A 57,671-nucleotide genomic window follows, 5' to 3' on the forward strand; every position below is an offset into this window, starting at 1 on the left:
TCAAATGGCGGATTTTTTATTGCATCTACTTTTTGAAGTTTATATTTTCTTTTTGCGGGATGCGATCGTTCTGCTAATTTCAGTAGTTAATGTTTTGAATTCAACCTCCTTATATATTCCTTGTTTTTTGTATTCAAATCGAAATAGAGTATTGATCTCTTTGGCAATTTTTGCTACACAGACTGTTGGTTTTTCTTCTGAGGCAAGCGAAATAGCTAATGCTTTTATTAAAGATCCTTTGTGATGTCTGATTACTATTCTGTGGTCAATTTCTTGTTTGTCAATGCGCTGTACATTAATAATACCTTCTATCGTTTCTCCGTTTCCGAGTTCTATCTTTATAGAACCGTTAAAATCTGTTTTTTTTGATCGTTGTTTGTCATAAACTTAAATTTTAAATGATTTTTGTACTTTGCAAAGATTGTTAAAAGTTACGATTTGGACAATGAATCAATAATAAAAAGAAGAGGTTGTATAGAGATAGATTTTTGGTAATTAAAACCTTATTTTTTTATTGAAAAGTGTTTCAATAGACGTTCGTTTAATGGCACACTTATTTCAAGCTGTTTTTTCATGTTCCAAATGAGATTAATCATTTAATAAACAAATTTTCGCCATACAATGTAAATATCTATATATCAGCATCATATATAACATCAAACAGAAATATAAATTATTTTATTGAGAAATATTTTGTACATTAAAGAATAGTATATATTTTTGTGCCATTAAACGAACGTCAATTGAAACACTTTTCATAATCAAGTGGTTCGTTTATAATGAAATATGTATAAGGGAAAATAAATATATACATACTACATCTCACCCCTCATATTGTTTATCTCCTGTGATAGGGATACATCTGAGGGTTAGTGTATTAAGATTAGAAAGTTAGTTTAATACACGCTTGACCGGAAGGGAATTCATTACCCCGGTGTCCCTAAAGAATATCCAATTGTGAACAAAACTACAGACATTTGTTGGTATCCGCTTCGTGTTACTTATAGTCGTGAACTATTGCTAAAGGAGGTGCTTGATGCCGAAAAAATTGAGAATTTTATTCCGATGCATTATGAGTACATCAGGCATGCGGATCGTAAGATACGCAAGTTGGTTCCTGTAGTACACAATCTTGTATTCGTTCATGCTTCCTTTGCATGTATTGACCATATCAAACGGTCGGTGGGTTCTTCTTTATCCGTCCGTTATATTATGGATCGTGAGACACAGCGTCCTCTCACCGTTCCTGATTCTCAAATGCGTAGCTTTATTGCTGTTTCTGGTAATTATGAAGAACAGATTGTCTATCTTGATCCTGCTGTCACTGCTTTACAAAAGGGAGACCGGGTACGTATTATTGGGGGTATATTTGAAGGGGTAGAAGGTGTTATTCTCCGTGTTAAGGGAGATCGGCGTGTATCCGTTTGTATAAAAGGGGTCATGGCTGTAGCCACCACCTATGTACATCCTTCTCTAATGGAAAAAATTGAAGATTAAATTATTTTCCTTTATTAACTTTTATTTTCCTTGCTTTAATTTTTAATAATTAATTCTCCTCATGTCTTTGCAATCACAAATTGATACCCTGTGGCGTATCACTCATGAACTTCTTAATTTAGGTTTTGAGGGTACTCCTCTTTTTTCCAACGAATTCTGCAAACTAAATACAGAGGTTTATCGTCAATCCGAATGCCTTTTCCATTTACATGGCTCTAATGCGGAGGAAGAAGCACAGCTCTGTTATGTTCTGCTTACAGGGTACCATGCTACCATCTATGATCATGGTGATAAAAATCAAAAACTACAGTCCATCCTGGACCGTAGTTGGGAAGTTCTTCCATTACTTCCCGTTTCACTATTAAAATGTCAGTTGCTGGTGGCTTGTTATGGAGAGGTATTTGATGAAGAGCTGTCTAAAGAGGCCCATGCTATCATTGATAGTTGGGAAGGCCGGAAATTAACTTTAGCGGAATGTGAAGTTATTGAGTACCTGAATAGCCTGGAATCCAACCCCTGGAGTAACTGGGATGTGGAAGAATGAAATTTTCATACAAATAACAATACGGAACTTTATTTAATAAAAATCTTATGTGTGTTAGAATACTGAATTATTTTTTATTATGCCTGGTTACACTTTTCGTGTCTTGTTCTGCTCCGAAAGAGGTACTTTACTTGCAGGATATAACCTCTTTGAAGGAAGAAAATATTGATAAAAACTATGAAGTAATTATCCATAAGGATGATTTACTGGCCATCTTGGTGAATAGTAAAGATCCTGAACTGGCTTTGCCTTTTAATATGCCTCTGGTAACTTATCAGATTGGGAGTCAAAATCCCGGTCAACAACGTCTTTTAGGTTATCTTGTCGATCAGAACGGTGATATCGACTTTCCTATTTTAGGTAAGCTTCATGTGGAAGGGTTGACTCGTATGCAAGTGACAGAGCTCATTAAGCAGAAATTAATAGAAGAAGATTTGATCAAAGATCCTATTGTCACTGTCCAGTTCCTGAACTTTAAAGTATCTGTGATGGGTGAAGTAGCACGTCCCGGTACATTTGATATTTCCGGTGACCGGATAACTCTGTTGGAAGCTTTGAGTATGGCAGGCGATTTGACTATTTATGGCCGTCGTGACCGCGTAGCCGTTATTCGCGAAAAAGATGGTAAACGCCGTATTCTGTATCACGACCTTCGTTCTTCCGATATTTTTCAATCACCCTGTTACTATCTGCAGCAGAATGATATTGTGTATGTAGAACCCAATAAAGCCAAGACCGGCCAGAGCCGTATCAACTCCAATAATTCCGTTGGTGTATGGCTTTCCGCGGTTTCCGTGCTTGCTTCCATTACTTCTCTGATTGTCACCATGTTTAAATAATCCGGAATATAAAGAATTGATAATGAATACCGAATCGAAAAATAATAATAGTCTTGAACAGGAATCTGAGATCAATATAACCGATATTCTCCGTTTTGTACTATCCAACTGGTATTGGTTTGTACTATCCGTTTTAGTTTGTATCGGCATTGCGTTCTTTTACGTAAAGTCTTCTTCCAAAGTATACAGCCGTAAGGCCTCCGTTTTAATCCGCGATGATTCGAAAGGTGGTGGAATGAGTGAGTCGGCGGTTTTTTCAGATCTTTCTCTTTTTGGTGGTAAACGTAATGTGGATAACGAAGTGCTTGTCTTTCAGTCCCGTCATTTGATGGAGGAGGTTGCGCGACGTTTGCATTTGGATATGAGCTATAAGGTGAAGAATGGTTTGCGCAATGATGAACTTTATACCCATGCTCCGGTCACCGTTTCTTTTCCGGAAGCGGAGGAGCGGCAGGTTATAAAAGTCGTGGTTACTCCTGTTGATTCTGCTACGGTGCGTCTTTCCGGTTTTTCTTTAGCTGTAGGGGGTGGGGGCGTTCATTCGGAAGAGGTTCTGGATGTACATCTGAACGATACGGTTTCTACTCCGATCGGTCCGATGGTTGTTACTCCTACGTTGTACTATACGGATGTATTTTACGGTAAGCCCGTAAATGTAGTCAAATCCAATTTGGAGAGTGTTATCGAAGGGTATCGTGCCAGATTGAAAGTGTCTCTTGCCAGCAAGACGGCCACCATTATCAATCTTGTCTTGGATGACGTCTCTACTGCCCGTGCGGAAGACATCCTGAACATGCTTATTGCCGTTTATAATGAGGATGTTATCAATGATAAGAACCAGATAGCCGTAAATACTTCCAAGTTTATTAACGAACGTCTGATCATCATCGAACGTGAATTGGGAAGTGTGGATGCCAATATCGAAAGCTTTAAACGTGAGAACCAACTGACGGATATTACCTCCGAAACAGGTATGTACCTTGCCAATACGAGCCGTTACCAGCAGGAAGGTCTCAGTCTGGAGAATCAGTTGAGTATTGCCAGATACATTAAGGAGTATTTGACTGATCCTCAAAAGAATTCAGATTTGATTCCTGCCAATACCGGAATTTCGGATAACAGTGTTGAATCTCAGATCAAGGAATATAATGATATTCTCTTGAAGCGTGACAAGTTGGTGGTGGGCAGCAGCAGTAAGAATCCGATAGTGATAGATCTGAATAACTCTCTGAGTGCTATGAAGCAGACGATTATCCGTTCGGTAGATAATCTGATTGTTGGACTGAATATCCAGTTGAAGAATATCCGTGAGCAGGAAGAGCAGACCACGAAACGTATTGAGGCCGTTCCTGCCCAGCAGAAATATGTGCTTACAGTAGAACGTCAGCAGAAGATCAAGGAGGAGCTTTATCTTTACTTGTTGAATAAGCGCGAAGAAAACGCTTTGACACAAGCCATTACCGAGAGTAATGCCCGTATTATAGATTCCGCTTCGGGCAGCAGTGCCCCGGTAGCTCCCAAAACAATGATGATTCTTATGGCTTCTATTGTTTTAGGGCTGGCTATTCCCATGGGTGTATTCTGGTTGTTGAATGTGACGGATACGAAAGTGCGTACCCGTAAGGAGTTGGATGGAGTGCTTACTATTCCTTTCTTGGGTAATATTCCCCGTCATGGTAATAATAAGGGTGAGGATTCGGATGGTATTGTTGTCCGTGAGAACAGTCGTGATTCTGTCTCCGAGGCTTTCCGTATCATTCGTACGAACATGGACTTTATGCGTGTGAAAGCCGCCAACTTACAGGTGGTCATGTTTACATCCGCCAATCCGGGTGCAGGTAAAACCTTTGTCTCGAGTAACCTGGCCATGAGTATCGCCCAGACGAATAAAAAAGTTGTTCTGGTTGACGTTGATATCCGTAAGGGAACATTAAGTGGTATTTTCTCTAACTCTTCCAACCGTATGGGACTGACACATTATCTTTCGGGAAGTACGGATAAGTTGGATGATATCATTGGTAGGAGTGAGGAGTATGAAAAATTGGATGTCATTTTCTCCGGTCCCGTACCTCCCAATCCTGCCGAATTGTTGTTGAGTGAACGTTTCGACCGTCTGATAACGGAACTTCGTAAACGTTATGATTATATCATTGTGGATAATGTTCCTGCGGGTATGGTTGCCGATGCTTCCATTGTGAACCGTGTGGCCGATCTTACTATTTTCGTAGTCCGTTCGGGTGTGATGGATCGTCGTCAGTTACCGGAATTGGAGAACATGTACCGTCAGGAACAACTTCGTAATATGTCGGTGATATTGAATGGAGTTCCTTCAGATCATAAGGGTTACGGTTATGGCTATGGTTATGGCTACGGTTATGGATATGGTTATGGTTACGGTAATGATACTCATAAACATACAAAGATGAGCCATGTAAGGAAAATCCTTTCCCGTTTTTGGAAAAGATAAAAAACCTGATATTGATTTCTTGGCTTTTGTTCCTATAAAAGGAAATTGAAAAAAAACTTTATTGTGAAAAGCATAATTTCTAAGATTTTTGACAATCTGTCTGTAAAGAAGAGATTTGTAAATTATCGGGCTGTTTTGTTTACCGATACGGTGTTATCTGTTGCAGGTACATGTATCACTCTGCTTTTTGTTAATAGTTTTATCACTAATATTGAAAAAGACGTTATCATAACCATCTCGGTTTGTTCGGGTATCATCAGTTTCCTTATTTTTCATTTTCTGAGAGTAAGCAGAAATATTATACGTCATGCATCGATAAAGAGTGTTGGTAAAATTGAGACAGCCATCCTGCTGAAAGAATTATCGTTGTTGATTGTTGCTATTCTGACTGGTTCATGGTTACCGGAGAAGTATTTGTATGTATGCTGTTTTATCGATTTGTTGACAACTACAGGGATCTTAGTGGGTGCCCGCGTAGTGCTTATCTTGATCTATGATATTGCTGTGTTGCAGTTTACTTCCAGAAAAGCAAGAGTGTTGGTATATGGTACCGGTGATAAAAGCGTTGCGCTCAAGAAACGGATGTACACGAGTAAGCATTTTCATGTAGTCGGTTTTGTGAATCCTGATAAAAATCTCAAATCCTACTCTTTGTCAGAGTCACCGGTCTATTATTTTGCAGATGAATCCAATTTTGTATGCTTTGTAGAAAAGTACAATATTAACGGCATTATTTTTCCTTCGTATGAAGAGGCTCAGAAGGAACAGGGGCATTTGGTGAAATTCTGTCAGGATAATAATGTGAAAAACTATGTTTCTCCTCCTATTGATGTTTTGGGGGATGGTTTGAAGAGAACTGTCATCAGAGAAATTCGGATAGAGGATTTATTGGGGCGTGATGAGATCGAGATCAACATGCTGGAAATTATTAAAAATTTTACAGGTAAAACCATTTTGGTTACAGGAGCTGCCGGTAGTATTGGCAGTGAATTATGCCACCAGTTGGCTACCTTCGGGATTAAACAATTGATTCTGTTTGATAATGCTGAAACTCCCATGCACGAACTCCGTCTGGAATTAGAACGCTTTTTCCCCGAACTGACATTTGTTCCTTTTATTGGCGATGTCCGCCAGAAAGAACGTCTTCAGATGGCTTTTGAGAGGTTCCGTCCACAAGTCGTATTTCATGCGGCAGCCTACAAACATGTTCCTTTGATGGAAGAGAATCCTTGTGAAGCGGTCCGGGTCAATGTAGTTGGTTCCCGCCTGGTTGCCGACTTCTGTGTACAATATTGCGTTGAGAAGATGGTGATGATTTCCACCGATAAGGCTGTCAATCCAACCAATGTGATGGGAGCTTCCAAACGTCTGGCTGAGATTTATGTACAAAGTTTAGGGCTTGCTATGGAACATGGCCAGGTGAAAGGAAAAACGAAGTTTGTAACTACCCGGTTTGGAAATGTACTTGGCAGTAATGGCAGTGTGATTCCATATTTTAGAAAACAGATACAGGAAGGCGGCCCCGTTACCGTTACCGATCCCAAGATAACCCGTTTCTTTATGACTATTCCCGAGGCTTGCCGTTTGGTAATGGAGGCAGCCACAATGAGTACCGGTAATCAGATATTTGTTTTTGATATGGGTGAACCGGTAAAGATTGTAGACTTGGCAGAGAAAATGATCCGTCTTGCAGGATACATTCCGGGCGAAGATATTAAAATAAAGTTTACCGGTTTGCGTCCCGGTGAGAAGCTTTATGAAGAGGTCTTGAGTAATGAGGAGAATACGGTTCCGACGGATCATTATAAAATACGTATAGCCAAAGTGAGGGAATACAAACGGGATGAGATACTTGCCTCTTATGATAAACTGGCTGAGTTGGCACTCTCGGTGAAGATTGAAGATACGGTGAGATTGATGAAACAGGTGGTACCTGAGTTTAAGTCGAATAATTCTGTGTATGAGAAACTGGATAAAGAGAATGCGGAGATTTGTTTGAATTGATTTGTCATGTCACTGTAATGTGTTTAGATTCTTCTAATAAACGTAAATAGAGTTTTATGATAAAAGTTTTAGTAACAGGTGGTGCCGGATTTATAGGTTCCAATCTTTGTGAGTATTTACTTGCTCATGATTATGAGGTTGTTTGTCTGGATAACTTTGCAACAGGAAAGATAGAGAATCTTTTTCCTTTATTATCTCAATATCCTGATCGTTTCAAGCTGATAGTTGGAGATATTCGTAAATTATCTGATTGTCAAAAAGCCGTTGAGGGAGTTGATTATGTATTACATGAAGCTGCTTTGGGGTCTGTTCCTCGATCTATTAAAGATCCTCTCACAACAAATGAAACTAATATTTCCGGTTTCTTGAATGTGCTAATTGCTGCACGGGACGCAAAAGTAAAACGTTTTATATATGCAGCCAGTTCTTCTACTTATGGCGATAGTAAGTCATTACCTAAGGTTGAAGATGTCATAGGAAAGCCTCTCTCTCCATATGCGATTACTAAATATGTAAACGAACTCTATGCCGATGTTTTTTCCAAGACATATGAGATGGAATGTATTGGCTTGCGCTATTTTAATGTGTTCGGGCGTCGTCAAGATCCTTTTGGGGCATATGCTGCTGTCATTCCTTTGTTCGTGAAAAAACTTATGGCTCATGAAAGTCCGATCATCAATGGTGATGGTGAGTATAGCCGCGACTTCACTTATATTGATAATGTTATTCAGATGAATATGTTGGCCATGACTACTACCAATCCGGATGCTGTCAATCAGGTATACAATACAGCTTTTGGCGAACGTACCACTTTAAATCAACTGGTGGATTATTTAAAAGAATTTCTAAGTGATTTTGATCCGGAAATAGCCAATGTTGAAATATTACATGGTCCCAATCGGATCGGTGACATCCCTCACTCTTTAGCATGTATAGACAAAGCCAAAACTCTTCTGAACTATCATCCTCAATATAGTATGCGCGACGGTCTGAAAGAGGCTGTTAAATGGTATTGGGACAATATCTAAATTAATAAAACACAACATTATATTATTTATGGATAAAACAAGAATTTGCGTAATCGGTCTCGGTTATGTAGGGCTTCCTTTGGCTCGTCTCTTTTCGACTAAGTATCAAACTATTGGTTTCGATATGAATCAGGCACGTGTGGATGCTTTGATGGCAGGACACGATGCTACACTTGAAGTATCTGATGAGTTGTTGCAATCGGCTATTGCCAACGGATTTAAGTGTACTGCTGATATTGAGGATATCCGTGATTGTAATTTTTATGTAGTGGCTGTTCCTACTCCGGTTGACGAAAATCATAATCCAGATCTGACTCCTCTTTATGCTGCTAGCACAACTGTGGGGAAGGTCATTTCCAAGGGAGATATTGTTGTTTATGAATCAACTGTTTATCCGGGTGTAACAGAGGAGGAATGTATTCCAGTGGTAGAAAAAGTGTCCGGATTGAAGTTTAATGTTGACTTCTTTGCAGGTTATTCTCCTGAGCGTATAAATCCGGGTGATAAACTCCATACAGTGGAGAAGATTAAAAAAGTGACTTCTGGTTCTACTCCTGAGATAGGTAAAAAGGTGAATGAAGTCTACGCATCCGTAATTACTGCAGGTACTCATTTGGCACCTACTATGAAAGTTGCTGAAGCAGCTAAAGTAATTGAGAATTCACAACGTGATATCAATATTGCTTTTGTAAATGAACTATCCAAGATTTTTAATAAAATGGGTATTGATACCCAAGATGTATTGGAAGCTGCATCTACAAAGTGGAACTTTCTACCTTTCAAGCCGGGCTTGGTAGGTGGTCATTGTATTGGGGTTGATCCTTACTACTTAGCACAGTGTGCACAACGTTATGGTTACAATCCTGAAATTATTCTTGCCGGAAGAAGAATGAATGACGGTATGGGAGAATATGTGGCGAATGAGGTTATAAAATTGATGTTGAAAAAAGGGATTCAGGTACTCAATTCCCATATTCTGATTCTCGGCTTTACGTTTAAGGAGAATTGTCCGGATGTCCGTAATACAAAAGTGGTGGACATTTTCAAGGCCTTGCTGGAGTACAATGTAAATATCACCGTTTACGACCCTTGGGCGAATCCAGCTATTGCAAAGCATGAATACGATGTTGAAATAATTAATGAATTACCAAAGCATAAATTTGATGCGGTTATTCTTGCTGTTGCTCATAATGATTTTAAAACTTTGGATGTACCTTCCTTAGGAAAAGGCAACAGTGTTATTTACGATGTAAAATGGGCATTGGATTGTAAGGTTGATGGAAGATTATAACAATATTAAGTTGTTGAAAAATTGATAATATTGAAGCGTGTAAAAAAATAAGAGTGCTTATAATATAATCAAAATGTCAGATACTCAAACCAATAACAAACAGATCGCAAAGAATGCTGCTGCATTGTATTTTCGTATGATTATCACAATGTTGGTGGGATTATATACTTCAAGAGTAATTCTTAATGCTTTAGGAGTGGAGGATTTCGGAGTATATAATGTTGTTGGTGGTTTTGTTTCTATGTTTGCCCTAATATCTGGTGCTCTTCAAAACTCGGTAATACGTTTTTTGATGTACGAACACGGGGCAGGAGACAAAGAAAGGCTCAAGGTAGTATTTTCCATGTCCTTTTTTGTTATGTTAGGACTTGGTGTATTGATCGTACTAGCAACAGAGACTGTTGGTTTGTGGTACTTGTACAATAAAATGGTAATACCCGCAGATCGATTAACTGCTGCTTTTTGGTGCTTTCAGTTCTCCGTATGTAGTTTCATTTTATCGGTAATTAGCACACCATATTCTTCTTCGATTATTGCCAATGAAAAAATGGGTGTATATGCATACATCTCAATTTTAGATGCTGGATTTAAGTTGTTGATTTGTTATGCAGTGATGGTTTCTCCAATTGATAGGTTAATTACATATGCAATGCTTCTGTTCTTTGTAAGTGCAATTAACCAAATTATATATTTGATATATTGTAAACGAAAATTTCAAGAATGCACACTACACTTTATCTTTAATCGGACATTGTTTAAGCAAATGTTTGGTTTTGCTGGATGGAATTTTATTGGTTCTTCTGCAATTGTCCTAAGAAGTCAAGGGGCTAATCTTCTATTAAATGCGTTTGGAGGTCCAATCGTAAATGCTGCCAATGGTATTGCTAATTCAATATGTAATATTGTTTCATCATTCGTTACGAATTTCACTCAAGCGTTTAATCCACAAATTACTAAACGTTATGCTGCAGCTGAATATGAATCGTTAATGAAATTACTTGTTACATGTTCAAAGTATTCTTATTTTTTGATGTATGTATTGGCACTACCATTATTTTTTAACGCACACTACATCTTAAAACTATGGCTGGGGATTGTTCCTGATTATACTGTTGTCTTTGTACGTTGGATTTTGGTATTTCTTTTAGCAGAATCGCTTTCTCGACCGATTGTTACAGCAAAAACCGCAAATGGTAATATTAGAAACTATCAAATTATAGTAGGATTAACGATACTTTTAGTTATACCGATTGCATATTTAGGGTTGAAAATAGGCCTACCTGTTACTTTTGTTGCTTTTGCAAATGCATTAGTTTCAATAATTGTACTATTTATACGTATTTACTTGTTGAAGGGTAACTTTCCTTTCTGGTCTAGTCGTACCTTTATTAAGCGAGTAATATGTAATGTATTGCTTGTAACTCTTATTTCATGCGTTTTACCTAGTATCTCATATCATATTTTGCCAGATGGTTTAATGAATTTTTTAGTGACATCTATTGTTTCGTTTGTTTCATCTTGTATTACAGTATTGTGTCTTGGATGTTCCATTAGTGAAAGAAAATTGATATTTGGTAAAATTAAGCATGTTTTACACATTAAAGATTGACTGATAAAGAGCAGTAATAGTATGATTGTTAAAGAATGTAGTAATGTCGAAAAATTCAATTACTGTTATGGCTGTGGTGTATGCACAAAGGTATGTTCACACCGACTAATTTCCATGAAATTAGTCGATGGATTTTATAAACCAGTTGTCAAAAATCCATCGAAGTGTACGGAATGTGGCTTATGTCTTAAGAGTTGTGCATTCAATTATAATGATGTGATGCAATCTGCACATAATATAGAGGCCTATGCTGCATGGAGTAATGACTATGAGGTGAGAAAGATTTGTTCTTCTGGTGGTATTGGTTTTGAAATTGCTAGTTATTTGTTGTCTAAAGGGTATAAGGTAATTGCCGTTCGGTATAATGTATCCAACAACAGGGCAGAGCACTACATTGCCGAAACCGTAGATCAGCTTTATGATAGTATTGGTTCCAAGTATATACAAAGTAATACTGAAGGAGCATTAAAGTTGATTAATGAGTATGACAAATATCTATTTATAGGTACGCCTTGTCAAGTGGATTCTATGAAAAGATATGTTCATAGCCGAAAACTTACGGAAAACTTTGTTTTTGTTGATTTCTTTTGTCATGGTGTTCCCTCTATGGACTTTTGGGATAAGTATGTCAACAATGTGAAAAGTAACTTGTACGGACCTATCAAACACATTTTTTGGCGTAACAAAGCAGAAGGATGGCATAAACCGTTTAATATTTGTATTGATATTGATTCTCCTGCAAACAAATCTTTAAGTATAAGAGCCTTTTACAACAGGGGCTTAAATGGACGAGATTATCTGTCAAAGAATACAAATGGAGATGTTTTTTATCATTTCTTCTTCAAACATCATTGTTTAGCACCACAGTGTACGACTGATTGTAAATATAAGTATGATTCATGTGCTGCAGATATACGAATTGGTGATTTATGGGGAAATACCTATAAGAATAATGAAGAAGGTGTTAGTGGAGTTGTTGCTTTTACATCGAAAGGTTCAGAAATCATCAAACAGTTAGATTGCATAACTACTAAACCATGCGGAATTGAAGTCGTGGCCGAATCGCAACTTAAAGAATGTGCAAAAGCATCTAAAGAATCAAAGGCGGTGTTCTCATTATTGAAACATAATGCGCCATACGGATTTATTGTTGGTTATGTAAATACCTGTGAGTTGATGTATCGAATTATTAGTAAGATAAAGAGAATGATCAAAATATGAAAATAGGTGTTATCACATGTCACGCCGTCTTTAATTATGGGGCAGCTCTTCAAGCATTTGCGCTTAGTACATATTTACAGGAATGTGGACATAGCGTGGAGACGATTAACTATATCCCTGAGTATTTTAACCACAGATACAATTTCTGGTATCGTAATCCCAAATCTCGTTTCTACAAGATTTTCAAGTTAAGTAAGGTTTTATTTCTTCCATTTGCACTATATAACTATTATATCAAACAATTATACAAACGCGTTAAACCGTTCCGGGAGTTTGAACATCAGTATCTGAAACTCTCAAAACTATATACTGATTGTGTTGCAATTGTAAATGATTATCCGGGATACGATTGTGTAATTGCCGGTAGTGACCAGATCTGGAATTCTTTTCTTAGTAATGGAAAAGATCCTGCGTTCTATCTGGAATTCGCTCCCAAAGGTGTGAGAAGGGTTGCATATGCAGCGAGTTTTGGTTCTACGCAGATAAATCAGGAGTTCTTAAAAGAAGTGTCTTCGTGGTTGAAAAAGATTGACTACTTATCTGTTCGTGAATCATCGGGAGTGGGCTTGCTAAATCAATGTGGTGTTGATGGCGTTCAGGTTATGGATCCTGTATTTCTACTAACTTCTCAGGAATGGATCCAAAAACTACCGATTAGAAAATTTGAGGAAGATTATATCATTGTCTATGATTTGTCTGAGAATAATACTGATATAGCAGATTATGCAAAATGGTTGTCAGGAGAAACTGGTTATAAGATTATCTCTGTGAATGATAGAAAACAACGTCAATATGCTGACAAAAATATCAATGATGCAGGTCCTGTTGAATTCTTGTCATACTTGGCTCATGCAGACTATGTGGTAACTACATCATTCCATGCAAGTGCTCTTTCTTTGATATTTGAAAAAGAGTTGTATACTTTCTCCAATAAGGGGGCCAATAATTCCAACCGAATGGCAGAACTACTTGCATTGGTAGGAGTTGATTCAAGGTTCAATCCAGAGCAGAAGTTGTATCCTAAAATAGATTATTCGAAAGTCAATATGATTAAACGTGCCAAGATTGTAGAATCTAAGAAATATCTAAATAATAGTATTGATGGATAAAGTAACTAAAAATAAGGTCTTGGTGTATCTTCCAATGATTTATCCTGCACGTGTAGGTGGTGTAGAGGTTTACAATTACCACTTGGCAAATAATATCCAAAATTTTGATGTTGCAAGACAGTATGTTTTTTGTACTTCAAAAGAAAGTGTAAAAGGACATGACAATTCTTTTCTGGTATTTAGTGACAAACTATTTGTACTCAGAAGATTTGGTTTAGGCGGTATTTCTTACTTTTTGAATATGTTGCTCAGTTCTCGAATAAGATTAAGGAAAGTCAGGTCTATTTATGCAAGTTATGTTAGTAGTACGAGCACTGCAGATATTGTTCTCCTGTTACTACTTCATTATATATTCTCAATCCGCATAGTGCTTCACATACATGGAGGAGGAATGAAGCCATGGAAACCATTCTGGTTGCATAAGTTATTGTTTGAAAAAGCTTCCGCTATCCTTGGAGTATCTGAAAAGATATGCGAAGAGTATCAAAGGAGGTCGGGCAAGGCTGTAACCCTTTCTTTGCCTATTGTTCCCTTTAAAAAGTCGAACAAGACGAAAGACGTCCTTAAAAGAGAACTCGGACTTGACCAATTTCAGACGGTCATACTATACGTGGGTTCCATAAAGGAACTGAAGTCGCCAAGGACTTTACTGGATGCATTCTTCTCTTTGCCTGAGAGTTGGGTTAAGGTACATAATACAGCCTTGGTATTTTGTGGTGATGGTCCTATGCGAGCGCAAATGGAGGAGGATGCCAAGAAACATAAGTATAAAGATCGTATTTTATTTATGGGTAATATTGGTAATGAGGATGTAAATAAATATTATGCTGTGGCTGATAAGTATGTGATTTGTTCATGGTTTGAGGGAACACCTATTTCTTTATTGCAAGCGTATGACAACAATGTGTTGTCGTATGGAACAAATGTAAATGGAATAAATAAGGTAATTAAAGATAAGGAAACAGGGTTTTTGTTTGAAAAAGACGATTCTGTTACACTCGCCAGATTGTTGCAAGAAGATAATTCTGTGGAAGATACTTGCAAGATTGTAACGAATGCAAAGCACTTTTATGAATCAAAATTCAGTTATAAATCTGCGATTTCTGGCATAGTCAGTGTATTGTAATGGAAAAGATAATCAATGTTCAGCAACTGTCTATTACAGGTATGTTTGTTGTATGCCTTCTGATCTTAGCTCAAGTATTTGGAGTACCAGTTGCCGGTTTGGCAATTGGTGGTTTACTTTGTGCTCAGTATGTAGCCAAGAGAGATGTCGATGGTTTTATTTTTTTGTGGCTGGTTATATTTCCTGCTGGTTTTTTCTCATATTATGTAGATGTAATTTCATTAAAAGAAGTATTTGCTATAGGTGTAATATTGCTATACTTGAATAACAAAAGTCTCTTCTCCCCTCGGAATGGCGGTCAACGAAAAATGGTACATTATGTAGGTTATTTGTGTGTTTTTCTCTTTCTATTCACTGTAGGTCATTCTATTCGTTGTGTGTTATTGCATTTTCGGGGGTATGAGACTCGATCTATAGGCAATGCGGTTTCAATTTTCTTTAAGGGTTTTGTTTATTACTATAGCATATATCTTGTGTGTATTCGCATGCTTGTGGGTTCTCCAATAGAGAAAAGAGCGTTCTTCTATGCAATACTCGGAAGCTGTCTCATACAGTCAATAGGGCTATTTTTCCCTTCATTCTTTTTCAATATAAATACTGCTTGCTATGAATTGGAGGATATGAGTACAATTACAGCCAATTCCAGAATGACTCCATTGTGGTCGCTGACTGGAGGTGCAAATACTTTTGCTGCGTATATGGCGATGGTGTTTGCCTTTATTGTGATGTCAGAAGTAAAGATTAAGTTTAGTCTGTTCTTTGCTTTTTTGTTATTAGGATCTACTTTAGCCACATTGTCACGTTCTGGGTTTGGTGCAATTGGTATAGTTCTTTTCTTTTATGTTCTTAGTTCATTTAGCGGTAGGTCAAGTGCCAAAAATATTTTCTATATTCTAATTGCGTTTGGTTTGTTGTATTTCGCTTTTACAGAACGAATAGATATGCTCTTTGAACGATTCTCCGAGATTTCCAATGAAATAAACAGAGATAGCGATATGATAGGTAGAGCTGCAATCTTGTATGAATACATCGACTATATGAATAAGAATACTATGTACTATTTAACAGGTGCCATGAAAGAACTTGGTTTTACATTTGTACCTCACAACATGTTTTTTACCTCTATATATTACAATGGGGTTTTTCCGTTGGTTCTGCTGTTAATATCTATTATCGGATTTTTCAGAATATTGAAATATGAACATAAATATTTGATTTTGGCAATACTAAGTTCTTTCGTGTTTACTGAGTATTTCCATAGTGAAATAGGTGAAGCTTTTGCGTTGCTTTTCCTAGTTTGTATTTATAAAGATTATCATACTCAAAATATTTAGTCATGGGAAAATTGATTCAGAATATGCTTGAGAAGAAGTTTTGGCTTCAGCATAAGGAGTTGTCAGAATCTAAGGTTATGGCATATTATGATTTTCTTTTGGAGTCACAGTTTTATAGTCGTGAGAAGTTAGTGGAACTGCAACTGGATTATTTCTCTAAATTATGGTCATTTAGCATAAAGCATATCCCTTTTTATAAGGATATGGCAAAACGATTAAATCTAAGCGCCAACTCCATCCAGACATTCGATGACTTGAAAAAGATTTCAATCCTTACAAAAGATATTGTTCGTACTAACTTTGATGCCTTACAATCCGATGTGGACAGAAAACGTTTCATTTATAATTCGACCAGTGGAACTTCAGGAAATAACTTTTTTTTCTATTCAGACAGACAGGCAGATAACTGGCAATGTGCATTGAATTTTCGACGTTATGGCATTATGGGCTGCTCGCCATTTGATACAGAATGCTGTATATGGGGAGCTGCTTTTGACCTTCCAAAGTACAACTTCAAGCAACAACTTAAGAGATTTTTTCAGCTTGAGAATCAAATTGCGATCAACGGTTATCATCTTTCTGATTCGGATATTCTCGACATATATAGAAGAATTAATGGTCGTAATGTTATTATGAAGTCTTATCCTTCAATACTTGAGAAAGTTGCAACTGTGCTGGAACAGAATAGTCTTAGTATTGATGTAAAGGCAATTCATATTGCAGGAGAGAAGCTGTATCCTTATCAGACCGAAATTATCAAGCGTGTCTTCGGAAAAGTTCCATTCGATTTCTATGGAGCAAGAGATTGCCCAAATATGGGCGAGGATTGTAGCGAGCACATGGGGTTGCACGTTTATATGGAGAATGTGATTTTCGAAGTGATTGACGAGAATGAAAATCCGATAGAAGAAGGCGAAGGCGACATTGTTATTACAGGATTGCATAATTACGTAATGCCTCTGATAAGATATAAAATTGGCGATAGAGCGAAAGTATCCAAGGGCAAAATATGCAAGTGTGGACGTAATCTCCAGGTCGTTGATGAGATTCTTGGCCGGAGCTTTGATATTATCAGATTCCCAAACGGTAACAGTGTTGAGGGAACGTTCTGGACCTTGCTCATGCGCTCTAAGCCAGGAATAAGGGAGTTCCAGATTATTCAGGAGGAGGAGGACTATATTCGCATCATATACAAGAAGGACGGTTCTGTTGATAGTATCCCAATTGATTACTTCAAATCAACACTCAACCAATATGCTGGTGACTCTTGTAGGTTTGACTTTGAAGAGATTTCTGAAATCAAACCCACATCAGCGGGAAAAATGAAGTTTGTAATCTCTAAAGTAAAAAAATGATAGTATGAAAGTATTGATGTTTCATTCTTTTGGTAATTCAGAGTCCGGATGGCTTCAGAACTGGTTGTCAACTTCAAGAGTACATTTTGAATATTTCTGCCGTTATATAGCGGACAACCATATACCTACTTTGTTTCTGGATGAGTGGTATGATTTACAGAATAACCCAGAAAGAAGTAAAGGTAACGAAATTGTGATGACCTTTGACGATGGTTACTTAGACAATCTTACCGTGGCTTACCCTATTCTTAAAAAGTATGGTTTGAAGGCAACCATATTTGTTAACCCTGAGTTTGTCTCTCTTACTTCTGGTATCAGAATTAAACGTGACTATCCAGATCTTTCGGCTAAGGATAAGGACGAGTTGGGCTTTTTGAACTGGGATGAGATCAAATTCCTTGACTCTACAGAATATATAGATATCCAATCCCATAGTATGACTCATAGCTTTTATTTTTGTGAGAATGTGGTGAATGATATTTATGAGGGAAAAAGAGAACAGTACTGGATGTCATGGATTGCACAACCAGAGAAAAAGACCTTTTGGATGGTAGAAGACCAACGTGACTTTGTTCCGTATGGTACTCCTATGTTCAAAGAATATCGTGCTCTTGGCCTTAGAAGGTATTTCCCGGATCCAGTCCTAAATGAAAAGGTGGTAGAACTATATAATAAAGCTCACCTCAATCGAGATGAACTCATTCAAAGAGCTAACGAGCTTTTAAAGAAGTACCCAGGATGTTTTGAAAGTGACGAGGAGATGGAAGAGAGGTTTCGTTATGAGTTATGTGAAAGTAAGCGCATACTCGAGGGTAAATTGAATAAGAAGGTTGATTTCCTCTGTTGGCCTGGTGGTGGATATAATGATGTGTCGCTACGTATAGCGGAGGAAACAGGCTATTTAGCATCCACAATAGCAAGTAGAGAACGTCATCGCTTATTGGATAATACTAAAACATATAAGCGTATTCAGCGCTTTGGAATGGGGAGTGTTGCATTCAATTATAAGGGAACACCATACATTAGCAAGGATAAAAAGTTCTTGGTAAATAGCTATAAGTATGTTAATGGCTGTTTAACGCGAAAAATAGCTTTCTATTATCACAGAATATTTTCGAAAGTGTATGAAATGTTTTTTAAATAATAGAGGAATGAAAATCTTTTTTTATTCTATTTATACAGATACAATTCTGAATGATCGTAAACCTCCAGTAGCTACTGGAGGTGCTGATGTTCAGATGGCAATGTGGGTACGAGCTTTCGCAAAGAACTGTAAGGTATATACCTTCTCATATTATCGAAATAGAATTGTATCACCAAAGGAGTGGGGAATACATTTTTGCTTTTTCCCACTTCTCAGGAAGGTGATGGTTCTGCTGAACTGGTTTAAACCATTGTCTCTTTTATTCTCGAATCCTGATATAGTGGTTCTTCGTGGAATACCTTCAGAACTTAAGTTCTTGGAATGGATGAGAAAAAGGCTCAATATCAAACTACTTTTTATGATAGCGAGTGATATGGATGTGAATCCAGAAACTTTTGGATGGGATAAGCGATTTCCTGAGTTGATAAAGAAGGCTGAGTTTGTTATTGCCCAGAACAATTACCAGTATGATATGGCAACGAGCAAATTGGGCGTTAAAAACATCGCTCTAATATCAAATATATGGAATCGTGAGATGTTTGGTAACTTGTCTCAAGAGAAGAAGTACGATTATATCTGGGTAGGAAATTTTAGGGAAATTAAGAGACCAGAGTGGGTTGTTGAAATTGCCAAGGCGAATCCTGACAAAAAGTTTGTTGTAGTTGGAGCATCATTAGGCAATTATGTGGAGTTGTGCAGAACATTCAAACGATTGGCTAATGTAGATTATCTTGGTTCGAAGACATTGTTTGATACTACAAAACTTGTAGCACAGTCACGTTGTCTTTTGTGTACTTCTGTGAAGGAGGGATTTCCGAATACTTTCCTTCAAGCATTGAGTTGCAATGTTCCTTTGATTTCTACGGTAAATCCTAATGGTATTATTGATAAATACAGGTTAGGTTTTGTAGCAGAAACGATCGAGGATTTTAATGATCTGATTCGAAAAGACGTAATAGAAGGTGTTGAGCAAGAAAACATTGTTACATACTTCGAACTGAATCACTCTGTTGGCAGAGGCGTTCAAATAATAAATAAACTAATAGCAAATGAGTCTTAAGCAAACGATAACCCATAACCTCTTGAATGTCCCTGGATGGTATACTAAGCGCAAATTAGTCGTTATTGAATCGGATGATTGGGGGGCTATACGTATGCCATCTAAGGACGTTTATAATCAGTTTTTAAAGGAAGGAATTAGGGTAGATAATGATCCTTATTGTCGATATGATAGTTTAGCGAATAAGGAAGATCTGGAAGCATTGTTTGATGTATTGACTTTTGTTAAGGATAAAAATGGTAATTATGCTGTATTTACAGCTGATGCAGTAGTAGCTAATCCTGATTTCAGAAAGATACGGGAAACTGATTTTTGTGAGTATTTTTATGAACCAATTACTGTGACTATGGCAAATAGTCCTGCTCATGAGCATGTCTTTGATTTATGGAAAGAAGGGATTAAAGAAGGTATTTTTCATCCACAGTTTCACGGGAGAGAACATTTGAATGTAGAGAAGTGGCTTGCAGTACTTCGAGAAGGAAGAGAACTTGTAACTAAAAGAGCATTTGAATTAGGTACTTTTGGGTTGACATCTAAAGTGGATCAGAGTATACAAGGTAATTATATGGGAGCATTTGATTCTGCAGAAAAGGATGATATTAGGCGATATGATAATATAATTAAAGAAGGTTTGGACTTATTTGAGAATTTATTTGGATACCGTTCGGAATCTTTTATTGCTACTACATATACATGGAGTCCTCTTATTGAATCAAGTTTGAACTCAAATGGGGTTAGATATATTCAAGGATTAGTATCACAACGTATTCCTCTTGATTCGGGCACAAAATTTTATTTTAAGAAAAATAATTATCAAGGAAAAAGGAATAACTTGGGGCAGATATATTTAATGCGGAATTGTTTTTTTGAGCCTTCTCATTTTAGGGATAAGTTTGATGTGGTAGATGAGTGCTTATCACGAATTAATATTGCTTTTAGGTGGGGAAAAGCAGCAGTAATAAGTTCACATAGATTGAATTTTATTGGAAATATAGATATTCAAAATAGAGATAGAAATTTGATTCTATTTCAAAAGCTATTGAATGAGATTGTGAAAAAATGGCCTGATGTTGAATTTATATCTTCTGATGAGTTGGGGAAAAATATAGTGAGTAAATATGATAAAGAATAAAGTTGATTATAAGTATTACCTTGCCGAGGATTTAAAACGTTATCATTTAAGGTTTATAGACCGTTTTATATTCAGTGAGAATTATCAGACGTTGAAGTATCTGAGAGTTTTACGTCGTTTGGAGTACTTAACTAATATAAAGAAAAATATTTTTCAGAAGATAGAATATTATTATACTTTTTGGTATTATAGACGTTTATGTTTTAGAACAAAAATGAGGATCGGTATAAATACGTGCGGACCGGGTTTGTATATACCTCATATTGGCTTTCTTATAGTTGTAGCAAGGTCACGAGTAGGGAAGAATTGCATAATAACTCCAGGGGTAGTAATAGGAACGAAACACACTTTTGATAACGTACCAACCATTGGGGATAATGTAGAGATTGCTTTAGGAGCAAAGATTATAGGTAAAGTTTCTATTGGGAATAACGTGATTATAGCTCCGAATTCGGTAGTGGTGAAAGATATACCAGATAATTGTGTCGTTTCTGGAATTCCTGCAAAAATTATTAAGAGAAATGGTGTGAAAGTAAACTCCAATTGATATAATGATAAAGAAAAAAATACTTCTTGTTATTCCTTATAATCGTGGAACAATTGGTTTATGCTCTTTAAATTTGTATAAATCTTTATTAAAAAGTGCTACTACGGAGGTAAAATGTGTCATGATTCATAAGTTTGAGAATGGTTATGATGAATTGGAACATTGTGAATATTGCATAAAAGGAGGAAATCATGGCTTGAGACGTTTTATTATGCCTTTTATAGAAAGGAAGTGGTTGAGAAAAATAAAGAAGGAGTTTTCTCCAGATGTAACAATATCTACTTTATTTAGTTGCTCAACTGTAAATGTCCTTGCAGGGGGAAAGGAAACTAAAATTGGTATTTTCCATTCTCCGCATACACAAGTGAAAGAAAAAGGAAAAATCGAATATTTGATAACATTATTTATTTACCATTATATATATCCGCATTTAGATTATCTGTATTGTGTGAGTAATGAAGTACGAAATTCGATAGTTAATTCTTTTTCTTCTATTAATCTACAGCAAGTAAAGGTTGTTTACAACATTCATGACAAAGAAAATATTGTAAATAAATCTTTAGAGAAACTATCTGAGATGGAACAGGAGGTATTCAAATATCCTGTTATATTATATTGTGGTCGATTAGATAAAAATAAAGCACCTGACAGAATATTGCAGGCTTTTATAAGGCAAAAAGAGTTATTTCCTTATATGCAGTTAGTATATATAGGGCAGGATGTAGATCATCTTTGGAGTAGTTTACATGAGGAAGCCATCAATGCTGGTATTGGAGAGCGGGTTCATTATTGGGGAAGACAAAATAATCCATATAAATATATGAGGCATGCAAAAGTATTGGTTTCATGCTCGTATAGTGAAGGACTTCCTGGAGTTATAATTGAGTCTATGTTATTGAATACTCCTGTAATTACGACAAATTCTTCTGAAGGTGTTTGGGAGATTCTTAGTTGTGAAGGAGACTATTCTTCTGATTTAAATGGAATATATATTGCAGGAAAAGGAATAATTACATCAAATAATTCTTTTAAATTGATTGAAGAATATGATACAGATATAAAAAATTTGTCTGAAGCATTGAGGGTGATACTGAACGAATCTTTTAAAAAAGTTCCATTCCTTTTTGAAAAAAATATTCTTCCAGAATATGTTGTGAGTAAATATATATAATATTTTTTGATGTTTACAAATATATCTTTTGTGAAAGGTTGTTATGGGTGTGGTGTCTGTGCTATCTCATGCCCTAAACAAATTATCGCTATCCGATTAAATGAGAACGGATTTTATGAACCTCATATAAGCGAATTGGACAAATGTATAAATTGTTCTCAATGTTTGGCTGTTTGTGCATATCTTAATGATGAAATAACATTATCTTCAAATGAAATAGAGGCTTATGCCGGATGGAGTAAAGATGAAGCTGTATTGAACAGGTGTTCTACAGGAGGTATTGCTTATGAAATAGGTAGAATATTATTGGCAGGTGGCTATAAGGCATGTGGTGTAAAATATAATGTTGATTTGGATAGAGCGGAACATTTTATGGCTGAAAATATAGAGGAGTTTTCAGCAAGTGTTGGCTCTAAATATATACCTAGCTATACATTGGATGCATTTTCTGTGATTAACCGTGATGATAATTATTTTGTAACAGGTACTCCTTGTCAAATAGATTCTATACGCAAATATATACGAAGAAGAAAGATAGAGGAGCATTTTGTTTTAATGGATTTTTTCTGTCATGGTGTTCCATCTATGTTATTATGGAAAAAATATCTGGATTTTGTAAAGAACTCGGTAGATATAATTAAAGATGTTTCTTGGAGAAATAAGAATGATGGTTGGCACGACTCATGGGCTATGGGAATTAATCTGTATGATGGAAATGAAAATAATGGAATCAGACAATTTACTTATTTTTCTAAATTGACAGATGGAGATCTTTTTTATAAATTTTTTTTAGGAAACAGTTGTTTGGGGAAAGCTTGTTATAGTAAATGTAAGTATAAAGCTCTTTCGTCATCCGCAGATATTCGTATAGGAGATTTGTGGGGAAACGTGTATAAGAAGAATGACAAAGGGGTTAACGGTATTCTTGTTTTTACGGATAAAGGGAGAAGAGTTATTACTAAACTTCAAGAAACCTGTGTTTTAAAAAAGGAAGTAGTTTCGGTTGTGCTGGAAGGGCAAATGAGGAAAAAAGTTAGTCGTCCTTTTATTTATCCATATGTGCTTAAGGCTCTAAAGAGTGACAAGGAACTTCATGAGATTTATTCTTATTATTTGAAACCATATAAAGTATTAATGATTCCTAAAAGAGTTTTTAATAAGATTAAACGGATGATTGCTAAATGAAAAGAATTAAAACTATAACATCTCATGATGTATATAATTACGGTGCTTCTTTACAAGCATATGCTTTGATGAAATATTTACAAGAAAGAGGCTGTGAGGTACAGGTAATTGATTATAAACCCAGCTATGCTAATGCTCGATATAATTTTTGGTATATGGATGCGAAGTATAAATGGGGGAATTTCTTTATTCTAAAGTTTTTAGTCTGTTTATTATTAGCTCCTAAAAGATTCTATACATATGAAAGAAAAAAAGCATTTGATTCATTTACTTTGAAATATTTATGTCTTACAAAAAAGAAATATTTTTCTTATGATGCTTTGAAAGAAGATGCAGAGTTATGTGCTGATGTTTTCATAGTAGGAAGTGATCAAGTTTGGAATTCTAATCATGCGAATGGTAAAGATCCTGCAAATTATTTAGGATTTGTACGGGGGAAGGCTAAAAAGATGTCGTATGCTGCCAGTTTTGGTATGGATCATATTGAAAAAGGATATGAACTGTTTGTGAAACAAATGCTTGAAAATTTTGAGTTGATTACTGTAAGAGAAAAACATGGAGTCGAAATTCTTTCTAGACTTGGTATCGTATCCAAGCAAGTAGTAGATCCTGTTTTTTTGTTAGATAAAGAAAAGTGGAATTCAATAGCTGAATCGAAAACATTGGATGAGGATTATATCTTAGTTTATGATTTTGGGAATAATCCTTTAATAAAAGTTTTTGCTCAAGAGTATGCCCGAAAGCACAAAGTGAAAATATATTCGATTAATGATTTTATTCCACATCGATATGCGGATAAGAATATAAATAATGCAGGTCCGGAAGCTTTTTTGAATTGGATAAGAAATGCAAAGTGTTTTATTTCCAATTCTTTTCATGGAACTGCGTTTTCAATTATTTATGAAATACCCTTTTGGGTATTTAAACGTAAAGATTGTGTTAATTCAAGAATGGATTCTTTGTTGGATATGGTAGGCTTGGAGAACAGAGTCATTGAAGATGATACTTCTTTTGAACGAATGGATGAGGATATAGATTATCAATCAGTGAAAAGAAATCTTGAAAGGAATATTACTTTTTCAAAGGAAATTTTGTTACGATCTATATCTTGAATATGCGAAAAATATTGCAACTAAATACTACCGTGAATACTGGTAGTACCGGACGTATTGCAGAAGAAATCGGTAGAACTGCCATTAGTAATGGGATGGAGAGTTATATTGCTTACGGCAGGATAGCTAGAGATAGTCAATCTACTCTTATCCGTATAGGAGATGGTTGGGATGTGAAATGTCATGTTTTGGCTACTCGATTATGGGACAGACATGGTTTTTCTTCGACTTGTGCAACCAAAAAGTTTATTGCTGAACTGGAAAGAATAAGTCCGGATATTGTTCATTTTCATAATTTGCACGGTTATTATTTGAATGTAGAAATATTATTTCGTTATTTATCTCAGACAAAAATACCGGTAGTCTGGACATTACATGATTGCTGGCCAATGACCGGACATTGTTCCTATTTTGATTATGTGAACTGTAATAAGTGGGAAATGGAATGCCATAAGTGTCCAAATTTGAAAGGGTATCCTACTACCATGTTCGTAGACAGGTCGAAAGATAATTTTGCTAGGAAAAAGCAAACTTTTACATCTGTTGATAATATAACTTTTGTGACCCCGTCCCATTGGTTAAAGAATATTGTTAAGCGTTCTTTTTTGAGTGTGTATCCGGTGAGGGTGATTCATAATGGAGTGGATTTAGCCATTTTTAACCCTGTAGCTTCTGAAAATATAAAAATAAAGTATGGCTTAAATGTCAATAATAAAATCATTTTAGGAGTAGCCAGTACATGGGATCGTAGAAAAGGGCTTACTGATTTCATTCAACTAAGCCAATTGTTGGCAAAAAACGAACAGATTGTATTGGTAGGATTAAGTTCAGGACAAATTCGAAGCTTGCCAAAAGGAATAATAGGGATTAATCGAACAGAAAATGTGAATGAGTTAGCTGCACTATATTCAATGGCAGATGTTTTTGTTAATCCTACTTGGGTAGATAATTTCCCTACAACTAATATAGAGGCTTTGGCCTGTGGGACTCCTGTGGTTACATATCAAACCGGGGGAAGTCCGGAAGCTATCTCGCAAGATACAGGACGAGTGGTTGAAAAAGGGAATATTTCAGCTTTATATCAAGCAATATCAGAGATTTTAAGCAGGGATAGCGTATGTTATCAGACTTGTTGCAGGCAACGTGCCGAAATTCTTTTTAATAAAGAAGAACGTTATCAGGATTATATAGAACTGTACAAATCTTTATTATAATTATGTATAGAAATACATGGAAATCTTTATTGTCGGTACATGCCAGTAATATACCGGGATGGCGTACAAATAGAAAAATTGTCGTCATTGAATCTGACGACTGGGGTAGCATCCGGATGTCTTCTTTAGAAGCTTTTAAAAAATTATTAAAGGCAGGAATGAGAGAGGACCGCAATCATTATAATTTATATGATTCACTGGAAAGTAATCGTGACTTGGAGTGTTTGTTTGAAACGTTATCTAATTTTAAAGATAAGAATGGGAAGGCACCGGTAATGACAGGAGTAAACGTTGTTGCCAATCCGGTATTTGAACGAATTAAAGAAACGGGATATACGGAATATTTTTATGAACCTTATACGGAAACTTTAAAACGGTATCCAGCCCATGACAGGGTATACGAATTATGGAAAGAAGGTATTGAAAAACGATTGTTTGTACCTATTTTTCATGGGCGTGAACACTTGAATGTACAGCGTTGGCTACGTGCTTTAAGAAGTGGGCATCGTTCTACCTTACTTGCTTTTGAAAATGGAGTTACAGGAATCTATAATGGAATTAATGAAGAACCAATACCTAAATTTCAAGCGGCATTCGATTTGGATACGATAGATGATCTTCCTTATATGGAGGAGGTTTTAAATACAGGATTGGATCTATTTGAGAGACTATATGGTTATCGTTCGAAGTATTTTGTTCCTACTAATGGACCTTTTAATAATTCATTGGAAAGAGTTCTGTTTGATAACGGGGTAAGATATATTAATTCAGGAAAAATTCAGATGGAACCTTTAGGTAATGGGCAATTTAAAAAGAATATACGTTTTTTGGGGCAGAAGAATAGGTTAGGGCAGATTTATTTGACACGTAATTGTTTTTTTGAGCCTTCCAGTATGGAGAGTCCAGCTAATACGGATTGGGTAGGAAATTGCTTGAAAGAGATGGAAGTCGCATTTTTATGGCATAAACCTGCTACTATCAGTTCTCATCGTGTGAATTATATAGGCTTTTTACATCCGGAAAACAGAGAAAAATCGTTAAAGAAGTTAGAAGAATTATTGGTCAGAATGCTCAAAAGATGGCCGGATATAGAGTTTATGACATCAAGTGAATTGGGAGATTTAATAGCTTCGGGGCAGAAATGAAAAAAATGGTTCTAATCAATCAGAGTACAGGATATTTAATGATTGATATTGTTAATGCTTATGCAGATAGATATGATAGTGTTTCTTTAATAGCAGGCAGTATTAAGATGACAGAACGTTCTCTGAAGGATATAGTAAAAGTCGATAAAATAATAGCATATAACAGAGAATCCTTTTTAAAAAGACTTTTCACATGGTGTTGGGGAACCATACAGATTTTTTTTAAACTCTTATTTAAATATAGAGGATATGAAATAGTATATGTTACTAATCCACCTATGTGTTATTTGTTACCCTTACTGCTTCGTCGCCCTTTTTCGGTGATTGTGTATGACATATATCCAGATGCATTACGGAATATAGGAGTAAAAGAAAATAATTGGTTATACAAACAGTGGGCTGGATGGAACCGAATTATATTCTCCAGAGCTTTGAAAGTGGTCACATTAAGTGAGGGTATGGGAAAAGTTTTAGAGAAATATGTTAATAAAGATCAGATTCGGGTGATTCCCAATTGGGCTGCATCTGTGAAATTTCGTCCTATTAAGAAAAGTGATAATCGATTTATACAGAGACATTCTTTGGATGGGAAGTTTATCGTTTTATACTCTGGAAATATCGGATACACGCATAATGTAGAGTGTTTGATAGAAGTTGCACGTTTACTTAAAAACGAAGTTGATATTCGATTTTTAATAATTGGGGAAGGGAAAAAGAAAGAAACTTTGATTAAGATGACCAAAGAGTATGGATTGTCTTCATGTTGTTTCTTTACATGGCAGGATAGAGATACTTTACCTTATTCATTGGCTGCTGCCGATGTAGGAGTAGTAACCTTGAATGATGAAACAGCACAAGTGAGTGTACCTAGTAAAACGTACAATTTATTAGCTGTAGGAGCACCGTTATTGTGTATTGCTCCCAAATGTTCGGAGTTGGCATATTTAGTATCTCATTATGACAATGGCACTTGTTTTGATAAGAGTGAAGTCCGCTTAATGGCTGATTATATTTTAACCTTAAAAAATAATATGGAACTACAAAAGCGTTTGAGTGACAATTCATGTAATGCAGCGAAAGATTTTACATACCAAAATGCACAAAACTATGTATAAAAATGGTTTTAAGCGTATAATTGATTTCACATTAGTCCTCTTTGTCCTTTTTGTCATTTGGCCTTTTCTGTTAATAATGGGTATCTGGCTTCATTTTGCCAATAAAGGTGCCGGAGCATTTTTCTTTCAGGAACGTCCGGGAAAAAACGGGAAAATTTTTAAAGTAATCAAATTTAAAACAATGACGGACGAACGAGATATAAGTGGAAAATTATTACCGGATGCTCAACGAATAACCAAAGTTGGTAAACTGGTTCGTTCCACATCCATTGATGAACTTCCTCAATTGATCAATGTCTTAAAAGGGGATATGGCATTAATAGGTCCTCGGCCACTATTGGTTCGCTATCTTTCGTTATATTCAAAAGAACAGGCACGTAGACATGAAGTCAGACCGGGTATCACAGGATGGGCGCAGGTGAACGGCCGCAATGCGATCAGTTGGACAAAAAAGTTTGAGTTCGATGTCTGGTATGTGGATCATTGTTCATTCTGGTTGGATTTATGTATAATTTTAAAAACAATAAAGAAAGTATTTGTGAGAGAGGGGATTTCTCAACAAGGACAAGCTACCATGGAGCCTTTTAATGGTAATAATTAAAATATGAGAGATATTGCAATTTATGGGTTTGGAGGGTTCGGGCGTGAAATAGCGTGTATAATTAATGCGATTAATCAGACTGCTCCAACATGGAATTTTATAGGTTATTTTGATGATGGTCATGCAATCGGTGAGACTAATAAATATGGTGAGGTTTTGGGGAATCTGGAAACAGTGAACCAATATAATAAACCATTAGCTATTGTGATGGCCATTGCATCACCGGTTGTGTTACAGAATCTTATCGGTAATATACATAACCCTCATATCCATTTTCCGAATATTGTAGCTCCTAATGTCTTGTTCTTTGATAAAGAGTCTGTTTGTATGGGACAAGGAAACGTGATTGCATTCGGGGGGAGAATAAGCTGTGGTATACGTATCGGAGATTTTAATTTAATGAATGGCTGTATTTCATTAGGACACGATGTCACAATCGGAGATTATAATATGATGCAACCGGAGGTTCGAATATCCGGTGAAACAAATATTGGTAATGCTAATTTCCTGGGAGTCAGATGTACTGTCTTACAAGGATTAACTATAGGTAGTAATGTGCGGATAGGGGCCGGAAGCGTTGTTATGAGAAAAACAAAAGATGGTATGAGTTATTTCGGTAATCCGGCAAAAATGATGAAAATACAATAACTAATCAATAATATAAACTTTATGGAAGAGAAATTTATAGAATTAATTAAAGAGGTTTTGGAAATTGAAGATCGTGAAATAAACATGGGTGATAAATTTCGTGAATATGAGGAGTGGAGCTCGTTAGCTTATTTATCTGTTATTGCCATGTTGGATGAAGAATATGATTGCCAAATAGAAGAAGCGGATTTTCGTAAGCTACAGACAATTCAAGATTTGTATAACGCTACAATAAAAAAATAATAATGGCTTTCTTACAATACGAAGGAGTAGGTATCACTGCGCTGGCAGCAGCTGTACCTCGTACTGTGATTAATAACTATGAGTATACTCGGTATTTTCCTGCTGATCAAGTGAAAGAAGTTGTTGATAAAGTGGGAATATTGGAACGTCGGTTTGCTGATGAGAATACCTGCTCTTCTGACTTGTGTTATGCTGCGGCTGAGAAATTGATTGCTGATAATAATATCGATAGATCAGAAATAGATTTACTTGTATTTATATCTCAAACCCCTGATTATAGAATGCCGGCTACTTCTGTGATTTTGCAGGATCGGTTACAGTTACCCAACTCAACGATTGCGTTTGATATAAATTTGGGGTGTTCGGCGTTTATGTATGGTATGAGTGTGGTATATGCCTTGATGCAACAAAAGGGATTGCGAAAAGCTTTGATTCTGGATGGGGAGACACGTTCTAAGGTTTATTCTCCTAAAGACAGACGTACTGCATTTCTTTTTGGTGATGGAGGAGTGGCTGCTTTGATAGAGAGAAACGAACGTTTTGGTAAAAGCTATTTCTCATTAAACTCAGACGGGTCACGTGAAGGACTTATAAAAGTGGATGCAGGAGGATATAGAAAAATGAGCTCTGTGGAGACTGTACAGGAACGTGTTGTGGATGAATATGGTAATATTCGTAGTGAAGAGCAGGGATACATGCATGGTGGGGATGTCTTTAATTTTGTAATTCGCGAAATCCCCAAAGATATTAAAGCACTACTTGCATATGCTGAAGTTGATAAAGATGAGTTTGATTATATGGTCTTTCATCAGGCGAATAATTTTATCAATTCTTATCTTGCCAAAAAACTGAAACTGAATACAGATAAGATTCCTTCTACCATTGCTAAATTTGGTAATACTTCATCGGTTTCTGTTCCGTTGACCATTGTGAGTGAACTTAAAGACAAATTGAACAGTGGTAATAAAAAGGTGTTGTTGAGCGCTTTTGGTGTCGGTATGACTTGGGCTACTGCAATTGTTGATTTTTGTGACTGTAAGATTAGTGATATAGTAGAAGTATGAGTCCTTTTAGCTTGAAAGACAAGGTAATTTGTATCACAGGAGCTTCGTCCGGTATAGGTAGGCAATGTGCTGTAAGTTGTAGCCAGATGGGAGCAACGGTGGTACTGATGGCACGTAATGAAGAGCGGTTATGTGAAACCTTGTCAGCTATGGAAAATCCGGATAAACATATGATGGTACCTGTTGATTTGACTGAATATGCTCAGGTAGGATTGGCGGTTAAAGATATTGTAAATAAGGCCGGAAAAATTAATGGAGTATTGCATTGTGCAGGAATATCAACTACCTTACCTTTGAAATTAGTAACTCCTGATAAACTACAAGACTTTTTCAAAGTGAATGTTTTTTCGGCATATAATTTGACAAAAGAAGTATGTAAAATGGGGTATTTCTCCAAAGAAGGAGGTAGTATTGTCTTTTTCTCTTCTGTGATGGGAAAAGTGGGTGAAAGTGGAAAGTCTTTGTATGGAATGACGAAAGGTGCATTGGTTTCTGGCGCACGCTCATTGGCTTGTGAATTAGCCCCCAAAAGAATTCGTGTTAATACAATTTCTCCAGGGGTTGTTATTACTCCTATTAATTGCAATTTACCCCACATTGCAGATCCTGAGAGAAGGGCGGTTGTGGAACAACAACATCTTTTAGGATTGGGTGAAACGGAAGATATAGCTAATGCATGTATTTATCTTTTGTCGGATGCTTCAAGGTGGGTAACCGGTATAGATTTATGTGTTGACGGAGGATATACTGCCCGATAAATGAAAGTAGAACGGATAATAAATACCATATATGCTTCAAATACTTACATATTGTATGATCCTCGTTATGATGAAGTATGGCTGGTTGATGCCGGAGATACGAATCTTGTGATCGAATGGATAGAAAAATATTCGAAGACATTGAAAGGGGTATTTTTGACACATACTCATTTTGATCACATATACGGATTAAATACTTTATATCAACATTATCCAGATATTAGAGTTTTTACCTCTCCGGAAGGAGCGGAAGGATTATATTCTGAAAAATGGAATTTTTCTAAGTACCATCACTGTTCATTTGTATATGCAGGGAATAACGTAGATATTGTAAGGAATAAGCAGACTGTAGATTTGTGGCCTGATGTCCGGTTGCATATAATCAAAACACCGGGACATGACTGGAGCTGTTTGACTTTTGAAGTTACTGATTGTTTATTTACTGGTGATGCCTATATACCAGGCAAAAAAGTGGTAACAACTTTCCCTAAAAGTAATCGATCTGAAGCGATAAAATCTGTAGAAATTATATTAAATCTCCCTGGCATTATGAAAATTTTTCCTGGTCATGGGAATGTTGAAATTGTAAATCATTAAGATGTAATAAAACAATGGACAAACGAATTTATCTTTGTCTCGCTCATATGAGTGGCAAAGAACAAGGTTTCATAAAAGAGGCCTTTGATACCAACTGGGTAGTTCCTCTTGGTCCTAATGTAAATGCTTTTGAGGAAGAACTTGAAAGTTTTATAGGTAATAATAAAAAAGTGGTGGCTTTATCCGCTGGGACGGCTGCCATCCATCTGGCATTGATACAGTTGGGAATACAAGCCGGTGATGAGGTGATTTGTCAGAGTTTTACTTTCTGTGCTTCCGCCAACCCGGTTACTTATCTGGGAGCTATTCCCGTATTCGTGGATAGTGAAGAGGATACTTGGAATATGAGTCCGGTTTTACTGGAAAAAGCTATTGAAGATAGAATCACGGAAACCGGAAAGAAACCCAAAGCAATTATTCCGGTTCATCTTTATGGTATGCCTGCCAAGATGGATGAGATTTGTGCGATAGCGGAGAAATATGATATTCCTGTTTTGGAGGATGCTGCCGAAGCCTTAGGCTCGGAATTCAACGGACGTAAATGTGGTACTTTCGGTAAGTTTGGTGCATTGAGCTTTAATGGAAATAAGATGATTACCACTTCCGGTGGAGGGGCTTTGGTTGTGCCTGATGAAGAAACAAAGAAACATACAATGTTTTATGCCACCCAGGCTCGTGAACCGTTTCCATATTACCAACATGAACATATCGGCTATAATTATCGTATGAGTAATATTTGTGCAGGTATAGGGCGTGGACAGATGACAGTTCTGGATGAACATATTACCCATCATCGTCATATACATGATTTGTATGAGAAAGCATTTGTAGATATTGAGGGAATTTCTTTAATGTCTAATCCGGATAGCCGCTTTAATGCGAATTATTGGTTATGCACTATTTTAATTGATAAAGAAATTACCGGTTTCGATTATGAGGAACTGCGTATAGCTCTTGATAGTAGAGGCATAGAAACCCGTCCTTTATGGAAACCGATGCATCTGCAACCTGTGTTTAAAAAGAATCCTTGTTATGTAGACGGTACTTCCGAAAACTTTTTTAACAGAGGGCTTTGTATACCTGCAGGTCCTTGTGTGACAGATGAGGATGTAGCTTATATTGTTGCGGAAATTAAGAACTGTATGAAGAAATAAGTTGCTAATGAGGATGTTTTTTAATCTGCTAAAAGGCCTTTTCTGTTTCTTTTGTATTCCTTATTTTGTTTGGAAACAGAAAAAAACAATTATATAAACCCAAACATTGGATTCGTTCAATGCTTTCTTCCTTACTACAAAAGATGACGTAAGGATAGCCGGGTTATTCTGATGTGAATCATGATAATTCAGCTTAAATATTATTGTTTGTTTGTGTAGCCCTCCTTTTAAATCAGGCGTGGTTTATTATAAGGAGGGCTTTTTTATTAAAGTTTTGTAGATCCTTTTTTCGAATTATAATACTGCATTCTTTTCATCTCAAATGTAGTTGTTAGCTGGCCAGGCTTTCCTGTTTATGGAAAAGCCTGGCTACTTTTATATTTACAGTTCTATATACTTGTAATATATTGATAATTAAAAGATTATAAAATGGGTGTGTTGTGAATCATTCAGCAGACTCCTTTTTGCTTTGAGAGCTTAGAATAAACCTCCATCTTTGCAATGTTGATCAACAAAACGTGAATGAAAAAACGATTAGTAACATTAAAAAGAGGAGGTAATTATGCCTTTATTTTATAAGGGAATACAATCCAGTAAAGCCAACAAAGCCGGAGTGAAAACATGGCATCCGTCTTTAGTAAAGATGAAGAAAAGGATTAATACACAAACCTTGGCAGAGGAGATTGCCGAAAAGGCTTCACTGACACCGGGGGATGTGCAAAATGTGGTACGGAACTTGCTTTCGGTGATGCGTAGATATCTGTTGGACTGCTATACAGTGCGCCTTGAAGGGCTGGGAACTTTTACAATGAAGGTCCGTTCGCAAGGCAAAGGGGTAGAAACAGAAGATAAGGTGAATCCTAATCAGATCACATCGGTACAGTGCCAGTTTACTCCTGAATATTTCCGTCCGATAGCTGTGGGTACTACCCGTGCACTGACTCAGGGATTGTCATTTGCACATGCTGACTTGATGAAGAAAGGTATTGATAACAATGGCGGAGGAAATGAAGGAGAAGGTGAGGATCCGTCGGTTTAGTTGACAATTGACAATTGACAATTGAAAATTGAAAATGAGCTGCGCAGTGTTTGCATGCTGCAGAGGTAACTTAAGAACTTAAAAACTTAGAAAGAGATTTATGAAAAAGACGGTTTGGAGTACGATTCTGAAAGTGATTATTGCAGTGGCCAGTGCTATTGCGGGAGTAATTGGTGGTCAGGCAATGACGTTCTGATGATGAAAGACGATAATTGAGTGGAGAAAGCTCCCGGCGGTTCTGTGAAAGAGAACTTGTCGGGAGTTTTTTTATATGTGTGTGCAGTGTGCTTGAATTTTTATCTATATCTTTGCACGCTCAAAACGATAAAATAGTGAATTTAATTATCGATATAGGAAATACGGTAGCTAAAGTGGCACTCTTTGAGGGGGCTACAATGGTAAATGTTGTCTATGATTCTAATGAGTCGCTGGATTGTCTGGAACATATTTGTACTGAATATCCGATTGACAGAGGTATTGTTGCAACTGTCATTAATCTGAATGAGCGTGTTTCCGGACAAATAAGTAAGCTTTCTGTACCTCTGCTTTGGCTGGATAAAGATACTCCGCTTCCGGTAATCAATTTATACGAAACACCCGAGACACTGGGCTATGACCGGATGGCTGCTGTGGTGGCTGCTAATGAACAATTTCCGGGAAGGGATATTCTTGTGATTGATGCGGGGACTTGTATAACTTACGAATTTATTGATTCTCAGGGACAATACCATGGTGGGAATATCTCTCCGGGGCTACAGATGCGTTTTAAAGCACTTCATCAGTTTACAGGACGTTTGCCGTTAGTTGCTCCACAAGGATGTACGCCGGCTTTGGGGAAGGATACAGAGACTGCTATGCGTGCCGGAGTGTGGAAAGGCATCGAATATGAAATATCAGGTTATATTACGGCTATGAAACATAAATATCCTGAAGTTTTGGTTTTTTTAACGGGCGGAGATGATTTTTCTTTTGATACGAACGTAAAAAGTGTCATCTTTGCAGATAGATTTTTAGTGTTGAAAGGATTAAATAGAATTTTAAACTATAATAATGGTAGGATTTAAACAGACACTTTGTGCGCTTTTGCTCACGACTTTTGCAGGAGTGGCAGTCGCTCAAAATAATACAAACTCTCCTTATACACGATATGGCTATGGCGATTTAGTCAATCAGAATTTCGGAAATAGTAAAGCAATGGGAGGGATTGCCTTTGGATTGCGTGATGGTTCACAAATTAATCCGTTGAATCCTGCTTCATACACGGCTATTGACTCACTGACATTCTTATTTGAAGGAGGAGTGAGTATGCAAAATGCTAATATCAGTGATGGCGCTTTGAAGTTGAATGTGAAAAATTCAAGCTTTGATTATATTGCTATGCAGTTTCGGTTGCATAGGAGATTGGCTATGAGTATCGGATTGTTGCCTTTCTCAAATGTAGGTTATAATGTGTCACAGGGATATTCGGAAACATCTGCCAGTCCGAGTTATACAAAGCAGTTGTTAGGTGACGGAGGTTTGCATCAGTTATATGCCGGTTTGGGTGTGAAAGTGCTTAATAATTTATCTATTGGTGCGAATGTTTCTTATTTCTGGGGAGACATAACACGTACGTTGGCTATGGTGTATCCTTCATATACAAATGTAGACGGACAGACAGTTTCGAACTCATATGTAGAAACAACAGGAATGTCAGTTCGTGATTATAAATTGGATTTTGGTATACAATATACCCAACCTATTGGAAAGAAACATTTAGTAACATTGGGAGCTGTGTTTTCTCCGAAACACAATTTGAACAATGATACTTATGTGCAAACCAATACGAGTGTAATAACTACTAAAGATACGATTGCAACATTCGGATTACCGAATAGTTTTGGAGCCGGTATTACTTATAAATATGATGACCGCCTGACGGTGGGAGTGGATTACAGCTTGCAAAAGTGGGGAGATGTGACTTATATGAATCAACCTAATGCATTTTGTGATCGTACAAAAATTTCGGTAGGTGCTGAATATTTGCCTTCGAAACTTGGAAAAACTTATTTTGGACATGTGAAATATCGTTTAGGAGGTTATTATACTACTCCTTATTACAAAACAGAAGCTGGTGAAAGGGCTTCACGTGAGTATGGTGTTACAGCTGGTTTGGGTCTACCTATTCCACGCTCACGTTCTATCGTTAGTCTAACGGCGCAGTATGTGCGTGTAGAAGGTTTGCAGACTGGTATGTTGAATGAAAATATCTTGAGATTCAGCATTGGAATCACGTTTAATGAACGTTGGTTCTTCAAACGTAAGGTTGATTAATATTGAGAATAGACTAATTATATAACAACTAAAATTTAGATACAATGAAGATTAAAACGCTTGTGGCTGTGTTGTTCCTTTCGGCGGGTGCAACCTCTGTTGCGGCACAGAACGATAGCATCTGTATCCCTAACAGTAGTGTATCACATGAAGCTGTGAAAGCAGGTAATTTTAAAGATGCCTATGCGCCGTGGAAAATAGTGTTGGAAACTTGTCCCACACTTCGCTATTATACTTTTAAGGACGGTTTTACAATTTTGGAGGGCTTGATGTCTAAGATGACTGATAGGAATAGTCCTGAATACAAGAAGTATTTTGATGATTTGATGCATACGCATGATGTGCGTATGAAGTATATTCCTGATTTCCAGACAAGAATGAAGGGAGTTCCTTCAGTAGAAGATGCATTGGGTGATAAGGCATTGGCCTACATTCAGTTTGCGCCATCTCCGGATGTAAATCAGGCTTATGAATGGTTTAAGCAGTCTCTTGAAGGAGCTAAAGCTGACGCTTCTCCTAATGTAATGCATTTCTTCCTGGATATGTCTTTGCAAAAGCTGAAAGCTGATCCATCTCATAAAGAACAGTTTATTAAGGATTATTTGCTTGATACTCAGTATACAGATGAAGCGATAGCTAAAACAGAGAAAGAGAACATTAAGGCTGCTTTAAAATCTGTAAGAGAAGGTCTGGATGCACAGTTCATAAATAGTGGAGCTGCTACTTGTGAATCATTGCAAGAGATATATGCTCCTAAAGTAGAAGCCAATCAGGGAAATCTGGAAGCTTTGAAAGAGGTAATTAAAGTGATGGCTATGATGGGCTGTAAAGATAGCGATGCATATCTTCAGGCCTCTTTGTATGCTTACAAATTGGAGCCAAGTGCTGATGCTGCTATCGGTTGTGCTGCTATGGCATTCAAAAAAGGAGATATTGACGGTTCCGTTAAATTCTTTGATGAAGCAATATCTTATGAAACTGATAACGTAAAGAAAGCAGAATCTGCATATAAAGCTGCCAGTGTATTGGCATCAGCTAAGAAGATTTCGCAGGCAAGAAGTTATGCTCAGAAAGCTATCAGTTTTAATGAGAACTATGGTGCTCCTTATATCCTGATTGCTCAGTTATATGCTGGTAATTATAAATGGAATGATGAACCGGCATTGAATAAATGTACTTTCTTTGCTGCCATTGATAAATTGCAAAGAGCGAAAGCAGTAGATCCAAGTGTGGCTGAAGAAGCTAATAAGTTGATTTCTTCATACTCTGCTTATACTCCGGAAGCTAAAGACCTGTTCATGTTAGGTTATAAAGCTGGCGACCGTATCACAATTGGCGGATGGATCGGAGAGACTACAACGATCAGATAATATAATATGTTACAAGAAAAAAGTAACTTTTTATTTAGTAAAAACATGAGCATAACAATTGTCCTGGGGACAATTGTTATGCTTCTTTTATTTTCTTCCTGCGGAGGGAAGAAGAAAGAACTTGGTGAGGCTATAACGGAGCGGGATTCTTTGCCTTGGATGGCAACTTTAGGGGTTGTAACCTATATTTCGGATTCGGGTGTGACACGCTATCGTATGGAGGCCGAGGAGTGGTTGATGTATGATCGTAAAAGACCTTCTTATTGGGCATTTGAAAAAGGTGTCTATCTTGAACAGTTTGATTCTTTATTTAATGTAGATGCCAGTATAAAAGCTGATACTGCTTATTTTTATGATAAGCAAAAACTTTGGAAGCTGATGGGAAATGTCGATATTAAAAACCGGAAGGGAGAACGGTTTAATACAGAATTGTTGTATTGGAATCAGGCTACCGAGAAGGTTTATTCGGACCGGTTTATACGTATAGAACAGCCCGATCGGATTATTACCGGATATGGTTTTGATTCTAATCAGCAAATGACCATCTATCAGATAAGAAATATGGGAGGTATTTTTTATGTAGATGAAGAAGAACAAAAAGCATCAACGGATTCTGTAAGATAAGTATGAGTATTATTGTTTACCTTTTAATAACTATGGCTTTCTCAGCCTTCTTTTCGGGTATGGAGATTGCGTTCGTCTCTGTTGACAAGCTACGTTTTGAGCTTGAGCGAAAAGGGGGATTGTCGTCAAGAATATTGTCCGTATTCTTCAAAAATCCCAATAATTTTATTTCTACGATGTTGGTTGGCAACAACGTAGCATTGGTTATTTATGGTATTCTGATGGCACAGATTATTGGAGATAATTTGTTGTCCGGGTTTATCACTAACCACTTTTTGATGGTATTGGTGCAAACCATCATTTCAACATTAATTATTTTGGTGACAGGTGAGTTCCTGCCAAAGACATTATTTAAAATCAATCCTAACCTGGTATTGAATGTATGTGCCGTTCCTTTGTTTATCTGTTATATTATTCTTTATCCCATATCGAAACTTTCTTCCGGACTTTCCTATATGTTTCTGCGCCTTTTTGGAATGAAGATAAATAAGGAGGCATCAGCAAAGGCATTTGGTAAAGTTGATCTGGATTATTTTGTACAATCCGGTATTGATAACGCAGATAATAGTGACGAGCTGGATACCGAAGTGAAGATATTTCAGAATGCGCTTGATTTCTCAACTATAAAAATCCGGGATTGTATTGTGCCACGTACAGAGGTAGTGGCTGTTGATTTATCTACTTCACTTGAAGATTTAAAAAGTCGTTTTGTAGAATCCGGAATTTCAAAAATTATTGTTTACGACGGAAATATTGATAACGTAGTAGGGTATATCCATTCTTCAGAGATGTTTCGTAATCCTAAAGATTGGAGGGACAATGTAAAAGAGGTGCCTATTGTGCCTGAGACGATGGCTGCTCACAAATTAATGAAACTTTTTATGCAGCAAAAGAAAACGATTGCTGTGGTAGTGGATGAGTTTGGAGGTACTGCCGGAATTGTTTCTTTGGAAGATCTGGTAGAGGAAATTTTTGGTGACATAGAAGATGAACATGATAATACATCGTATATCTGTAAGCAGATAGGAGAGGGGGAATATGTACTTTCCGGTCGTCTGGAAATTGAAAAAGTAAATGAAACTTTTGATCTTGATTTGCCGGAAGCGGATGACTATCTGACTATTGGCGGATTGATTCTGAGCCAGTATCAAAGCTTCCCGAAACTGCATGAAATAATTTCCGTAGGGTGTTATCAGTTTAAAATTATTAAGGTAACACCGACTAAAATTGAGCTTGTGCGGCTGAAAGTGATGGAATAATGGTATAGACCTCCATTTTTTTTGCTAATAAATAGATGTATATTAGCATTTTTTGTATCTTCGTGCGCTAAAACAACTGAGACGAAAATAATAATAAACAAATAAACTGTATTAATTAAAATGGCAACATTACAAAACATTAGATCGAAAGGACCTTTATTGGTGATCGTTATTGGCTTGGCGTTGTTTGCTTTCATTGCGGGAGACGCATGGAAAGTCCTTCAGCCGCACCAATCACATGACGTAGGAGAGGTGAACGGGGACGCACTTTCCGCTCAGGACTATCAGGCATTGGTAGAAGAATATACTGACGTAATCAAGTTCTCCAGCGGAACGAATTCGTTGAATGATGAGCAAACCAATCAGGTGAAAGATGAAGTATGGCGTACATACGTAAATAATAAACTTCTTGAAAAAGAAGCCAAAAAATTAGGTCTTACGGTTTCAAAAGCTGAAATCCAGGCAATTATTGATGCAGGTGTTCATCCGCTGTTACAGCAGACCCCGTTCCGTAATCCGCAAACTGGTGCTTTTGATAAAGATATGTTGAAAAAGTTCCTGGTAGATTATTCTAAGATGAATCTGTCTCAAATGCCGGCACAGTACGCTGAATATTATAACTCAATGTATAAGTTTTGGTCATTTGTAGAAAAAAGTTTGATACAGAATCGTCTTGCTGAGAAATATCAGGCATTGATTTCAAAATCACTCTTCTCTAATCCGATAGAAGCGCAGGATGCTTTTGACGCAAGAGTAAATCAGATGGATTTGTTGCTTGCTGCTGTTCCTTATTCTTCTATTGTTGATTCTACAATAACAGTGAAAGAGTCTGAGTTGAAAGATCTGTATAATAAGAAGAAAGAACAGTTCAAACAGTACGTAGAAACCCGTGACATTAAGTACATCGATGTACAGGTAACTGCAAGTCCTGAAGACAGAGCTGCTATCGAAAAAGAAGTAAGTGAATATACTCAGCAATTAGCAAATACAGAAAGTGAATATACTACTTTTATTCGTTCGACAGGTTCGGAAAAACCTTATGTTGATTTGTATTATAATAAAACAGCTTTTCCGAGAGATGTAGTAGCACGTATGGATTCTGCTGCTTTGAATAAAGTATATGGTCCTTATTATAATGGTAGTGATAACACAATTAACTCTTTCAAAGTTATCGCTAAAACAGCTGCTGCTGACTCTATAGAGTTCCGGCAGATTCAGGTTGTAGCTGAAGATGCTGCAAAAACAAAAACATTGGCTGATAGTATCTATAATGCAATAAAAGGTGGTGCAAGCTTTGTTGATTTAGCAAAGAAATATGGCCAGACCGGAGAAGCAAACTGGATTTCATCTGCTAATTATGAAAATGCACAGATTGATGGTGATAATTTGAAATTTATTTCAACTGTTAATAATTTGGGTGTAAACGAATTGTCTAATCTCTCTTTGGGACAGGCTAATGTTATCCTTCAGGTTACTAACAAGAAAGCCGTTAAGGATAAATATAAAGTGGCTGTTATCAAACGTACAGTGGACTTTAGCAAAGAAACTTATAGTAGAGCTTATAATGATTTCAGCCAGTTTATTGCTGCTAATCCTTCTTTGGATAAAGTAGTGGCTAATGCTGAAGAAGCTGGTTATAGATTGCTCGAAAGAAATGATTTGTACAGCTCTGAACATGGAATTGGTGGAGTTAAAGGTACAAAAGAAGCTTTGAAATGGGCTTTTGCTGCTAAGCCGGGTGAAGTTTCCGGTTTGTATGAATGTGGTGAGAGCGACAGAATGTTGGTGGTTGCACTGGCTGGTATCACTCCTGAAGGTTACCGTTCTTTGAAGCAGGTACAGGATCAGTTGAGAGCTGAAATAATAAAGGATAAGAAAGCCGAAAAGATCATGAATGATATGAAGGCTGTTAATGCTACTTCTTTTGATCAGTATAAGTCAATGGCTAACGCTGTGAGCGACTCTGTAAAACATGTAACTTTTGCAGCTCCTGCTTATATACCGGCTTTGCGTAGTAGCGAACCTTTGGTAGGTGCCTATGCTTCGGTTGCTGAGTTGAATAAGTTGAGTGCTCCGATTAAAGGTAATGCAGGCGTATTTGTATTGCAGATGTATGCTAAGGACAAGTTGAATGAAACATTTGATGTAAAAGCTGAAGAAGCTACATTGGAAAATATGCATGCACGCCTGGCAGGACGTTTGATGAACGATCTTTATCTGAAGGCTGAAGTGAAAGATACACGTTATCTGTTCTTCTAAGAAGGACTAACTCATATATGAAAAGGCTGTTCCCGCATAGGGAGCGGCCTTTTTACGTTAACTTTTGGTGGTAGTCTGCTCTGAAATCAACTTTAATTCCTTACATTTGCATAAATAAACATTGAATTGTACAGAATATGTCCAAATATCCTCTTTTAGGAATGACTCTTGATGAGTTGCAGTCGGTGGTGAGAGGCCTGGGAATGCCGAAGTTTGCTGCTAAGCAGATTGCATCGTGGCTTTATGATAAAAAGGTAAACTCTATTGATGAGATGACAAATCTGTCATTAAAACACCGCGAAGCACTTGGGGCAGAATATGAAGTAGGAGGAATACCGCCAGTTGAGGCAATGCATTCGGTAGATGGAACTATTAAGTATCTTTTTCAGGTAGGTGAGAAGAACTTTATAGAGGCAGTCTATATTCCCGATGACGATCGTGCAACACTTTGTGTTTCTTCTCAGGTGGGGTGTAAGATGAATTGTAAGTTTTGTATGACTGGCAAGCAAGGATTTACTACCAATCTGACTGCTAATCAGATACTAAATCAGATCAGTTCATTGCCCGAGCGGGATAAACTGACTAATGTCGTGTTGATGGGAATGGGAGAGCCTTTGGATAATCTGGATGAGGTGTTAAAGGTGTTGGAGGTATTAACTGCACCTTATGGTTACGGTTGGAGTCCTAAACGAATAACACTTTCTTCTATTGGTTTGCGCAAGGGCTTGCAGCGTTTCATCGAAGAGAGCGATTGTCATTTAGCTATTAGTTTACACTCTCCGGTGCCCTCACAGCGTTTGGACTTAATGCCTGCAGAGCGTGCTTTTTCTATTACTGAAATTGTAGATTTGTTAAAGAACTATGATTTTAGTAAACAACGCAGACTTTCATTTGAATATATTGTTTTTAAAGGCGTCAATGATTCGTTGATATATGCCAAAGAGCTTGTGAAATTGCTCCGTGGAGTAGATTGCAGAATAAACCTGATTCGTTTTCATGCTATTCCGGGAGTAGATCTGGAAGGAACGGATATGGAGGCGATGGTAACATTCCGTGATTATCTGACTTCACATGGTGTTTTCTCTACGATTCGTGCTTCGCGCGGTGAAGACATTTTTGCAGCTTGTGGTATGTTGTCTACAGCAAAGCGGGAGGGTAATAACAAGAATTAATATAAATTATTAACTTATCCGATGAAAATATACGAACTTATCGTAGTTTTGTAAAAACATTAAAAATGATCAATATGAAGAAGTATCTGTTTTTTATCAGTATGGCTCTTGTGGCATTGACTTTTTCTTCTTGTAACGGCAAGAAGGGTGTGTTTACTCCGACCTCCAGTGGTCGTGCGTATGAGATTCTTGTAGTAGTAGATCATGCCTTGTGGGAGCGTCCTGCGGGAAGAGCCTTGTTTGATGTGCTTGATACGGATGTCCCGGGCTTGCCGCAGTCTGAACGTTCATTCAGGATTATGTATACTTCTCCGAGAGACTATGATTCTACATTAAAATTAATACGCAACATTATTATAGTGGATGTGCGTGATATATATACCAAACCGGCATTTAAGTATGCAAAAGATGTATATGCTGCTCCTCAGCTTATTCTGACTATTCAGGCTCCCAATGAGCAGGAGTTTGAAAAGTTTGTAGAGGAAAACAAACAACAGATTATCGACTTCTTCACACGTGCTGAGATGAATCGTCAGATCTCCCAGCTTCATAATAAACACAATGATTACATCTCTACCAAGGTAGGCAGTAAATTTGATTGTGATATATGGCTTCCTTCTGAATTATCTTCTTCTAAAGAAGGTGAAGATTTTTTCTGGGCATCTACTAATACGGCTACCGGAGATCAGAACTTTGTGATCTATTCTTACCCTTATACTGATAAGGATACGTTTACTAAAGAATATTTTATCCATAAGCGTGACTCTGTGATGAAAGCTAATATTCCGGGAGCTAAAGAAGGCATGTATATGTCTACAGATTCTATAACAGTGGATGTCCGTCCTATCGATGTGCATGGAGATTACACCATGGAAGCCCGTGGACTTTGGCGTATGAAGGGCGACTTTATGGGTGGTCCGTTTGTGTCTCATACCCGTTTGGACAAAACTAATCAGCGCATTGTAACAGCAGAAGTATTTGTATATTCACCTAATAAATTAAAACGTAATCTGGTACGTATGCTTGAAGCATCATTGTATACATTGAAACTTCCTACAGAAAAGACCCAGGGAGAGATTCCGCTGGGTGTGGCCAGAGAAGAACAAACTAATAAATAACGACACATGGAAGATAGTAAAATAAGGGTTGGTATTACGCAAGGAGATATCAATGGCGTAGGCTATGAAGTGATATTGAAAACTTTTGCCGATCCTGTTATGCTGGAGTTGTGTACTCCGATTATTTACGGTTCCCCTAAGGTGGCAGCTTATCATCGTAAATCATTGGATTTACCTACTAACTTTAGTATTGTTAATTCTGCTTCTGAGGCAGTTTTCAATCGTTTGAGTGTAGTAAACTGTACGGATGACGAAGTGAAAGTGGAATTCTCTAAACCGGATCCGGAAGCAGGAAAAGCTGCACTTGGTGCTTTAGAGAAGGCTATTGAAGAGTTTAGAGAAGGATTAATTGACGTCATCGTGACGGCTCCGATCAATAAACATACCATTCAGTCGGAAGGATTTTCATTTCCCGGACATACCGAATATATTGAGGAGAGATTGGGTGATGGAAGTAAATCACTAATGATTCTGATGAAGGATGACTTTCGGGTTGCACTGGTAACAGGGCATATTCCCGTACGTGATATTGCTTCAACCATTACTAAAGAACTTATTCAGGAGAAAATAGCTATTTTTAATCGTTCCCTGAAACAGGATTTTGGTATTGGCGCACCGCGTATTGCTGTGTTGGCTCTGAATCCTCATGCAGGAGACGAGGGATTACTTGGTACCGAAGAGCAAGAGATCATTATCCCGGCAATTCAGGAAATGGCTGCTAAAGGAATACTTTGCTACGGTCCTTATCCGGCTGACGGATTTATGGGTTCGGGTAACTTTACTCATTTTGATGGTGTGCTGGCTATGTATCATGACCAGGGATTGGCACCATTCAAGGCCTTGGCTATGGATGAAGGAGTGAACTATACGGCCGGACTTCAGGTAGTACGTACTTCGCCGGCTCATGGAACAGCATATGATATTGCCGGAAAAGGGCTGGCTTGTGAAGATTCTTTCCGTCAGGCTATCTATGTGGCAATAGATGTGTTCCGCAATCGCCTGCGTGATAAAGAAGCTCATGCCAATCCGTTGAGAAAACAATATTACGAGAAACGTGACGACAGTGATAAGTTGAAGCTTGACACTGTGGATGATGATGTATAAACAAAAACACAAGAAGGAATTTATAGTGCAATTATGACGAAAGCGGAAATTCAACAAGTAAAACTTAGGTTCGGTATTATTGGTAATACAGAGGCTTTGTCGCGCGCCATTGATGTTGCCATCCAAGTTGCACCCACTGACTTATCCGTATTGATAACCGGAGAAAGTGGTGTGGGAAAGGAGAGCTTTCCGCAGATTATTCATCAGTATAGCCGTCGCAAACATGGGCAATACATTGCAGTAAACTGTGGTGCTATCCCTGAGGGCACAATTGATTCTGAATTGTTCGGGCATGAAAAAGGAGCTTTTACGGGAGCTATTGGCGAACGAAAGGGATACTTTGGCGAAGCTGATGGTGGAACAATATTTCTGGATGAAGTAGGGGAGTTGCCTTTACCCACTCAAGCTCGTTTGCTTCGGGTGCTTGAGAGTGGGGAGTTTATCAAGGTGGGTTCATCAAAAGTACAGAAGACGGATGTACGTATTGTTGCTGCTACTAATGTCAATCTGACACAAGCTATTGCAGACGGACGTTTTCGCGAAGATCTGTACTATCGTCTCAATACGGTTCCTATTCAGATACCTCCTTTGCGTGAACGTGGTGAAGATGTGTTGTTATTATTCCGTAAGTTTGCCAGTGACTTTGCCGAGAAGTATCGTATGCCTGCTATTCAGCTGACAGAAGATGCCAAACAGGTGTTACTTGCCTATCCATGGCCGGGAAATGTGCGCCAGCTGAAGAATATAACAGAACAGATTTCGATTATAGAAACCAATCGTGAGATTAATGCAGCTATTTTGCAAACATATCTCCCGGCTCAAAACACGCAACGTCTGCCGGCTTTGTTCGGTATAAAGGATAATAAGGGGTTTGAGAGTGAACGTGAGATTCTTTATTCAGTTTTGTTTGATATGAGACAGGAAGTATCTGAATTGAAGAAGATGGTTCATAATTTGATGGCAGAGAAAGGAAGTGTGCCCATTGTGACACCTACACCACCTTCCACAATGCCTACAATCATTCATACGGTGAAGGCTCCCTGTCCGGTAGATGATGATATACAAGACACGGAAGAGTATGTGGAAGAGTCTCTTTCTTTGGATGAAGTGGAGAAAGAAATGATACGTAAAGCCCTCGAAAAACATCATGGGAAGAGGAAAAGTGCAGCTCAGGATTTGAATATTTCGGAACGCACCCTCTACAGAAAAATAAAAGAATATGGATTGGAATAAAAAAATACCACAATGGATGTTATTACTGGCTTTGCCGGTAATACTTCTGGCGTGTACAGTCTCTTATAAGTTTAATGGGGCGTCTATTAATTATGATAAAGTAAAGACAATCTCAATTGCTGATTTTCCTATAAAATCTGCTTATGTTTATCAGCCTTTGGCAAATAAGTTTAATGACGATTTAAAAGATATTTTTACTCGTCAGACTCGTTTGCAATTGGTGAGAAATGCCAATGCTGATTTGCAGATTGAAGGAGAAATAACAGGTATAAATGTGTATAATGAAGCTGTTTCGGCTGATGGGTTCTCTTCAAAAGCAAAAGTAACTGTTACAGTTAATGTGCGTTTTGTAAATAATACCAATCATGCAGAAGATTTCGAACAGCAATTTTCGGCTTTCCGTTCCGACCTCGATCCGAATTCATTATTGCCTAATATACCGGATGCAACGATTGCTGAAATAACGAAAGAGATAACTGATCAGATATTTAATGCGACAGTGGCAAATTGGTAATTTGAATGACTTCTGCTAACCTTCAACAATGGATTCAGCACCCCGAGATGCTGAATAAGGATACGTTGTATGAGCTTCGGACGATGCTTACACGCTATCCTTATTTTCAAACGCTGCGGTTACTATATTTAAAGAATTTGTATTTATTACACGACATTACATTCGGGGCCGAATTACGTAAAGCAACTCTTTATGTGGCCGACCGACGCTCACTTTTCTACCTCATAGAAGGAGATAAGTATATATTGCAATCCCGTAAAAAGAAAACAACCTCTGTAGATGAATTACCGGAAATAGAGCCGAATCTTGATCGTACTTTAGCGTTGATTGATGCTTTTTTGTCTACTATACCGGAAGAAGTTACTTCTCAGACCAGCCTGGATTATACGACGGACTATACAGCTTATTTACTACAGGATGATGGTGTTTCTACTGATGATGAAACCGAAGCACCCAAACTTCGTGGTTTTGAACTGATTGATGGGTTTATTGAAAAAAGTGAGAGTGAACCGGCTCTTAAGTTACAACCTTTGCCAGATGGAAATTTATCAGGAGAAGAATCTCCGGAACAATCTTCTTCTGAAGAATTGAGTACCGAAGAAGGAGAGGATGATGATAGCTGTTTCACAGAAACATTGGCTAAAATCTATGTTAAACAGCAAAGATATTCCAAAGCTCTTGAAATTATTAAAAAATTAAGTTTGAAATATCCAAAAAAAAATGCTTACTTTGCAGATCAAATAAGATTTTTAGAAAAACTGATTATTAACGCTAAATCAAAATAACAAAAAATGTACTTATTATTCGTAATCTTAATGGTCATTGCAGCCATATTGATGTGCTTTATTGTACTGATTCAAAATTCTAAAGGTGGTGGTCTTGCATCCGGCTTCTCATCATCCAATGCAATAATGGGCGTTCGCAAAACTACAGATTTTTTGGAAAAAGCTACTTGGGGATTGGCAGCATTCATGGTTATAATGAGTATTGCTACAGCTTATGTTGTCCCTACCAATGCATCCAGAGGACAGGATGTAATTTTGGAACAAGCTCAGCAAGAAGAAAAAACAAATCCGTATAACCTGCCTTCGGGTACAGCTGCACCTGCTACTGAAGCACCTGCTGCAGAAACACCGACTGCACCTGCAACAGAAACTCCTGTGGCAGAATAATTACAGATGGAAAGTTAAAGAAAAGAGAAGAGGCTATAAATCCAGGGGATTTGTAGCCTTTTTTTATTAATAAGATAGAACTATGACGGAACAATTAAAAAAGAAATTGAATGACTCTGTGGTTACCCGTTGGGGAGCATTAGCCATTGTTGCCTTTACTATGATGGCAGCCTATTATGTGAATGATGTAATGGCGCCATTGAAAAACATGTTGGAATCTGATTTGGCATGGACCAGTACGGAGTTTGGCTTTTTCACGGGAGCATACAGCTTCCTGAATGTGTTTTTACTGATGCTGATTTGGGGAGGTTTGATTCTGGATCGCTTTGGTATTCGTTTCACCGGAAAGTTGGCAGCTATCTTGATGGTAGTAGGTACGGGATTGGAATACTATGCAATTACAGTTTTGGCTGGAAATGAATCGCTTATATTTGGATATAAAACCGGGGTATTTGTTGCTTCTGCCGGTTACTCTATTTTTGGAGTGGGAGCTGAAGTAGCCGGTATTACTGTTTCTAAAATTATAGCTAAATGGTTTCGTGGGAAAGAGATGGCCACTGCTATGGGGGTACAGGTTGCTTTGGCACGTATCGGTTCCCAGGCTGCTTATTCTGTAGCCATACCTTTGGCACGTAATTTTAGTATTGATACTCCTCTGTTAATTGGTTTTGTATTACTTGTAGGAGGGTTAATAGCCTTTTTTGCCTTCTCTGTGATGGATAAAAAGCTGGATAAGCAGGTAGAGGCTTCTGCTGAAGATGGAGGTGAAGATAAATTCTCTTTTAAAGATGTAAAACACATTCTTACTAATCCGGGATTTTGGCTGATTGCATTGTTGTGCGTGCTGTTCTATTCCTGCGTTTTTCCATTCCAGAAGTTTGCATCCGAACTGATGGTTGGTAAATATGGAATTGATGAAAACGTGGCTGGTTCTATTGTGGGACTACCTGCTTTGGGAGCATTGATACTGACTCCGGTATTTGGTGGTTTGGTTGATAAACGTGGAAAAGCTGCTTCTATTATGATGTTGGGTGCGGCTATGTTGATTTGTGTGCATTTTATCTATGCAATTCCCAGCATTGATAATTGGCTTATAGCAATTGGTTTGATGATAATTCTGGGTATTGCTTTTTCTCTGGTACCTTCGGCTATGTGGCCTTCGGTGGCGAAGATATTTCCTGTAAATCAGTTAGGAACAGCGTATGCTCTTATTTTCTTTATACAGAATATAGGTCTGTGGGGTATTCCTACTCTTATTGGTTGGGTACTTGATACCTATTGTGTGGTGGGGACGAGTGGAAATGCTAACGAGTATGACTATACAATCCCGATGTGTATTTTTACAGGTTTAGCCATTCTGTCTTTGTTTGTCGCTTTCTTGTTAAAGGTAGTTGATAAAAAGAAGGGATATGGTTTGGAATTACCCAATATAAAGAAATAAATGTATGGCTGCGAAAGAAAAGATCAACTTGTTGGAGGTTATTCCCTTCCGCAGTGCACACATTACAACCAAAAAGGAAAGCGATGGCACTATTGTCATCGCTTTTCCCCGGTTTAAGTATGAATGGATGCAACGTTTTTTACTACCCAAAGGAATGTCCTCTGATATTCATGTACATCTTGAAGAACATGGTACTGCCGTGTGGGAGCAAATAGATGGCAAAAGTACGATACGTGAGATAATAGAAAAACTCGCAGACCACTTCAACCATGAAGAGAACTACGAGTCTCGTATACTTGCTTATTTTTCCCAGTTACAAAAAGATGGATTTGTCAAACTGACAATCAACGAATAAAAATAGCCCATAATATAACGGCACATGCCAATAGAACCCCGATGATAATGAGAGTCCCGAACACAAAGTAACGGTCATCGGCTTCTTTCTTTTCTTTGGATTGCCGGATGATACGTCCCATTTCTTCAGGAGTCGTGTCGGGTAGGGGGTAGGGTGCTTTCGTTTGTAAGCGTTTCATCCTCTCGTTGGTTCGCGCTCTGCGTAAGTTGGCAGAGTCTCTGCCTTCTTTCAATCGACGGATCATGTCGAGCATATGTCCTTCACCACCCATATTATAAGTTATTTAGAGAATGAATAATAGTCGTTTATTTTCCTTCTTCCCTGTCAACTTTAACCAGACCACCTGTAACCGGATTGAATGTTACTTTAATCGTTGAGTTTTTGTTGAATAATGCAGGGGCCAGATATTCTACTGTTCCGAATTGAGTGACAGGCACTTCATCTTCAAATAACACATCTTTTCCTTGAGTCAGTAAAATAGAAGCTTTGCCTGGTACGTTGTAGGCCACACCGTCTACCTTTTTCTTACCGTCGTCCTGTGGAATATTAACTGTCTTCAGATTTTTCAAAGTAATATAAACCGGTTCGCCTGCAAGATCATTGTTGGCTACCACACCCAGTTTCTTTGAGAATCGGAAAGCTACTTCATTATTCATCTCCTTTGCGGGGTTCAGGCGAATCGTGTATATTTTCTCTTCTCTATTGTATGTACCAGAGAACATTTCTGTCATCGCACGTTCCTGCTCTTCCAGATTGTCAAGCATCAGTTTGAGTTGCGCTCCGTCTTTGGGCATGTTGTCTGCTTGTCCGCGTACCAGCGCATTTTTACTTTCACGGATGTTGTAGATTTCTTTTGCCACGAGTTCAGCCATTTTAGCTGTTGAACTCGCCATTAAGATCTCTTCTGTAAGAAAATCTCTTGGATTAACCTTTTTCTGTGCAGGCACAATTGTCTTGGCAGGCAGAGTCTTTTTCCCTTCGATAGGTACATTGATTGATTTGATAATTCCATCCTCTGTCAATTCAATTAACGGAGCTACGGTTTTATCTTTCATCTTTACGAAATATACATTCTCTTTATCGGGTACACCTACCGGTTTTACTTTTACGCTTGTTAATTCCCAATATTCTTTCGGGTCGACAGATATGTTGTTTAGTCGCAGATAGCGATCTGCATATTTGCCAAATTCTCCCGGTGTATATGTTATTTTATTGACTTTGACTTCGATCTCTATCTGTGTTTTGGGGAGTGCATAGGTTACTCCATAATCTTTGCCTCGCATTACACCAGTCACAACATCTGTCTGAGCAGATATCATAGTGGTGGCAGCTAACAGTCCTGTCAATATGATTAGTTTTTTCATTTCTGTCTATTTTTTAACTGGTTTAGAAAACAAAGTTAATGAACTTATTCGGAAATTCATAAGTTCTTAACCTTTATTCGCTTACAAGTCTCCATGCCATAGGCAGATTGTTGACGATATCTCCTGCTGTAAGCCCAATTGTACCTAACTTTTTACGAGCAAAGTCGCCGGCGAGCCCATGAACGAATGTTCCGGTCTTGGCAGCTTCTTCTGCCGTATACCTTTGAGCGAGTAATGCCAGAATAATACCTGTCAGCACATCTCCGCTTCCGGCAGTAGCCATTCCCGGATTACCGGTGGGGTTAAAGAAGCATTTTCCGGTTGGAGTGATGATAGCAGAATAGGCCCCTTTTAATACAATATGTACTTTGGCGGTACGGGCAAGCTCTATTGCTTTGGTCAGGCGTTCATAAGAATCCTGACATTTACCTACCAGGCGTTCCAATTCTTTGGGATGGGGAGTAAGGATTGAACCTTTGGGCAGGTTGGTCAGTGCATGGCGATGATTGGCCAATATATTCAGTGCATCCGCATCTACTACCAGAGGAGTCTGGCAGCCGTTCAATTGTTCCAGCAGTGCAGCTTCTGTTTCTTCGTTTCGTCCCAATCCCGGTCCTACGCCTACTGCCTGATAGTCATCCGTATCTGTTGGTATGGCAAAACAAGTTTCACTGGCGTCTTGTTCTACTATTGCTTCGGGAACTGCTGTCTGCAAAATGTTATTGTTGCAGATAGGAGCATGCACAGTGAGCAAACCTACTCCTGAGCGTAAACATGCACGAGCCGATAGTATTGATGCTCCTGCCATTCCGCGTGAACCGGCTATCAAGAGTGCATGCCCGAAGTTTCCTTTGTGTGAAAATCTCTTCCGGGGTTTGATAATAGTACGTATGTCTTCCACTTCCAACATTTCATAGTTGGTATCTAACTCCTCGATGCCTTCCTGGCTCAGGTTGATGTCGAGCAACTCCCACTCTCCGATGAACTCTGCATTTTCAGCAAAAAGAAAAGCAAGTTTTGGCAGTTGCAGGCTGAAGGTAACATCGGCCCGGATGATGTTGGCCCGGACATTAAATGTATTCTCTTCTCCCATTAGTCCCGAAGGAATATCAATGGATGCTACAGTAGCAGGCGAAGAGTTAATGTATTTGACTACTGCTGCAAACCCTCCGCTAAGAGGCTTGTTCAATCCGGAACCAAATAAACCGTCGATAACCAGATGTTCATCCGTCAGGGTCGGTGGAGCGAATTGTGTACTTACTTCGTGGAAGGTTATTTCGTCCATCATCTCTACCAATTCTTTATTGGCTTGGCAGTCGGGTGAAAGTTCTCCTTTGGTGTTGAAAAGGAAAACTTCTACTTTGTATCCTTTTTCTGCCATCATACGGGCTACGGCAAGAGCGTCTCCTCCATTGTTACCAGGTCCGGCAAATACAGTAACCGGGGTTTCGCTATCCCAACGATTAGTGATAGCTTCTGTTAGTGCATTGGCTGCACGCTCCATCAGTTGGGTTGACTGAATGGGTTCATGCTCAATGGTATAAGCATCCAGCTTCTTGATAGTGTTACTTGGAAATATTTTCATGATTTGTTTCTTTAGTTTTCTGACTCGCAAAGATAGTAATTATTTGTCCGATTAAAACTTGTTTTAATATGAATCCTTTGCTCCTTTCGGCTACTTAAGTAACCGCAAAGATTTCATACAATACTTTTTTATAGTTGTTTCAATGCTTTGAGAAAAAATTCTCAATAGGTTGAAACAAAATTCTCATAGTAATGAAACAGGATGAAACACATTGTTTCTTTTACCTTTAGTTACATATTCTTTACGGAATAAAAGTACTTTTTCGTACCTTTGCATCCCATAAACTACTAAACAATCTACTTATGGGAGCATTACAAGGGCATCCAAAGGGCCTTTACTTAATCTTTGCAACAAGCACAGCTGAACGTTTCAGCTACTACGGTATGCGTGCTATCTTTATTCTTTTTTTAACTCAGGCTCTACTTTTTGATACCGAAGCAGCAGCATCCATTTATGGTAGCTATACCGGATTAGTATATTTGACTCCGTTGATTGGCGGATATATAGCCGATAAATACTGGGGGATACGTCGTTCTGTTTTTTGGGGTGCTGTGATGATGGGGGTAGGACAGTTAATGATGTTCTTGAGTGCCTCCATGCTCGATAAAGCGGAACTGTCACATTGGTTAATGTATGGTGGCCTGACCTTTCTTATATTAGGAAATGGTTCATTTAAACCTACTGTATCGTCATTGGTAGGACAACTTTATAAACCGGGAGATAAGCGCCTTGATGCAGGCTATACCATTTTCTATATGGGAGTGAATGTGGGCTCCTTTATTGCTCCTTTGGTTTGTGGCTATTTTGGAGACACCGGTAATCCGGAAGATTTTAAATGGGGATTTCTGATTGCTGCGTGTATGATTGTATTTACTATCCTTTTATTTGAAACGCAGAAGAATAAGTATCTGATATCTCCTGACGGTGAGCCGTTAGGCATAATCCCGGATGCGAAGAAGGAGAAAAAGACAGATACTGAAGAGAAAATAGTTCATCCGCAACTGAGCCGGAGCCAGAAAAGGCGGAATATTCTTCTATTAATGGTTCTTACACTGGTGTTGGGCAGTCTCTTTTATCTCTGGTTTGGCGACGAATGGGTCAGTATCGGTATATTTACCGCTTGCATCGTGTTTCCTATCACCATTTTACTGGATGGTTCATTAACAAAGATCGAACGTAGCCGTATTTTTGTAATTTACATTGTAGCATTCTTCGTCATCTTCTTTTGGGCTGCCTATGAACAGGCTGGTGCTTCCTTAACTCTTTTTGCTGCCGATCAGACAAATCGTGATATCTTAGGTTGGGAGATGCCGGCTTCCTGGTTTCAGTCTTTCAATCCGTTTTTTGTGGTAATACTTGCCTATATCATGCCGGGTGTCTGGGCTTTTCTCAACAAACGGAATATGGAGCCTTCTTCACCTACCAAGCAAGCTATTGGGTTGTTACTTTTATCTTTGGGATACCTCTTTATTTGCTTTGGAGTGAAAGATGCCCAACCGGGTGTGAAAGTGAGTATCATCTGGCTGACAGGACTTTATTTTATTCATACAATGGGTGAGATAGCTTTGTCGCCCATTGGTTTGTCGATGGTAAATAAATTGACTCCGATTCGGTTTGCCTCCCTGATGATGGGTATCTGGTATCTTTCTACTGCCACTGCCAATAAATTTGCCGGGATACTTGCCGGGCTTTACCCCGAGGCAGGTAAAGTAAAAACACTCTTTGGATATCAGATTGCAAATATGTACGACTTCTTTATGGTGTTCGTCATTATGTCGGGTATTGCGTCCCTTATTCTGTTCCTTCTCTCGAAGAAATTGCAAAAGATGATGCATGGAGTGGAATAAAAATTGTATTTTTGCATCCAACTTTTTTAAATAATCGGTTATGGACACCATTCAGATAAAAGATAAACTATTTACTGTTTCCATTAAAGAACAGGATATTCAAAAAGAAGTGATTCGTGTTGCGAACGAAATTAACCGGGACTTGGCAGGTAAGAACCCTTTGTTCCTCAGTGTGCTGAACGGTTCGTTCATGTTTACCGCCGATCTGTTGAAACATATCACTATCCCTTGTGAAATTTCTTTCGTGAAACTGGCTTCTTATCAGGGAATCACTTCAACGGGAGTTATCAAAGAAGTGATTGGTCTGAACGAAGACATTGCCGGCCGCACGGTGGTTATCGTAGAAGATATTGTAGATACAGGTTTTACGATGCAGCGTCTGCTCGAGACATTGGGTACCCGAAATCCGGAGGCTATACATATTGCTTCTCTGTTGGTGAAGCCCGACAAACTGAAAGTGGATTTGAATATCGAATATGTAGCAATGGAAATACCGAACGACTTTATCGTTGGTTACGGACTCGATTATGATGGTTTCGGACGAAACTATCCGGATATTTATACTGTGGTAGACTAAATTCAAATACAAACTAATTTATAGGTAAAAAAGATGTTGAACATTGTAATTTTCGGTGCTCCCGGTTCAGGAAAGGGAACACAGAGTGAACGTATTGTAGAAAAGTATGGTATTAATCACATCTCTACCGGAGATGTTTTGCGTTCAGAAATAAAGAATGGTACAGAGTTGGGCAAGACTGCTAAAAGTTATATTGATCAGGGACAACTGATTCCCGATGCACTGATGGTAGACATTCTGGCCAGCGTTTTTGATAGTTTTGAGGATAGTAAGGGAGTTATTTTTGATGGTTTCCCAAGAACTATTCCGCAAGCAGAAGCGTTGAAAGTAATGTTGAAAGAACGTGGACAGGATATTTCTGTAATGCTTGACCTGGATGTTCCCGAAGATGAGTTGATGACTCGCCTTATCAAACGCGGAAAGGATTCGGGACGTGCCGATGACAACGAAGAAACAATCAAAAAACGTCTTGTAGTATATAATACTCAGACTTCACCCCTGAAAGAATTCTATAAAGGTGAGGGAAAATACCAACACATCAATGGGCTTGGCTCAATGGATGGTATCTTTGAGGAAATATGTAAGGCGGTAGATACATTATAAATAATTAGAGTAGTTAAGTAGTGAGTAGTAAGTAGTTAAGTAGGAATGCTGGCGCAATCATTTGAAGATCTTTTAGTATGGCAAAAAGCTCATAAATATGTTTTAAATATTTATCGGGTGACTAAAGGCTTTCCTAAAGAAGAGATGTTCGGATTGGTTAATCAAATGCGACGTGCCTCTACTTCTATTACTGCTAACATTGCAGAAGGATTTGTAAGAGTAGGGCAGAAAGATAAATTACACTTTTACAACATATCACAAGGCTCATTGGAGGAAACAAGAAACTTCGTTATTCTTTCCAAAGACCTGGGATATATTTCAGAAGAAGATAAAACAGTGCTCCTGGGGTTGGTTTCTGAAGTGAGTAGAATGCTGAATGCTTATTGCCAAGGTCTGCTGAAATATTACTAAATCCATCTTCTACTTACTACTAAACTACTAAATTCTAACTACTAAATATTATGGCTGAATCGAATTTTGTTGATTACGTAAAGATATACTGTCGCTCAGGTAAGGGCGGAAGAGGCTCTACGCACATGAGGCGCGAGAAATATGTTCCTAACGGTGGTCCTGATGGGGGCGATGGCGGAAGAGGAGGCCATGTTATTTTGCGAGGTAACCGTAACTACTGGACGCTGCTCCATCTGAAGTATGACCGTCATGCGATGGCTACTCATGGAGAATCCGGCAGTAAAAACAAGAGTTTTGGTAAGGACGGTGTAGACAAAATAATTGAAGTGCCTTGTGGAACAGTAGTATACAATGCTGAAACAGGAGAGTATATCTGTGATGTGACCGAACATGGACAGGAAGTTATCTTGTTGAAAGGTGGACGTGGTGGACAAGGAAACTGGCATTTCAGAACAGCTACCCGACAGGCACCACGCTTTGCACAACCCGGTGAGCCGATGCAGGAAATGACGGTAATTATGGAGTTGAAACTTTTGGCTGATGTAGGGTTAGTGGGTTTCCCAAATGCCGGTAAGTCTACACTATTGTCTGCCGTTTCTGCTGCTAAACCCAAAATAGCCGACTATCCGTTTACTACACTGGAACCCAATTTAGGCATTGTTTCTTATCGCGACGGGAAATCGTTCGTGATGGCCGATATCCCCGGAATTATTGAAGGTGCCAGTGAAGGTAAGGGACTTGGATTGAGATTCCTGCGTCATATTGAGCGCAACTCTCTTTTGTTGTTCATGGTTCCGGCAGATAGTGATGATATCCGTAAGGAATATGAAATACTGCTGAATGAACTGAGTACTTTTAATCCGGAAATGCTTGATAAGCAGCGTGTACTCGCTATCACAAAAAGTGATATGCTCGATCAGGAGTTGATGGATGAGATAGAACCTACGTTGCCTCAGGGTATTCCGCATTTGTTTATTTCTTCTGTTTCCGGTTTGGG

56 protein-coding genes (1 of these 56 only partly in view) are annotated in these 57,671 nt (G+C 37.9%); 53 read left to right on the plus strand and 3 right to left on the minus strand.

What is annotated here, in order from left to right; translation table 11 throughout:
- Positions 1-4 precede the first annotated feature (4 nt).
- From ACESQI_RS11465 to ACESQI_RS11700, 48 genes are all read left to right on the plus strand, one after another.
- On the plus strand, positions 5-244 hold the full coding sequence (locus ACESQI_RS11465; RefSeq protein WP_234130791.1) for a hypothetical protein: 240 nt from the start codon (positions 5-7) through the stop codon (positions 242-244).
- A 713-nt stretch (positions 245-957) separates the two neighbouring features.
- Positions 958-1,497: a UpxY family transcription antiterminator gene (locus ACESQI_RS11470; RefSeq protein ID WP_195660662.1), complete on the plus strand. Its 540-nt coding sequence runs from the start codon at positions 958-960 to the stop codon at positions 1,495-1,497.
- A 61-nt stretch (positions 1,498-1,558) separates the two neighbouring features.
- On the plus strand, positions 1,559-2,041 hold the full coding sequence (locus ACESQI_RS11475; protein WP_195660663.1) for a UpxZ family transcription anti-terminator antagonist: 483 nt from the start codon (positions 1,559-1,561) through the stop codon (positions 2,039-2,041).
- 47 nt (positions 2,042-2,088) lie between these two features.
- Positions 2,089-2,880 (plus strand): polysaccharide biosynthesis/export family protein, encoded by a 792-nt coding sequence (locus tag ACESQI_RS11480; protein WP_195660664.1) that lies wholly within the window; start codon positions 2,089-2,091, stop codon positions 2,878-2,880.
- A gap of 22 nt (positions 2,881-2,902) precedes the next feature.
- Positions 2,903-5,347, plus strand: a complete 2,445-nt coding sequence (locus ACESQI_RS11485) for a GumC family protein (RefSeq protein WP_373126118.1) — start codon at positions 2,903-2,905, stop codon at positions 5,345-5,347.
- 63 nt (positions 5,348-5,410) lie between these two features.
- Entirely contained in the window at positions 5,411-7,351 is a 1,941-nt protein-coding gene (locus ACESQI_RS11490) for a polysaccharide biosynthesis protein (RefSeq protein WP_373126119.1), read from the plus strand.
- A gap of 56 nt (positions 7,352-7,407) precedes the next feature.
- Positions 7,408-8,379, plus strand: coding sequence for an SDR family oxidoreductase (locus tag ACESQI_RS11495; RefSeq protein ID WP_195660667.1), 972 nt, complete (start codon positions 7,408-7,410; stop codon positions 8,377-8,379).
- A 28-nt stretch (positions 8,380-8,407) separates the two neighbouring features.
- Positions 8,408-9,670 (plus strand): nucleotide sugar dehydrogenase, encoded by a 1,263-nt coding sequence (locus ACESQI_RS11500; RefSeq protein ID WP_195660668.1) that lies wholly within the window; start codon positions 8,408-8,410, stop codon positions 9,668-9,670.
- Positions 9,671-9,743: 73 nt separating this feature from the next.
- Positions 9,744-11,279: an oligosaccharide flippase family protein gene (locus ACESQI_RS11505; protein WP_195660669.1), complete on the plus strand. Its 1,536-nt coding sequence runs from the start codon at positions 9,744-9,746 to the stop codon at positions 11,277-11,279.
- Between the two features lie 21 nt (positions 11,280-11,300).
- Positions 11,301-12,500, plus strand: a complete 1,200-nt coding sequence (locus ACESQI_RS11510) for a Coenzyme F420 hydrogenase/dehydrogenase, beta subunit C-terminal domain (protein WP_195660670.1) — start codon at positions 11,301-11,303, stop codon at positions 12,498-12,500.
- Entirely contained in the window at positions 12,497-13,609 is a 1,113-nt protein-coding gene (locus tag ACESQI_RS11515) for a polysaccharide pyruvyl transferase family protein (RefSeq protein WP_195660671.1), read from the plus strand. Before ACESQI_RS11510 ends, ACESQI_RS11515 begins: the two co-directional genes overlap by 4 nt.
- Complete coding sequence (locus ACESQI_RS11520; RefSeq protein ID WP_195660672.1) at positions 13,602-14,735, plus strand: glycosyltransferase family 4 protein; 1,134 nt, start codon at positions 13,602-13,604, stop codon at positions 14,733-14,735. The genes ACESQI_RS11515 and ACESQI_RS11520 overlap by 8 nt, the downstream gene beginning before the upstream one ends.
- Positions 14,735-16,069: a hypothetical protein gene (locus ACESQI_RS11525; RefSeq protein ID WP_195660673.1), complete on the plus strand. Its 1,335-nt coding sequence runs from the start codon at positions 14,735-14,737 to the stop codon at positions 16,067-16,069. Before ACESQI_RS11520 ends, ACESQI_RS11525 begins: the two co-directional genes overlap by 1 nt.
- A 2-nt stretch (positions 16,070-16,071) precedes the next feature.
- On the plus strand, positions 16,072-17,424 hold the full coding sequence (locus ACESQI_RS11530) for a phenylacetate--CoA ligase family protein (protein ID WP_195660674.1): 1,353 nt from the start codon (positions 16,072-16,074) through the stop codon (positions 17,422-17,424).
- A 4-nt stretch (positions 17,425-17,428) separates the two neighbouring features.
- Positions 17,429-18,568, plus strand: coding sequence for a polysaccharide deacetylase family protein (locus ACESQI_RS11535; RefSeq protein ID WP_195660675.1), 1,140 nt, complete (start codon positions 17,429-17,431; stop codon positions 18,566-18,568).
- A gap of 7 nt (positions 18,569-18,575) precedes the next feature.
- Positions 18,576-19,628: a glycosyltransferase gene (locus ACESQI_RS11540; protein ID WP_195660676.1), complete on the plus strand. Its 1,053-nt coding sequence runs from the start codon at positions 18,576-18,578 to the stop codon at positions 19,626-19,628.
- Complete coding sequence (locus tag ACESQI_RS11545; RefSeq protein WP_195660677.1) at positions 19,618-20,760, plus strand: hypothetical protein; 1,143 nt, start codon at positions 19,618-19,620, stop codon at positions 20,758-20,760. Before ACESQI_RS11540 ends, ACESQI_RS11545 begins: the two co-directional genes overlap by 11 nt.
- Positions 20,747-21,307, plus strand: coding sequence for a serine acetyltransferase (locus ACESQI_RS11550; protein WP_195660678.1), 561 nt, complete (start codon positions 20,747-20,749; stop codon positions 21,305-21,307). The genes ACESQI_RS11545 and ACESQI_RS11550 overlap by 14 nt, the downstream gene beginning before the upstream one ends.
- A 4-nt stretch (positions 21,308-21,311) precedes the next feature.
- Entirely contained in the window at positions 21,312-22,478 is a 1,167-nt protein-coding gene (locus tag ACESQI_RS11555; RefSeq protein ID WP_229127648.1) for a glycosyltransferase, read from the plus strand.
- A gap of 9 nt (positions 22,479-22,487) precedes the next feature.
- On the plus strand, positions 22,488-23,663 hold the full coding sequence (locus ACESQI_RS11560) for a Coenzyme F420 hydrogenase/dehydrogenase, beta subunit C-terminal domain (protein ID WP_195660679.1): 1,176 nt from the start codon (positions 22,488-22,490) through the stop codon (positions 23,661-23,663).
- The gene (locus ACESQI_RS11565) at positions 23,660-24,775 is read left to right on the plus strand and encodes a polysaccharide pyruvyl transferase family protein (RefSeq protein ID WP_195660680.1); all 1,116 of its coding nucleotides are present in this window, start codon (positions 23,660-23,662) and stop codon (positions 24,773-24,775) included. Before ACESQI_RS11560 ends, ACESQI_RS11565 begins: the two co-directional genes overlap by 4 nt.
- A 2-nt stretch (positions 24,776-24,777) precedes the next feature.
- Positions 24,778-25,989 (plus strand): glycosyltransferase family 4 protein, encoded by a 1,212-nt coding sequence (locus ACESQI_RS11570; RefSeq protein WP_373126124.1) that lies wholly within the window; start codon positions 24,778-24,780, stop codon positions 25,987-25,989.
- A 2-nt stretch (positions 25,990-25,991) separates the two neighbouring features.
- Positions 25,992-27,134: a hypothetical protein gene (locus ACESQI_RS11575; RefSeq protein WP_195660682.1), complete on the plus strand. Its 1,143-nt coding sequence runs from the start codon at positions 25,992-25,994 to the stop codon at positions 27,132-27,134.
- Positions 27,131-28,249 carry a glycosyltransferase family 4 protein gene (locus ACESQI_RS11580; RefSeq protein ID WP_195660683.1) on the plus strand — a complete coding sequence of 373 codons (1,119 nt, stop codon included), beginning with the start codon at positions 27,131-27,133 and terminating at the stop codon, positions 28,247-28,249. The genes ACESQI_RS11575 and ACESQI_RS11580 overlap by 4 nt, the downstream gene beginning before the upstream one ends.
- Positions 28,242-28,850, plus strand: coding sequence for a sugar transferase (locus tag ACESQI_RS11585; protein ID WP_234130317.1), 609 nt, complete (start codon positions 28,242-28,244; stop codon positions 28,848-28,850). The genes ACESQI_RS11580 and ACESQI_RS11585 overlap by 8 nt, the downstream gene beginning before the upstream one ends.
- A 3-nt stretch (positions 28,851-28,853) precedes the next feature.
- A complete protein-coding gene (locus tag ACESQI_RS11590) occupies positions 28,854-29,498 on the plus strand; it encodes a serine acetyltransferase (protein ID WP_195660685.1) in 645 nt (214 codons plus the stop codon).
- 21 nt (positions 29,499-29,519) lie between these two features.
- Positions 29,520-29,741 carry an acyl carrier protein gene (locus ACESQI_RS11595; RefSeq protein ID WP_195660686.1) on the plus strand — a complete coding sequence of 74 codons (222 nt, stop codon included), beginning with the start codon at positions 29,520-29,522 and terminating at the stop codon, positions 29,739-29,741.
- A gap of 2 nt (positions 29,742-29,743) precedes the next feature.
- A complete protein-coding gene (locus ACESQI_RS11600; protein WP_195660687.1) occupies positions 29,744-30,805 on the plus strand; it encodes a 3-oxoacyl-ACP synthase III family protein in 1,062 nt (353 codons plus the stop codon).
- A complete protein-coding gene (locus ACESQI_RS11605) occupies positions 30,802-31,563 on the plus strand; it encodes an SDR family NAD(P)-dependent oxidoreductase (RefSeq protein ID WP_195660688.1) in 762 nt (253 codons plus the stop codon). The genes ACESQI_RS11600 and ACESQI_RS11605 overlap by 4 nt, the downstream gene beginning before the upstream one ends.
- Positions 31,564-32,160, plus strand: a complete 597-nt coding sequence (locus tag ACESQI_RS11610; protein ID WP_195660689.1) for an MBL fold metallo-hydrolase — start codon at positions 31,564-31,566, stop codon at positions 32,158-32,160.
- Between the two features lie 14 nt (positions 32,161-32,174).
- The gene (locus tag ACESQI_RS11615; protein ID WP_278508230.1) at positions 32,175-33,314 is read left to right on the plus strand and encodes a DegT/DnrJ/EryC1/StrS aminotransferase family protein; all 1,140 of its coding nucleotides are present in this window, start codon (positions 32,175-32,177) and stop codon (positions 33,312-33,314) included.
- Positions 33,315-33,876: 562 nt separating this feature from the next.
- Positions 33,877-34,353 carry an HU family DNA-binding protein gene (locus tag ACESQI_RS11620; protein WP_002559635.1) on the plus strand — a complete coding sequence of 159 codons (477 nt, stop codon included), beginning with the start codon at positions 33,877-33,879 and terminating at the stop codon, positions 34,351-34,353.
- A 100-nt stretch (positions 34,354-34,453) separates the two neighbouring features.
- Positions 34,454-34,549 (plus strand): smalltalk protein, encoded by a 96-nt coding sequence (locus ACESQI_RS11625; protein ID WP_002559636.1) that lies wholly within the window; start codon positions 34,454-34,456, stop codon positions 34,547-34,549.
- Between the two features lie 136 nt (positions 34,550-34,685).
- Entirely contained in the window at positions 34,686-35,417 is a 732-nt protein-coding gene (locus ACESQI_RS11630) for a type III pantothenate kinase (RefSeq protein ID WP_195349454.1), read from the plus strand.
- On the plus strand, positions 35,404-36,666 hold the full coding sequence (locus ACESQI_RS11635) for a hypothetical protein (RefSeq protein WP_002559638.1): 1,263 nt from the start codon (positions 35,404-35,406) through the stop codon (positions 36,664-36,666). The genes ACESQI_RS11630 and ACESQI_RS11635 overlap by 14 nt, the downstream gene beginning before the upstream one ends.
- Positions 36,667-36,710: 44 nt before the next feature.
- Complete coding sequence (locus ACESQI_RS11640; protein WP_007484454.1) at positions 36,711-38,036, plus strand: M48 family metallopeptidase; 1,326 nt, start codon at positions 36,711-36,713, stop codon at positions 38,034-38,036.
- A gap of 45 nt (positions 38,037-38,081) precedes the next feature.
- The gene (gene lptC / locus ACESQI_RS11645; RefSeq protein ID WP_234130318.1) at positions 38,082-38,660 is read left to right on the plus strand and encodes an LPS export ABC transporter periplasmic protein LptC; all 579 of its coding nucleotides are present in this window, start codon (positions 38,082-38,084) and stop codon (positions 38,658-38,660) included.
- 2 nt (positions 38,661-38,662) lie between these two features.
- Entirely contained in the window at positions 38,663-39,919 is a 1,257-nt protein-coding gene (locus ACESQI_RS11650; protein WP_195450046.1) for a hemolysin family protein, read from the plus strand.
- A gap of 120 nt (positions 39,920-40,039) precedes the next feature.
- Complete coding sequence (locus ACESQI_RS11655; protein ID WP_025867395.1) at positions 40,040-42,178, plus strand: peptidylprolyl isomerase; 2,139 nt, start codon at positions 40,040-40,042, stop codon at positions 42,176-42,178.
- Positions 42,179-42,315: 137 nt separating this feature from the next.
- A complete protein-coding gene (gene rlmN / locus ACESQI_RS11660) occupies positions 42,316-43,350 on the plus strand; it encodes a 23S rRNA (adenine(2503)-C(2))-methyltransferase RlmN (RefSeq protein WP_234130319.1) in 1,035 nt (344 codons plus the stop codon).
- A 74-nt stretch (positions 43,351-43,424) separates the two neighbouring features.
- Positions 43,425-44,468, plus strand: a complete 1,044-nt coding sequence (locus ACESQI_RS11665) for a DUF4837 family protein (protein ID WP_007484459.1) — start codon at positions 43,425-43,427, stop codon at positions 44,466-44,468.
- A 6-nt stretch (positions 44,469-44,474) separates the two neighbouring features.
- Positions 44,475-45,572: a 4-hydroxythreonine-4-phosphate dehydrogenase PdxA gene (gene pdxA / locus ACESQI_RS11670; RefSeq protein WP_007484460.1), complete on the plus strand. Its 1,098-nt coding sequence runs from the start codon at positions 44,475-44,477 to the stop codon at positions 45,570-45,572.
- 33 nt (positions 45,573-45,605) lie between these two features.
- Entirely contained in the window at positions 45,606-46,805 is a 1,200-nt protein-coding gene (locus ACESQI_RS11675; protein ID WP_002559646.1) for a sigma-54-dependent Fis family transcriptional regulator, read from the plus strand.
- Entirely contained in the window at positions 46,792-47,319 is a 528-nt protein-coding gene (locus ACESQI_RS11680) for an LptE family protein (protein ID WP_025867397.1), read from the plus strand. Before ACESQI_RS11675 ends, ACESQI_RS11680 begins: the two co-directional genes overlap by 14 nt.
- 5 nt (positions 47,320-47,324) lie before the next feature.
- Positions 47,325-48,104, plus strand: a complete 780-nt coding sequence (locus tag ACESQI_RS11685) for a tetratricopeptide repeat protein (RefSeq protein ID WP_195348436.1) — start codon at positions 47,325-47,327, stop codon at positions 48,102-48,104.
- Positions 48,105-48,110: 6 nt separating this feature from the next.
- The gene (secG, locus tag ACESQI_RS11690; RefSeq protein WP_007484465.1) at positions 48,111-48,491 is read left to right on the plus strand and encodes a preprotein translocase subunit SecG; all 381 of its coding nucleotides are present in this window, start codon (positions 48,111-48,113) and stop codon (positions 48,489-48,491) included.
- A gap of 82 nt (positions 48,492-48,573) precedes the next feature.
- Positions 48,574-49,932, plus strand: a complete 1,359-nt coding sequence (locus ACESQI_RS11695; RefSeq protein WP_007484466.1) for an MFS transporter — start codon at positions 48,574-48,576, stop codon at positions 49,930-49,932.
- A 4-nt stretch (positions 49,933-49,936) separates the two neighbouring features.
- Positions 49,937-50,287 (plus strand): PqqD family protein, encoded by a 351-nt coding sequence (locus ACESQI_RS11700; RefSeq protein WP_002559651.1) that lies wholly within the window; start codon positions 49,937-49,939, stop codon positions 50,285-50,287.
- Here ACESQI_RS11700 and ACESQI_RS11705 read toward each other — a convergent pair.
- The 3 genes from ACESQI_RS11705 to ACESQI_RS11715 form a co-directional block, all read right to left on the minus strand.
- Positions 50,277-50,558, minus strand: a complete 282-nt coding sequence (locus tag ACESQI_RS11705; protein ID WP_002559652.1) for a hypothetical protein — start codon at positions 50,556-50,558, stop codon at positions 50,277-50,279. The two genes, ACESQI_RS11700 and ACESQI_RS11705, sit on opposite strands and share 11 nt — an antisense overlap.
- A 34-nt stretch (positions 50,559-50,592) precedes the next feature.
- Positions 50,593-51,651, minus strand: a complete 1,059-nt coding sequence (locus ACESQI_RS11710; RefSeq protein WP_025867398.1) for a DUF4831 family protein — start codon at positions 51,649-51,651, stop codon at positions 50,593-50,595.
- A gap of 73 nt (positions 51,652-51,724) precedes the next feature.
- On the minus strand, positions 51,725-53,236 hold the full coding sequence (locus tag ACESQI_RS11715; protein WP_373126129.1) for an NAD(P)H-hydrate dehydratase: 1,512 nt from the start codon (positions 53,234-53,236) through the stop codon (positions 51,725-51,727).
- 302 nt (positions 53,237-53,538) lie between these two features.
- Here ACESQI_RS11715 and ACESQI_RS11720 point away from each other — a divergent pair, with 302 nt between their 5' ends.
- The 5 genes in view from ACESQI_RS11720 to obgE are tightly spaced (at most 50 nt apart) and all read left to right on the plus strand, a layout consistent with a single transcriptional unit that may run on beyond the window.
- Entirely contained in the window at positions 53,539-55,083 is a 1,545-nt protein-coding gene (locus tag ACESQI_RS11720) for a peptide MFS transporter (RefSeq protein WP_002559655.1), read from the plus strand.
- A gap of 40 nt (positions 55,084-55,123) precedes the next feature.
- Positions 55,124-55,660, plus strand: a complete 537-nt coding sequence (gene hpt / locus ACESQI_RS11725; protein WP_002559656.1) for a hypoxanthine phosphoribosyltransferase — start codon at positions 55,124-55,126, stop codon at positions 55,658-55,660.
- Positions 55,661-55,693: 33 nt separating this feature from the next.
- Positions 55,694-56,263 carry an adenylate kinase gene (locus ACESQI_RS11730; protein WP_195349460.1) on the plus strand — a complete coding sequence of 190 codons (570 nt, stop codon included), beginning with the start codon at positions 55,694-55,696 and terminating at the stop codon, positions 56,261-56,263.
- 45 nt (positions 56,264-56,308) lie between these two features.
- Positions 56,309-56,674 (plus strand): four helix bundle protein, encoded by a 366-nt coding sequence (locus ACESQI_RS11735; protein WP_195349461.1) that lies wholly within the window; start codon positions 56,309-56,311, stop codon positions 56,672-56,674.
- A gap of 50 nt (positions 56,675-56,724) precedes the next feature.
- Positions 56,725-57,671 carry the 5' portion of a GTPase ObgE gene (gene obgE / locus ACESQI_RS11740; RefSeq protein WP_002559659.1) on the plus strand. 214 nt of this gene lie beyond the right edge of the window, so only the first 947 of its 1,161 coding nucleotides appear in the window; its start codon is at positions 56,725-56,727; its stop codon lies off the right edge, out of view.

The organism is Bacteroides sp. HPS0048 (genome assembly GCF_964240755.1).
Taxonomy (GTDB): domain Bacteria; phylum Bacteroidota; class Bacteroidia; order Bacteroidales; family Bacteroidaceae; genus Bacteroides; species Bacteroides nordii.

Coding starts and splice junctions, on each gene's coding strand:
- ACESQI_RS11465 (WP_234130791.1), top strand. CDS start 5: ATGGCGGATTTTTTATTGCATCTACTTTTTGAAGTTTATATTTTCTTT.
- ACESQI_RS11475 (WP_195660663.1), top strand. CDS start 1,559: ATGTCTTTGCAATCACAAATTGATACCCTGTGGCGTATCACTCATGAA.
- ACESQI_RS11480 (WP_195660664.1), top strand. CDS start 2,089: ATGTGTGTTAGAATACTGAATTATTTTTTATTATGCCTGGTTACACTT.
- ACESQI_RS11485 (WP_373126118.1), top strand. CDS start 2,903: ATGAATACCGAATCGAAAAATAATAATAGTCTTGAACAGGAATCTGAG.
- ACESQI_RS11495 (WP_195660667.1), top strand. CDS start 7,408: ATGATAAAAGTTTTAGTAACAGGTGGTGCCGGATTTATAGGTTCCAAT.
- ACESQI_RS11500 (WP_195660668.1), top strand. CDS start 8,408: ATGGATAAAACAAGAATTTGCGTAATCGGTCTCGGTTATGTAGGGCTT.
- ACESQI_RS11505 (WP_195660669.1), top strand. CDS start 9,744: ATGTCAGATACTCAAACCAATAACAAACAGATCGCAAAGAATGCTGCT.
- ACESQI_RS11510 (WP_195660670.1), top strand. CDS start 11,301: ATGATTGTTAAAGAATGTAGTAATGTCGAAAAATTCAATTACTGTTAT.
- ACESQI_RS11515 (WP_195660671.1), top strand. CDS start 12,497: ATGAAAATAGGTGTTATCACATGTCACGCCGTCTTTAATTATGGGGCA.
- ACESQI_RS11520 (WP_195660672.1), top strand. CDS start 13,602: ATGGATAAAGTAACTAAAAATAAGGTCTTGGTGTATCTTCCAATGATT.
- ACESQI_RS11525 (WP_195660673.1), top strand. CDS start 14,735: ATGGAAAAGATAATCAATGTTCAGCAACTGTCTATTACAGGTATGTTT.
- ACESQI_RS11530 (WP_195660674.1), top strand. CDS start 16,072: ATGGGAAAATTGATTCAGAATATGCTTGAGAAGAAGTTTTGGCTTCAG.
- ACESQI_RS11535 (WP_195660675.1), top strand. CDS start 17,429: ATGAAAGTATTGATGTTTCATTCTTTTGGTAATTCAGAGTCCGGATGG.
- ACESQI_RS11540 (WP_195660676.1), top strand. CDS start 18,576: ATGAAAATCTTTTTTTATTCTATTTATACAGATACAATTCTGAATGAT.
- ACESQI_RS11545 (WP_195660677.1), top strand. CDS start 19,618: ATGAGTCTTAAGCAAACGATAACCCATAACCTCTTGAATGTCCCTGGA.
- ACESQI_RS11550 (WP_195660678.1), top strand. CDS start 20,747: ATGATAAAGAATAAAGTTGATTATAAGTATTACCTTGCCGAGGATTTA.
- ACESQI_RS11555 (WP_229127648.1), top strand. CDS start 21,312: ATGATAAAGAAAAAAATACTTCTTGTTATTCCTTATAATCGTGGAACA.
- ACESQI_RS11560 (WP_195660679.1), top strand. CDS start 22,488: ATGTTTACAAATATATCTTTTGTGAAAGGTTGTTATGGGTGTGGTGTC.
- ACESQI_RS11565 (WP_195660680.1), top strand. CDS start 23,660: ATGAAAAGAATTAAAACTATAACATCTCATGATGTATATAATTACGGT.
- ACESQI_RS11570 (WP_373126124.1), top strand. CDS start 24,778: ATGCGAAAAATATTGCAACTAAATACTACCGTGAATACTGGTAGTACC.
- ACESQI_RS11575 (WP_195660682.1), top strand. CDS start 25,992: ATGTATAGAAATACATGGAAATCTTTATTGTCGGTACATGCCAGTAAT.
- ACESQI_RS11580 (WP_195660683.1), top strand. CDS start 27,131: ATGAAAAAAATGGTTCTAATCAATCAGAGTACAGGATATTTAATGATT.
- ACESQI_RS11585 (WP_234130317.1), top strand. CDS start 28,242: ATGTATAAAAATGGTTTTAAGCGTATAATTGATTTCACATTAGTCCTC.
- ACESQI_RS11590 (WP_195660685.1), top strand. CDS start 28,854: ATGAGAGATATTGCAATTTATGGGTTTGGAGGGTTCGGGCGTGAAATA.
- ACESQI_RS11595 (WP_195660686.1), top strand. CDS start 29,520: ATGGAAGAGAAATTTATAGAATTAATTAAAGAGGTTTTGGAAATTGAA.
- ACESQI_RS11600 (WP_195660687.1), top strand. CDS start 29,744: ATGGCTTTCTTACAATACGAAGGAGTAGGTATCACTGCGCTGGCAGCA.
- ACESQI_RS11605 (WP_195660688.1), top strand. CDS start 30,802: ATGAGTCCTTTTAGCTTGAAAGACAAGGTAATTTGTATCACAGGAGCT.
- ACESQI_RS11610 (WP_195660689.1), top strand. CDS start 31,564: ATGAAAGTAGAACGGATAATAAATACCATATATGCTTCAAATACTTAC.
- ACESQI_RS11615 (WP_278508230.1), top strand. CDS start 32,175: ATGGACAAACGAATTTATCTTTGTCTCGCTCATATGAGTGGCAAAGAA.
- ACESQI_RS11620 (WP_002559635.1), top strand. CDS start 33,877: ATGCCTTTATTTTATAAGGGAATACAATCCAGTAAAGCCAACAAAGCC.
- ACESQI_RS11625 (WP_002559636.1), top strand. CDS start 34,454: ATGAAAAAGACGGTTTGGAGTACGATTCTGAAAGTGATTATTGCAGTG.
- ACESQI_RS11635 (WP_002559638.1), top strand. CDS start 35,404: ATGGTAGGATTTAAACAGACACTTTGTGCGCTTTTGCTCACGACTTTT.
- ACESQI_RS11640 (WP_007484454.1), top strand. CDS start 36,711: ATGAAGATTAAAACGCTTGTGGCTGTGTTGTTCCTTTCGGCGGGTGCA.
- lptC (WP_234130318.1), top strand. CDS start 38,082: ATGAGCATAACAATTGTCCTGGGGACAATTGTTATGCTTCTTTTATTT.
- ACESQI_RS11650 (WP_195450046.1), top strand. CDS start 38,663: ATGAGTATTATTGTTTACCTTTTAATAACTATGGCTTTCTCAGCCTTC.
- ACESQI_RS11655 (WP_025867395.1), top strand. CDS start 40,040: ATGGCAACATTACAAAACATTAGATCGAAAGGACCTTTATTGGTGATC.
- rlmN (WP_234130319.1), top strand. CDS start 42,316: ATGTCCAAATATCCTCTTTTAGGAATGACTCTTGATGAGTTGCAGTCG.
- ACESQI_RS11665 (WP_007484459.1), top strand. CDS start 43,425: ATGAAGAAGTATCTGTTTTTTATCAGTATGGCTCTTGTGGCATTGACT.
- pdxA (WP_007484460.1), top strand. CDS start 44,475: ATGGAAGATAGTAAAATAAGGGTTGGTATTACGCAAGGAGATATCAAT.
- ACESQI_RS11675 (WP_002559646.1), top strand. CDS start 45,606: ATGACGAAAGCGGAAATTCAACAAGTAAAACTTAGGTTCGGTATTATT.
- ACESQI_RS11680 (WP_025867397.1), top strand. CDS start 46,792: ATGGATTGGAATAAAAAAATACCACAATGGATGTTATTACTGGCTTTG.
- ACESQI_RS11685 (WP_195348436.1), top strand. CDS start 47,325: ATGACTTCTGCTAACCTTCAACAATGGATTCAGCACCCCGAGATGCTG.
- secG (WP_007484465.1), top strand. CDS start 48,111: ATGTACTTATTATTCGTAATCTTAATGGTCATTGCAGCCATATTGATG.
- ACESQI_RS11695 (WP_007484466.1), top strand. CDS start 48,574: ATGACGGAACAATTAAAAAAGAAATTGAATGACTCTGTGGTTACCCGT.
- ACESQI_RS11700 (WP_002559651.1), top strand. CDS start 49,937: ATGGCTGCGAAAGAAAAGATCAACTTGTTGGAGGTTATTCCCTTCCGC.
- ACESQI_RS11705 (WP_002559652.1), bottom strand. CDS start 50,558: ATGGGTGGTGAAGGACATATGCTCGACATGATCCGTCGATTGAAAGAA.
- ACESQI_RS11710 (WP_025867398.1), bottom strand. CDS start 51,651: ATGAAAAAACTAATCATATTGACAGGACTGTTAGCTGCCACCACTATG.
- ACESQI_RS11715 (WP_373126129.1), bottom strand. CDS start 53,236: ATGAAAATATTTCCAAGTAACACTATCAAGAAGCTGGATGCTTATACC.
- ACESQI_RS11720 (WP_002559655.1), top strand. CDS start 53,539: ATGGGAGCATTACAAGGGCATCCAAAGGGCCTTTACTTAATCTTTGCA.
- hpt (WP_002559656.1), top strand. CDS start 55,124: ATGGACACCATTCAGATAAAAGATAAACTATTTACTGTTTCCATTAAA.
- ACESQI_RS11730 (WP_195349460.1), top strand. CDS start 55,694: ATGTTGAACATTGTAATTTTCGGTGCTCCCGGTTCAGGAAAGGGAACA.
- ACESQI_RS11735 (WP_195349461.1), top strand. CDS start 56,309: ATGCTGGCGCAATCATTTGAAGATCTTTTAGTATGGCAAAAAGCTCAT.